Raw genomic sequence first — 57,540 nt, 5'->3', positions numbered from 1 at the left:
AATCCGGACGAGCAGCCCTTCCTCCATCAGTCCGACCAGCGCGTTTTTGCTTGTAATTTGACTGACGCGGTACCGCTCGGACAGCTCCTTCTCCGAAGGGACCCGGTCACCTTCCCGCAGCTTGCCGATGGCGATCAGCCGCTTGATGTCTTCCTGAATTTTTTTGTACAGCGGCAAGGATTTCAATGCACATCACAACCTTTATAATTTAAATAGTATAATTAGTATATTAATATAACATAACTTTGTTTTTGTAAATGAAAAAAAGCACCCCCAAGAGTGGGTGCTTGATTATTTATATTTAATGGTCAGCCCTCCCCCTCCTAACTGCTCAGCTTCCAAGGATGGGGTCTGCGATGATCTAATGTGCCAAGGATGCTCACGAAACGGCATCGATTTGTTGTTCCTCTTGATCGGGCCGTTCATAACGATATAAATACCGGGACAGCACGCCATGCTTCGGCGACAGCAGGAAGCTTACAAGAAAGACGATCCCGGTCGCGAAAGCCATCGATCCCGAAATGGACGTGTCCAGCCATACGGCGACGTAATAGCCCGCGAAGGCAGAAATCACACCGAAGGCGCCGCTGAGCACCAGCATAATGGACAGCTTATCTGTCCATAGATATGCCGCTGCAGCAGGAGTAATGAGCATGGCGACGACCATAATCGCCCCGACGGCATCAAACGAGGCAACGGTTGTGATCGACACCATCGACATAAACACATAATGCAAGAGCACAACCGGTATGCCGATGCTGGCGGCTAAGGCCGGGTCGAAGGAGGTGATTTTCCATTCCTTGTAGAAGGCCAGGATGACCACCAGCACGACCAGCAGCACGGCAGCCAGCATGAAGGTTGCCTTAGGCACTTCGCCAAGAAGCGGTACATTCATGACCTCCCAGGGCACGAACGCAATCTCGCCCATCAGCGCGTGCTTGGTGTCCAAGTGGGCATTGCCGACCTGGGTAGCAATCAGAATGACGCCGATGGCAAACAATGTCGTAAACACCACTCCGATCGAGGCATCCTGCTGAACCCCCCGGGAATGAAACCACTGTACGAGGAGGGCCGTTAGAAGGCCGGTAATGATCGCCCCGATCAGCATATGAGGTCCGTTTAATTCCCGCGTAATCAGAAAGGCGGTTACAATACCGAGCAGCACGGTATGACTAATGGCATCGGCCATCATGGCCATTCTTCGCAATATGAGAAACACCCCGACAATGCCGCAGGACAAACCGACCAACGAAGCAGTAAGCAATATCCAGCCCGTATATGTCATCGTTTACTCCCCCTCCCTGATGGCCGGAACCTTGGTCCAGCTTGAGCTTGGATCCTCCACCTGCTTCTTCTTCTCGGATCGCAGCTGGAGTGCCTGAATCAGCAGCCCTTTCTCCGAGCCGAACACGAGCGACACGGTGAATAATACCGAGGAGGCTATCACGATAAACGGGCCCGTCGGCCAGCCTTTGCCGAGCGTGCTGATCAAGGTTCCGATCAGACCGGAGCCACCGCCGAAAATCGCGGACAGGATCACCATCGTTCTGAACGATTGCGTCCAGTACCTTGCGCTAACAGCCGGTATGATCAGCATTGCCGCCATCAGGATGACACCTACGGCCTGAATGCCGATTACGATCACGAGGACGAGGACCGCCATGTAGATCGCGTTCATCCATCGGCTGCTTAGTCCGAGCCCGCGGGCAAAGTCCGGATCGAACAAAAACAGCTTCCATTCCTTGAAAGCGACCGTCACGATCACGATGACCAACAGGGCTAGGGCAAGCATGGTAAAGACGTCTTTACGGACCATGGACGCGGCCTGACCGAAAATAAAATTATCCAGTCCGCTCTGGTTGCCTCCAGCCGTACGATTGACGATCGTGAGCAGCATGATTCCGAGTCCGAAAAATACGGACAGGATCATGCCCATCGCCGTATCCTCCTTGATCCGGCTGGAGGAGCGGATCCATCCGATTAACCAAGCGCCGATCAACGCGCTGACCGCGGCTCCGATGATCATGAACAGCAGATTTTTGGTACCGGTCAGCGCGAAAGCCACAACCACGCCCGGAAGGGCAGCATGCGAAAGCGCGTCACTCATGAGGCTTTGTTTCTTCCAATACGCAAGACAGCCGATCATGCCGGCCGCCATGCCCAAAATCAAGGTACTGAGCAGCACCCATTGTGTATTTGGAGACAGCAATGAATTCAACACATGTTACGCCTCCTTCATGAAGCGAAGGGAACCGCCATAGGCCCGGTATACGTTGTCCTTGGTGAACGCGTCCTCCGTCTTCCCGTGGGCAACGACGGTACGGTTAAGGAGCAGAACGTGATCGAAGTAATCCTCGACCGTCTGCAAATCGTGGTGGACAACCATCACGGTTTTTCCCGACATTTTCAAATTTTTCAGCGTGGTCATAATCGCACGTTCCGTCGCAGCGTCCACTCCGGCCAGCGGCTCATCCATGAAATACAGATCGGCGTCCTGCACAAGAGCCCTTGCCAAAAACACGCGCTGCTGCTGTCCCCCGGACAGCTGGCTGATCTGCCGATCCGCAAAATCGGCCATGCCCATCTGCGCAAGGGACGCCATCGCCTTCTCTTTATGGCTCTTGTTCGGCCATTTCAACCACCCGACGCGCCCGTAGAGTCCCATCATGACAACGTCGAGCGCATTGGTTGGAAAATCCCAATCCACCGATCCGCGTTGAGGCACGTAGCCGACTCTCGTCTTGGTCTGACTCAGCGTTGATCCGAAGAACGATACGTCTCCCGAGAGCTTCGGATGAAGCTCCAGCATCACTTTAAGGAGCGTGGATTTGCCGGCCCCGTTGGGACCGACAATGCTGGTTAACGAACCTTGCTCCACCTCGAACGAAACATCATGAAGCACCTTATTTTTACGATAGGATGCATGCAAGCCTTGAACTTTCAGCACACTCATCTTATTCACCGCTTCCTGTTAATGCATGATAAATGGTTTCAACGTTATGGCGATACATTCCGATGTAGGTCCCCTCCGTCGTCCCTGCTTCCCCCATTGCGTCAGAGAAAAGCTCTCCGCCTAGCTTCACGTTGAGCCCTTTCTTGGCTGCTCCTTCAATGACCGCGTTGATGGAAGCCGGGTTGATGCTGCTTTCAATAAAGACGGCGGGGATGTTGTGTTCAAGCAGCGTATCGATCGTCCCGTTGATGTCCGAAAGACCGATCTCATCCTCAGTACTAAGTCCCTGCAGCCCGACGACCTCCATGCCGTGCATGCGGCCAAAATATCCGAACGCATCATGCGCAGTAACGATAACCCGCTGAGCTTCAGGAATTTGACGGATCTTGTCTTTAGCTTCTGCCTTCAGTTCATCCAGCTTGGCGAAATAATCCCGCTTGTTTTGTTCAAAATATTCGGCATCATCAGGCGAGAAGGCTTTCAGCTCTTCTACAGCCGAATCCAGCGCCAGCTTCCATAGGTCGATGTCAAACCAGACATGGGGATCAATCGCCTTACCTTCATCCTCAAGCAGCTGATCCCTCGGGATCGCATCCGCAATGGCCAGCACCGGTTTATTTTTACCAATCTGCTCAAAGATCTCCGTCATATTTCCTTCGAGATGCAGGCCGCTGTAAAATACGACATCGCTGCCTTGCAGCTTCTGAATGTCTCCTTGCGTAGCATTGTATAAATGCGGATCAACCCCGGGCCCCATCAGGCTTTGGACCTCTACCCGGTCACCGCCGATGACGGTAATCGGCTCTGCAATCTGACCAATCGTCGTCACAATTTGGATTTTCTCTGCAGGATCCCCTGATGCTTGGTTCGTCTGCGGCTCACCGGAAGCACATCCGGATAGCACGAGTACCAGACTCAGCATGACCGCTCCCAGCATTTTCGTCGTTTTACTGAACAATTTGGTTTTCATCTTCCATTTCTCCTCCTCCAACGTATTGCCTTGTTCGAACATGACAATGTGCTTCTCCCGTCAATTCCATCCTGCATCAAACCAAATGTAATTCCTTGTACCAATTATTTTGCCTTAGGTAAACTTTAATAGCTATGTACAAAAAATAATCCATCATTAGGCATTTGTCAATACGATTTTGCCGTTCTTACGCAAACCACAACAAAATCAACGTCAAAATTCCTTGTGGTTATCCTTGTTTTTCGATTTTTTAAACGGATGCAAATTATTTAGAAGCGGTTAACTTATTTTCCTTTGATGATGAAAATACTGTATAAAACAAAAAAACGAAGCCCCTGGTCAGGTTCTTCGCTAGTTTCTGGTTTTATACTTGTATCTTTCGCTTAAGTTATCCTAAAAACCGAACATGGGAAAGCTTCGTTTTCATGCGGTCCAGCTGTTTTCTCGTACGGCTTCGACGATCGGGTAGCAGCTGAATGCCGGCATGTTCGGCAATCACCGAAACCACCTCATCGATGGATAGCCGATCCGTATCGATATGCTGCCGGAATACTTCCTGCGATAATCCGCTGATGCATCGGTCAATCTGCTGGGCTGCCCATGAATTCGCTCCTTCATAACGGCTACGAAGGCGCTTAAGGAGGACCTCCCTTGAAGCACACAAGGTAAAATGCCGAACATCCACACCGTCCCGGCGGAGCCTTCCTACGATTTCATCGAAATATTCCGGATTGGTTACCGTCATTGGCGCAATGATGATGCGGTTAGACTCCTGGTCCATGTGCTTGAACATGGCGTAATTAAACTCACGCCACATCGGGTAATGCTGGAAATCATCCCGCTTGGCATCCGGCGGCAGGTTTGACCGAATGAAATAGCCGGCATTTTCCGGATCGTACACATACGAATTCGGCAATCTGCGATGAAGCTCGTGTGCAGCTTGCGTCTTCCCGGAGCCGAAAGCTCCGTTAATCCATAGAATCATGGTTTACCTCCTGAATAAGGCCCTTATTTTCTCAAAAAATCCGGAGTTCTTGTCAGCGTCTTGCCATGATCCCGCACGAAGCCGAACTGCTCGTACAGACCGTGCGCATCCCTTGTTGCCAAAATGCCGAATAAATTTCGGTAATCCGGATGTCCGGTAATCGTTGCGATTAGCTTTTTGCCTACGCCTTGAGCCCGGTAAGCCGGATCCACGTAGACGTCGCATAACCAATACACGGTCGCCCCGTCGGTGACCACACGGGCAAAGCCGATTTGCCGCTCGTTATAATAAAACCGAGCCCTTCAATGAATCCAGGATTTTAGATCGGGACCGCTTATTGGCCCAATAGCTGTCATGCAGAAATCTTAAGATGGCTGCTGTATCCAGCAAGGAAGGGTCGCTGCTGATCGTCACGTCTTTGAGATCCAGGGGTTCATTCATGATGCAAGATCCGATCATTAACATGGAGCCTCTTCTGCTCCAGGATCTTTTCTCTCAGCCGATCGCATTCCTCGTTGATCCGAGCAACTTTGCGTCGCGTCAGAAAACGGAGAAAAACAAGCACCGCATACTGTGCAAAGGTCCAGCCGGATGACACCTCGTCGTCATGGTGATAGAAGCCTGCGTTCATGGATCCCCCTCCTAACCCTATGGGTTCATTTAGAAAACCTTCCCAGTTACCATCTTATGATAACCGAACGAATAAAACAACGCCCCTGGCGGCAATTCGCCATCCTGCTGTTATTGGCCGTCTCGTTGATAATTGTTTCAAAATAAGCGTTTCCCATCTCGCGGAGAAGATGATCGAGAACGCTTGCATAACATATCGGGTGGCATTCGGCAGCTATGGAAACAACTCGGTTCAACCATTTAAAAAAGGCTCCGAGCAGCTAAGCCCCGGGCCTTTTCTTCGATATCGTCATGCAATTGGGGTGCCGTCGGGCAGCTTGTATTCCGGCCGCAACAGGACAACATCTCCCTTCTCCGGAACTCCGCCCAAGACCAGCACCTCGGATTCAAAGCCTGCAATGCGTCTCGGCGGAAAATTCACAATCGCCGTTACCTGGGTGCCGATCAGCTCCCCGGCGTCGTATCGGCGCGTAATTTGCGCGCTAGTCCGCTTGATTCCAAGAGGACCGAAATCAATTTTCATTTTAATCGCCGGAACGCGGGCTTCCGGGAAAGGCTCGGCGTCCACGACGGTTCCAACACGGATATCCAGCTTCAAAAAATCTTCGATCGTTGCCATGTTGATTCGCTCCCTTGCAATGGTTACCGAAGTTTTGCCATGAACTTCGTATGGTGGGAATCATCATAACATCAGCAGCGGAAAGGCCGCAAGTTCGAGAACGATTATAATCATTTCATCTGGGGGCGAGCCCAGCGATGTAGAAGGCTCATATGCTTCCTGTACGATATTTCTGCTCCTCCATCTCCCTTAGCCAACGTTCATGGAGTCTGGTAATTTTGTCCCATATCCCTTCACGCTCCAGCTCCGAATAATGGACGAGCTCCTCATGGAATAGATCGGCCAGCACTTCTCTCCACTGAGCCTTGCTTACGATTTCTAAGGAATGCATGCCCGCTTCATCCCATGACTTCAATATCCGGCCTTTGAGCTCATGGATTATGTTCGCATTCCGCTGCCTTACAATGAACAGGTCGCGCCAAGGCGACTCGGGGGATCGGCTGTAGAATTCATGGTTAGCTGTGAAAACATCCAAAGTGTCAACCACATCAGGAGCATAATCAACCCCAACGTAGGAATTGGCAGGGTCATGCGTCAGACGCCAGCCTCCTTGTGCCACACCGGACTCCATGAGACTGTAAGAGAACGGTCCTTGACGATATGTCCCATATCTTAACGGTATCGGTTCATAAGGCATATCACCTAATCCGACATCAACGATCCACGGCTCTTCTTGTCCGTCGTCATTGGCTAAGCTCACGGTAATCCCTAGATGAAATCCGTTAATTCGCGGCTCTTGCCCGATCGGCTGTACTCCCGCCAGATGCCACCGTACCTTATAACCCAAAGCCTGAAGCAGCGTGCCGAACGCGCCGTTCAGATGAAAGCAATACCCGCTACGCCGGCTCAGCATCAGCTGAATGGAACTCCGCACGTCCATAGCGGTCGGTTTACCCGCAAAAATATCGACGGTTTGCCAAGAAATCCGCTCTACATGTGCTTGATGAAGCTCGAACAAAAACGCTTGTGTTGGGGCGTTTCTATCGTAAATTCCCAATCGGGTTAAATATGATTTGACTTCCGCATCCGTAATCAATATCTCCACTCCTCTGTGATCAGCCATCTATCATATATGCTATATCGCTTCTGACCTGAAGGAAATGGTCAGAAAAGTCAGATTTAAAGAGACAGTTGCCATCGCGCCTCAAAGCCTGATTTTACGTCATTTTCTTGATCACGGAGGTTAGGTCACGGAGGTTACGCGGAGGTTCATTAATCAAGCGACCAGGCTTTACGCAGCAGCTGAATTCCGTACTCCATCTCTTCCTCCCTCAACCCTGCAAATCCCATATATAGTCTCGGGTACTGTCCGGCATCCTGCGCTTGCCCGATCCACATCTTTCCCAGATCATAAACCCTTACTCCCTGTTCCGCCGCAAGGCGAATCAACTCCTCTGACGTGACATGCTTCTTAACCGTCAGCTGGATATGCAATCCCGAATACTGGCCGGAGATCTCCACATGGTTGCCAAGGTAAGTACGAAGGATGTCAATGAGGTGTCGATGCCGCTTCCGATACAAGCTTCTCGTTCTGCGGATATGACGGTACCAATGCCCCTCCTTGAAAAAAGACTCCATCGCCCACTGCTCAACCCGGGACGGAGCAAAAAACAACGCATGCGGCATCTTCTTCAACCGATTCATCAAATCCGGCGGAAGAACCAGATAGTTCATCCGAAGTGTCGGCGTCAGCACCTTGGAGAAAGTTCCTGCGTAAATCACTCTCCCGCTCCGGTCCAGACCTTGGAGGGAAGGAATCGGCTTTCCATGGTAACGAAATTCGCCATCATAATCATCCTCGATGATATATGCATGGTTGTCCTCTGCCCATCGCAGCAGGCGTTCCCGCTCGGGGTATGGCATAATGCTCCCTGTAGGAAATTGATGGGAGGGCGTGACATACACCAGCTGTACCTGCCTCCGCTTTAACGCAGCGATCGATATGCCGGAGTCCCCGACCGGGATCGGTATGACCTGAAAGCCGTTCAAATGGAATTGATCACGGACAAGGCTGTAGCCGGGCTCTTCGAATGCCACCGCTTGGATGCCCTTAAGCAATTTGGAGAGAATCCCCATGCTGTATGCCGTGCCCGCTCCGATGACGACTTGCTCCGGCGTAGATTGCACGCCCCTTGAATTCCGCAAATAATCGGAAACCACCATACGAAGACCGTATTCGCCTTGCGGATCACCGTAATGACCGATTTCATGCAGATGTTGGTCCAGCGATTCCTTGAGCATTTTATTCCAGATCCGTACTGGAAAAGCACCCGGGTCTAGTGCTGTCGGATTAAAATCAACTTGAACCGGAGGCAAGCTGTATTCCGTTCCTTGCGCCGGTGCAGCCGGAGCAGGTTTAGCAGCCTCCCCGCTTATAGGTCGCGCCACTTCGCGTTGGTACGGGTTAACGGCATACAGGCCGGAACGGGGCTTGCTGATGACATAGCCCTCCGCCGTCAGCATCTGGTAGGCCGTTTCAATCGGGGTTTTGCTAATATTCAACTGATTTTGAAGCGACCTTACCGAAGGCAGCCGCTGTCCGTTTGCTATATCCCCGCTTCGAATGCTGTCGCGTATGAGGAAATACAGTTGCTGGTATAGAGGCTGCTCGCTTTGCTCCGGTAGAAGAATATCGAACATAAGAACGCTGCCCCCAATCTGGTGTTTGAAATGTCGCGTGATATGTAATTTATAATATCTCCGGCCTCTTTAATGTCATGAACAGGTGACCTGCACGATTTATTAAAAACTGACCATTTTATAGTAGTCAGATTTATTTTATTATAGAACTTGCTTGCCGGCTAGATCCGAGTCCGCCTTCATCGGTCTCTCCCTTGCATGATCGGGTCGTGACCGTGAGCATCGGTAGGACCAGCCGCAACAACAACGTTCGCGTCGGGAGGAAGAAGAACATGAGCTCATTCATCCATCTAAAAGACAAAATCGGCCAAGGCATAACATTTCGGCAATTCATGGATACGACAATGGACGGATCCTTGGTCGAAGGGCGCCCGTCCCGCTTATATTCAAGCGGTCATGGACCAGTTCAAGCGTGAGAACCCGGACAAAGAAGCGCATGAATACCAGACTCGCCTTGACGAGACATACCGACGGATCGGCCAGCTGTACAACGAAGGGACGTTCTATCAAGCCGTAATCGTTCAAGAAGTAAAGGATCTCCTGCAGACGTTCCCAGCACCTGGCCTTGAAATATAAAAATCGCAGGCCTTGGCCTGCGATTGCACTTATGTTATCCTTGATCGCTTACCTTATTCTTCATTACCTACATTATCCCTGTTTATCTCCTATTACAGTACGCTGTTCTCAATCATTCCACTGCGTTTAATCTTCCAGCTCCCAAGCCGGATTCCAGCATATTTCCCACAGATGCCCGTCCGGGTCAAGGAAATGACCCGAGTACCCTCCCCAGAACGTATCTTGAGCGGGGACAGTTACGGTTGCCCCTGCCTTTACGGCTTGCTCCATGACCTCATCGACTTCTTTCTTGCTCCCGACATTATGGCCGATCGTCATTTCCGTCGAGCTTGCTGCATGATGCGGGACATTCGCTTCCACGGCCAAGTCCTTGCGACTCCAAATCGCCAGCTTCACGCCAGCCTGCAGATCGAAAAAGGCAACCGCTCCATGCTCAAACTCGGTTCCGACAATCCCCTCAGTCGGCAAGCCGAGTCCGTCGCGGTAAAATTTCAGCGATCGCTCCAGGTCATCAACGCCAAGCGTTAGTACAGATATACGCGGTTTCATGATACATTCCTCCTAAACATGTGGCTTTCGCCTTCAGGTTTAACTTCCTGTCACTATTTATTTTCGCTTCCGATAACCCGTAAAGGATTGTAAAAAACGGACATCTTGTACACTAACCCTGGCTGCACGGGGCATGGAACACCTGCTGAGGCGAAGCGCCGTAGAATCGTTTGAAGCTGTGGATAAAGTGCGACTGGTCATAATAGCCGTATTTAGCGGCGATATCCGGAAACCGGAAGGATCGGGCATGAAGCAGCTCCCGCAGCAAATATTGAAACCGGATGATGTCCGTCATTTCTTTGGGACTGATGCCCAGCTCTTTTTGAAAAGCCCGACGTACCGTTCGTTCGCTGTAATGGAGCTTCTCCGAGAGGGATTTGACGCTCAGCATCCCCTTCTCTTCGTATACATATCGGAGCCCATGCAGCAAAATCGGCTCGTCAAGGGAGAAGTCTGCCCGATCTAACCTGTTCCATAAATAAGATTCCATTCGTTCGATCCGCTGGCTCGTCTCGGCAGCTGTCATGATGCTCTCGCTGAACTCGACGGCGTCCCTACCCCAAATCTCATGCAAGAACACTTGCGTATTCCGGAATTCCGAGACGGGAAAGCGAGTGAATAAACGAACCGTCTCCGAATAGAAGCGGACGCCGAACAGGCAGTGATCCTCCGTTATGGAGAACGCGTCCGGTACAGTCATAACCCCTGCCACGAAGGCGCATTCGGAGGCGGAGTGGGAATGGAGGTCAAATATAATGTCGACGCATCCGTCGGGCAAAATGCGATGCTGCGGCGGGCGAGCCGATGGCCGCACATCCAGTGTCCAATACGCGGCCACATAAGGACTCAGTCCAGGACTTGGCAGAAATTCGCGATAGCTGTAGGAAGCGTCCGGATGAGAAGTCTCGATCATCGGAGCTTGCAGCGGGTTGAACGATCGCATGGTCTCCCTCCCATTCGTTCTGACGTCGCTTTCATTATACGATATTTGGCCTCTCCCTTGGGCTAGTTCGCGAAAATGGATACCGCACTGTATATGAGCAGCAACCCCATCGCAATATTGAATGCTCGCTCATGGCGGTAAAGGATACTTTGGAGGAGCCTGCCGCCTAATGCCCAAGTTAAGTTAGCGCTAATCCCAACGGCCGTCAGCAGTAATGAAAACATGATCAATTGAATGCGTGAATCCGCCACAGGGATTACGAAGGACGAAATGGCCGTAAAACCGTATAGAATCACCTTGGGATTGATGAATTGAAAGAAGAATCCGAACCAGAAGGAATTCATGCCTCTGGCAAGGTCTTCGTTTTGCTGCGGCTTGCTTCTCATGATTTTGACGGCTAAATACAGCAAATACAAGCTCCCCAACAAATCCAAAGCGATCTTGACCCTCGGAATCCATTGATTTAACGCAAAATTGAAGTAACCGGACAACAGCATGATGACGAAGCATCCCGCTGCAACCCCGCCGATAAACTTTAGAACGGCCCGGTACCCGTATTTTTGGGCCTGGGTCATCGAGATAATATTGTTCGGTCCCGGCGTAAAGGATGAAACGAGAGCAAACATAAGCAAAGGTATGAGCATGGCCGCCTCCTCCCCTCTTGTTGTATGATATAATTTACGATGTGTGCACTATAACGTATGTACGTTTAATTATACATTACGTGCGTTATAACGCACAATCTAAAATTTGTTCAGCAGGAGGCACTCGAACATGAAGCATATCAACAGCATTCTCGCTCAAAACTTGAAGCGGCTCAGGGAAGAACGCAAGCTTAGCCTGGACAAAGTGGCTGATTTGACCGGAATCAGCAAGACGATGCTCGGCCAAATTGAACGCGGCGAATCCAGCCCCTCGATTGCTACCGTTTGGAAAATCGCCAATGGGCTGAAAATCTCATTCACCTCCCTGATCCATGAACCGGCAACGGATACCGTTGTCGTACCTGCCGATGAGGTCCAAGCATTGGTTGAGGATAATGGAAAGGTCCGTATCTATCCGTTGTTTCCGTTTGAGGACGGACGCAGATTTGAAATCTACTCGCTTCAGATGGAGCAAGGGGGATATTTAAGCGCGGAGGCTCACATCGACGGAACGGAGGAATTTATTACGGTGTTCGAAGGAGAACTGACGATTCGGATCAGTACCGAGGAATACACGGTGCGTCGCGGGGATTCGATTCGCTTTAAAGCCGATAAACCTCATGTTTATCACAACTCCGGCGAAACGACTAACCAGTTCAGTATGGTGATTCATTATAGAGAATAATGCTGAGAATCAGACAAATTAAACGCATCCTGTTAATAGGATGCGTTTAACGGGGATGTGTTTAATCTTAACGTCGAAGCGCCTGGGTGCTGACCACCCCGTATCGGGATAACAGCTTCCTGCCGAGCAGCGCCACAGCGCGATCCGTCAGAAAGCCCATTAAGCCGAGGCAGATGAGACCTACGAATATCCAGTCCGTACGGAAGAACAGCCTGGAATTCCAGATCAAATACCCGACGCCTTCGTTGGATGCAATCATTTCAGCTCCGATAATCGCCATGAACGAGGTCCCCATGGCAAGCCTTACCCCCGTGAACATATACGGAACCGTTGCGGGAATGATGACATGGAGCACCGTTTGCCATTCGGATGCGCCCATGCTCCGGGCGGAACGGATTTTGTCCTCTTCCACGGACAACACGCCAGTCAGCGTGTTCAGCACCACGATAAAAAAAGTGGCGTACAAGATAAGTGCGACCTTTGACGTCTCCCCGATCCCGAACCAGACCAGAAATAACGTAATGAAGGCAATCGGCGGAATAAAGCGGATGAAATTCAGGAAAGGCTCTGCAATGGCTCGCACGGCATTCACCTTGCCGATAATGAGCCCTGCGGGAATCGCGATCAGGCTGCCTAGCGTCCAACCGAGCAGAACCCTGTAGGAGCTGATGCCGATGTAGCTTAACAGCGTTCCGTCTTGAAGCAGCTCATACCCGCCTTTTGCCGTATCGATTGGCCCCGGCAGAATCTCCGGTCCGTAGACCCATGCCAGGAGCTGCCACGCTGCCAGTATGACAAACCAGAAGATGAGTTGGCGAATGCCTTTGATCATGTTATTGCTCATCGTTCTCCAAACTCCTTTCTTCGCATCGCTAGTCATCAAAATGCTCTTGGATTCGATTATGAAGCCGGTGGAACTCCGGCTCGGACAAATCGCGCGGATAAGGCAAAGGGACGTCGTAAATATCCGTGATCCTGGATGATGGTCCTGCGGACATAATGCCGATCCGTTCTCCTAGGAGCAGCGCCTCCTGGATATCATGGGTAACAAAAATAACGGTTTTATTCGTTTTTCTCCAGATATTGACTAATTCCCTTTGCATCGTGCGTCTCGTCATGGCATCAAGCGCCCCGAACGGTTCGTCCATAAGCAGAATTGCAGGATCGTTCGAGAGCACTCTGGCCAGTTGAACGCGCTGCTTCATGCCGCCGGACAGCTCCCTCGGGAATTTTTGCTCGTGCCCGGCCAGCCCAACCAAAGAGATATACCGATCCGAGATTTCCCTTCGCATCGTGGCAGGCATCCGTTTCATCCGCAGGCCGAATTCGACGTTCTCCCGGACGTTCAGCCACGGAAACAAGGAAGAATCAGCCTGCTGAAATACGACAGCGCGGTCCTGACCGGGGCTCTCAACTTCTCGTTCCCCGACCATCACCTGGCCTGACGTCTTGGATACGAAGCCCGCGATGAGCCCGAGCAGCGTTGATTTGCCGCAGCCGCTCGGCCCGAGCAGTATGAAGAACTCTCCGCCTTTCACCGTCAAATTAACATCCTGAATGATGTAATGCAGTTCCCCTGCTCCCGGCTGCGAGAAGCTTTTGTTCAGCTGCTCAATATATATCCCGTTCGTTTGCGGCGCAGCGCTCATTGATCGCCATCCCCTTTCTTGATATCGATAACGCGTTCGGGAAATGCCTCCCTCACGATATCCAAATCCAATTTCTCCTTCAGGTCAAAGTCTCTCTCGATAATGCCGCTGGACACCATATACTCCTTCTGTCCTTCCAGCCCCTCGTAAGCCTTATCCGAGAATCCGATGCTCCATGGATTGACCGGAAGATCCTTTAGAGTCGCGTCCTTCGGCTGCTTTACTTCCGCGTACATGATTTCCGCCGTTTCCTCCGGATGTTTCTGCGCGTATTCCGAAGCTTCATCAAGCGCCTTGAGGAACTGTACAAACCCTTCACGGTTCTTCTTCAGAAGCTCGGTCGGCGCGATCAGCCCCGTGCCGATCCGCACCGGCGTCTGCGACATATCGGTCAGCTCGCGCGCCTCTGAAAGGGCGCTGAATTTTTCATTCAGAACAGCACCGTATACCCATGCTGCGTCAATCTCCCCTTTTTTCAACGCGACGTAAGCCTCATCGAAGCCTCCCTGGCCGACGAGCTCCACATCGGAAATAGCAATACCGTTCTCGGCCAAGTACACATCCCATAAATAAGGAATAAAGGTCCCTCTTGAGAAGCTCAGCTTCTTGCCTTTCAGATCGGCTGCGCTTTCGATTTCCTTGCGAACGTACAGCTTCCATTCGCTTGCGCTGAGATCCGTTGCCGTACCGGATGAAGCAAAGATGGTGTAATCGCCCTTACCGGCAGCGTTCAGAAGCGGAAAGTCGGCGCCGAATGCAACATCCACCTGTTTGATGAACAGGGAGTTCACGCCTTCGGCAGGCGTTGCGAAATTTACCAGCTCCACTTCGATTCCGTACTTTTCGAAGATCCCCTTGGATTTCGCAACGCGGAATGTCGTATTTGTGGAAATATCCGCAATTTTAAGTTTTAGCCGGCTTTCCTGCTGCTCCTCACCTGATACGCCGCTGCAGCCGCCAAGCAGACCCGAGATGCTCAATAAGCACAGAAGGAGCAAGACACTTCGTTTTCCACCATTTCGGCTAGTTCTGTTCATGGCGATCCCGGTCCTTTCTGGCCGTTTCATCCGTTCTGGCCACGCAGAGGGCTCCCTCTCCGTAAGAGATCGTCCCTTCAACTTCAACGGTCGTAATGGCCCCCCGCGGTGCTGCTCCCGGAAGGCGGTAATCGGCGACATCGATCTTGGGGATCTCCGTTTCGATGGGCTTCTCAAGCTGCGGAACCCAATCGTACGGCACACGATACGCCCGGTAGACCATGTTGGAGTTCCGGTTGTTTTTATACGGCGATATGTACTCCCATACCAGCTCATGCTCCCGTGTCACTTCGAAGATCCGCCCGTCCGCGCCTTCCGTAATCAGCGTGTTGCCGTTAGGGAGGCGCTGCGCCGAGCTGATGTACGGACTGTAGAAACGGTAGGAGTCCAGCGGTGCCTGAAAGCCGGCTTCCGTCGGTGTGTACTGCCATTCGATCTCCAAGGTAACGGGATTGATCTCCAGAACGCGGGAGTGATCCCGGCGAGCAACCTTCAGACCGTCAGGCGACTCCGGATTAGGACTTCCATATCCGCCCCAGCCCCCGTTGTCGAAAATGAGAATGTTTCCTTCGCCCGGAAGCCCCTTGGGGATCAGATGAGCATGGTGCTGACCAATGATCCAGCCAATATGCTTCACTTCCTCCTGATCATAATTCGGGCCCAGCTTCCAGACGATTTCGCCTGTACGTTTGGAGATGATGGCAATGATATTGCTTTCTCTGGCATCCCAGATGATGTTATCCGGATGGAAACGCTGGTCTCCCGCATCATAATGCTTGTTGGGCCCTAATACCGACACCGAATTGATATGCATCCAGTCACCTGCATGGACGCCGAAGCCGCGGGTGTTCGGGTCCCGATACAGAGACTGCTTCGCATCTTCGTCAAACCCAAGCTCGGAGAAATGATCGCTCACGGACCACTCCCATAAGATTCGCCCTTCCCAATCGACTTCAATAATCGTGTCATCAAGCAGCTCGATGCTCGCGATCTCGGAACGGGTGACATTTTTGTGCGCAAGGATGATCGTTGTGCCCGAGTCGGTCTTGGGTTCCTGCCCCGGCGCATAGTAGCCTACCGGGTTGCCTTCCCGCTGATAATCATGATGCTGGCGAGCCATCCACTGCGGAGAATGACCCGGATCTTCGATAAATTCATAGCGGTCAAATTTCCATACGATATTGCCTTCCCAATCGACCTGAACGAGATTGCTCTCATCCTGGAAGCCATATTTCGGATCCCGCTCGGAAGTGCTGCCTAGTACAAATCCTCCTGGAAACAGCTTGTTGGGAAAACCACGCAGCCCTTTCCATAGGTGTACCTCTCTGCCATTCATGTCAATCAGGAGCGCGCCGACATCAGCTGCCTGAAATATCGTATAGCCGCTCCAGGCCTTTTCAGGCAAATATACCGTCGCACCCGTAGGATAAATCGTCGGATGTCCCATAGTTCAACCCACTCCTTAATAACGTGATCATTAATATGAGATAAAATCCCGGTTACGCCGGGAAGCTGGAGATCCGCCTTTTCCCGCTGGTCCTTCGGAGATATGGCCGACCAGCTCGTCAATCCGTTCCGAGAAGCCCACCAGCGATTCGTTGAGTCGTTTAAAATAATGGATTTGCTGAATTAACTCCTCTTGCGAAAAAGTGCCGAACAATAAATCGATGATGCAGGTGCCAACCTCCTGATTTCGAAGCAGCATCTTCCGCCCACGCTCCGTAATATTAAGCGCGATTGAGCGCCTGTCGGTCCGGCTTCTCTGCCTGACGGCAAACCCGGCGGCCTCCAGCTTGTCGCACAGGGCGGTAACTGCCCCGGACGTGAAATCCAGAACCTCCGCAAGATCGCCTAATCGCTGTTCGCCGTTTCGCTCAATCGTCTTCAAGATCAGCAAGCCGGGAAGGGATACGCCCTCTACCGAAATCTTGTCGCGTTCTTTCACAAATCTACGAACAAGCTTGCGAAAATGCCAGTCCGCCTCTTCCATCAATATCCAATCCTTGTTTTTCTCCATACCGCTCCTTTCCCGGTTAGCATACCCTCCGTCTGCCGGTCGGTGAATCAGCCTTGCGCTCCTTAAAAGGCGCGGCCTTTCTGCCTTCGTTAAAGCAGAAAGGCTCCTGCCATTCTTACCTCTTACACGAGGTGAGAATGATCAGGAGCCTTTGGTGGACCAATCGGCTGATTATATCTTTCAATACTAAGATAATGAGCGTTCATTTAATGATAAATAAACCACTTGCTTGTGCTTAGATTAAACCCATTAATTCAACCTGTCAAGTGGGAATTAACTAATACTTCTGCTCAGTTAAATATTCCGGCTTTCTTCGAGGTTTGCTTTATCCCATTCGCTCCATTGGCACCCGTAATGGCGATGGCAGGAATCGCAGTATGGAGGTCGTTTTTATACCAGGTGTGGGCATGGTTCACCCCCCTCATCACAAAAGCCTTTCCGGTTGAGTCATACAACGTGGTTCCGCTTACATAAAAACCGGCAGCAGTCTCTGTTCTCGAAAACCCGCTTCCGACCACAGTGAGCATAAGAGCGACTAACAAATGAGTCCTCCATTCGATCCATAATGACAACACGCTTTTTCCTCCTTTAGGAACGAACGGATATCAACGCGAATTCTTCATCAGCTCGATTTAGGTTATCGTTTAATTTATAAATGGAGTTTATAATGCGGATTTGTAATAGTCAATCTGATTTTAACGATCCCTGGTATTTGCGTTGTGTCGAACTTCCGCGTTGACATATATGGTCCTCAACCATTAGATTTATATTTAGTTAATCGATTACTTTATATGGAGGCTCTTATGAATACACATGATCCGATCTTTAATGAGATTCGCAAGGAATGGCTTGAGCATATCCTCCCCTTCTGGACCCGTTTAAAGGATGAATCAAATGGCGGATATTACGGCGAAGTCGATTTCTCACTTACCGTTAAGCCTCGTGCTCCGAAAGGCTGTATTGCGAATTCAAGAATCTTATGGAGCTTTGCCGCAGCCTATCGCGTCACGGGAATTGCGGATTATCTTAAATGCGCGCGACATGCGTTCTCCTTCCTTACCAAGCGGCTGCTGGATTCCGAATTGGGCGGGTTGATCTGGATGGCAGACTATCAAGGAAATCCGCTGGACACCCGTAAGCACATCTATAATCAAGCCTTCGGCGTATACGCTTTAAGCAAATATTTCCGTGCAACCGGTGAACCTGACGCGCTGAAGCTCGCACAGGAGCTGTTTAAAACGATTGAAACGGTCGGTTATGATGAGCAAATCGGGGCCTATCGGGAAGAGTTTGACCGGGAATGGAACGAGCAGCCTAATGTAATGCTGAGCGGCAACGGAGTTGTGGCAGACATTACGATGAACACGCATATCCACGTGCTTGAAGCCTATACCACGCTTTACCGCATTTGGCCGGATCCGCAGGTGAGGCAATCGCTGGATCGGCTGCTGTCGATTTTGCATGATCGTATGTTTGATCCGGAGCTTGGAAGGCTTAATGTTTTCTTCGACAAGAACTGGGCATCGCTGACGGATGTGACTTCCTTCGGCCACGACATTGAAGCAAGCTGGCTGATTCAAGACGCGATTGAAGCTGCAGAGCTTTCGAATCCGAAGTATAAGCAAATGGTCCTTGCCCTCGCGCATTCCGTATCCGCGCGTGCCATACTATCGGATGGCTCCGTGATGAACGAGGAGGAAGGCGGCCGGCTGGATACGACCCGCATATGGTGGGTACAGGCCGAAGCGATGGTCGGCTTTCTGAATGCGTATGAGCTCACGGGCGAAGCACGCTTCCTCGAGCTAGTGCGAAAGATATGGAGCTATACCAGCGAGATGATCATCGATCCGCGTCCGGGCGGTGAATGGTACTGGTCCGTTGACGGGCAAGGAAATCCCGCTGGACGTGAAATTGCCGGTCCCTGGAAATGTCCCTACCATAACAGCCGCTTCTGCATTGAGATGCTGCTTCGGATGGAGCGGCTGCACTCAAAGGCTTAATGATAATATTAGCCGCTGGTCTCGTCTTTATTTGTCATTCCCAAGCAGGTATACTTGATTTTGAACCAGGCGAGCATTCTCTCGAATCTAATACTTCAGAGAGAAAAAAAGGCTTGCAGCCATTGCTGATAAGGAGAGAGACATTGCGGTGAGCAAACATATTACGATGAAGGATATCGCCGAAAAGCTAGGCGTCAGCACGGTAACGGTATCCAAAGCTTTGAATGATAAGGAGGGCGTTGGCGGCGAGCTGAAGCAGAAGATCAAGGCTGTCGCGGTGGAACTGGGCTACCGTTTGAACACGGCCGCCAAGTCGATGCGCGAAGGATTAACCTACAATATCGGCGTAGTCATTCCCGAGCGGTTTACCGGACCGGATCAGTCGTTTTATTTAAGGGTTTATCAAGAAATAGCGAAAGCGCTTGAATCCTATGGCTATTACGGCATCCTTCATATTCTAAGCAGCTCGGATGAGCAGGAGCTCCAACTGCCGCGCGTGTACTATGACCGGAAGGTTGACGGCATTATTCTGCTCGGTCAGATCAGCAAACCATATATCGAGCTTATGGATTCGACCCGGACGCCGATCGTGTTTCTTGATTTTTATGACGATCATCGCGATATTGACGCCGTGGTCACCGATAATTTTTACGGTGCCTATGAGCTGACGAACTACTTGATCCGTCAGGGACATCGGAACATCGCTTTTGTTGGAAGCATCCATTCCACGAGCAGCATTCAGGACCGCTTCCTCGGATATTACAAGTCGCTTCTTGGACATCGGATTCCGCTTCGCCAAGAGTGGGTTCTTCATGACCGCGATGAGCACGGGAGCTTCGTCGACATCGCCCTTCCTGATGAAATGCCAACGGCCTTTGTATGCAATTGCGATCAGGTAGCCTATCTGGTAGTCCAACAATTGAAGAATGACGGCTGCCGCATACCGGAGGATTGCTCCGTCGTCGGCTTTGACAATGATATCTACGCCACATTGACCGACCCGCATCTAACGACGGTGGAGGTCGATATTGAACAGCTGGCGCAATCCTCCATCCAGGCCATGCTGGGCAAAATCGCTTCGCCCGACCTGCGGCACGGCCGCATCGTCGTTCCGGGCAAAATCATTTACCGCGAATCCGTGCGAAAGCTGCTATAGCCTTCTCATGCATAAAAGACGCAAAAAAAGGCAACTGCCCTGTGAACTGCACCCCTATTGTTATTGTTAGACATAACTTAACAGTGGAGCTGCAGTTCACCTGTAGCAGCTGCCTTTTATTCAATTTTGCTTCGGGTTAACCTCATTTGCTCAATCTTGCTGAAAGAGCGGGCCTAGTCAGGGAATAAATCGCACACACAAGGGAGATAATGACCACCCCGCCTCCAACCCATGCCGTACTGCTGACAGAGCCCCCCTGCTCCAAGACGATACCTCCGATAGCTGAACCAAGGGAAATGCCAAGCTGCAGCGCTGAGTTGTTGAAGCTTTGCTGGATATCGGACGTGTCCGGGTCCACCTGAATCAGGTAGTTTTGCAGCGGCGGAGCCAGGCTCCAGCTTAACGCACCCCAAATGATCATGACTGCCATGAACAAGACCATGGAGAACGTCGTGAACGGCAAGGCAAACAGTACCAGCATAAATGAAGTAATGATCATAATAATGCTCTTAGGGGATCCGAGAGCATCGGCAAGTGCTCCGCCAAAAGCACCTCCACCTACGGCCGATAAACCGAATATAAAGTAGAAGACACTAATCCAGTACGGGTTCAGCCCCAGCTCCGACTCCAGAAACGGCGTAAAATACGCGTATACGGTATAATGTCCCGCCAGCATAAACAAGCATGCCAGATGAGCCCCGGCAATTTTCGGATTGGCCAGCGCCTTGATCTGCTCACGGAGCGGAGTCACTTGATCCGGCTGGATCCGGTCCAGGAAGAAGTAAATAAGCGCCATCGATCCGATCGACAGGACGCCGATCCCGAGGAACAGAACGCGCCATCCGTAGGCTTCGCTAATCATGATCCCCAGCGGCACCCCCAGCACCAGGGACGAGCTGATGCCCATATAAATGAAGCCAAGAGCCTTAGCCCGGTGCGCAGGCTCCACCACCTTCGCCGCAATGGTCAGCGACAGCACAATAATAAGCGCCGTGCTCATGGCCGTCAGTATTCTTGCAGCCATCAGCATCGTGAAATTCGGACTTACGTATGCTATCACGTTTGCGACAAAGAATACGAACAGGGACAGCATATATAGCCGCTTACGTTCCATTTTTGCCGTCAAAACAAGAAGAACCGGCCCCGAAAAAGCATAGATCAGGGCGAATACCGTGATCAATTGCCCTGCGGTACCGATTGAAATATTTAAATCTTGAGCAATTTGGGGCAAAATACCGCCGACAATCAATTCCACCAATCCAACGCATATGGTTGAGATTGCAAGGATAAGCACCTTCAAATTCATTTGCTATCGATCTCCTTCCATCATCGCATGTATAACTTCTGCGTCCAAAAAAATAATCCTGACGACGGAAAATGAAAAAGCCATTTTCAGTAGTCAGGATTTTTACGGTTCCTGGTAGAGACCCTCAGACCATATTAATGAGGTTATACTAGCTGTGAATATTCGTTTCTAGCACTGTTGAATAATTTATCACATCGTTTGTTAATGATCAACCCTATGAAACATTTTTTCAGAGATTTTCAAATTATCTTAGCAAAGAATGATCCAACATCTGCCGCATCCGAAAGCTTACGCAAATTCACTTAGGAATGAGCCGATCCGTCTTGCGGCTTCACGCAGCACATGCTCTTCCTGCACTAGCGCAATGCGTACGAATCCTTCCCCTTCGGAGCCGAAAGCATCGCCGGGGATGACGGCGACACCGGTTTTGAGCAACAGCTCCCGAGCGAAAGCTCGCGAGCTCCAAGGCTGATTGCGCTGCAAGAATGCCGGCGGTAGCTTGGCCCACAGGAACATGGTCGCACACGGCTTACGTACCTCCCACCCTGCTTCAGCCAGTGCTTCCACCAATACGTCTCGGCGGGACTCGTACAGCGATGCAGCCGCATTTCCGGCTTCGGGGTCCGCCATAGCATCCTTCAATGCAGCAATTGCAGCGGACTGAATCGGTTTAAATACGCCAAAATCGATGTTGTTCTTAAATTCGCAAAGCGAACCGACAGCCTCCGGATTTCCGGTCAGGAATCCAACTCGGCATCCGGCCATATTGAAGCTTTTCGAGAATGAATGGAGTTCCACCGCAACTTCTTTGGCGCCTTTCGCCTGCAAAATGCTGACTGGCCGGTAACCGTCAAATCCCATTTCCGAATAAGCCATATCATGCACAATCAGCACATGATGCCGCTTCGCCTTCTCGACCAAGGATTCGAAGAAGGCTAGATCGGCTTGCGCCGCGATCGGATTGCCGGGAAAATTCAGCAGGATGAAAACCGCCTGCTCCCATACCTCTTCCGGAATTCGATCCAGATCGGGAAGAAAGCCCCGCTCCTCTCTCAAGGGAACATGCCAAGGGGTTACGCCTGCAATGGCCAATGCGCCGGTGTAGATCGGATACCCCGGATCGGGAACGATGGCGATATCTCCAGGAATGCAGATGGCTTGGGCCAGATGGGATAGTCCATCCTGCGAGCCCATTAAGGCCAGCATTTCGGAATCAGGGTTTACCTTGACCCCATAACGGTATGCCATCCAAGCCGCGCATTGGCTGCGGAATTCCGGCGTGCCGCTTGTGCCTGGGTAAGAATACTGCTCTTCTTTCATCACTTCCGAGCTTAGCGTTTCGCGTATAGTTGATGAGGGGCCGCGGTCCGGGCTGCCGATGCCCAAATCGATCACTTGTTTACCTGCTTGCAGCGCCTCCTGTTTCCACTCCGCGACCTCCGCAAAAATGGAAGAGCCGAGATGTGAGAGCTTATCGGCGCGCCATGAACGGCGCATTCTAGAATTCGTCAATGATTACACCCGCTTTTTTTGCATTTATTATAGCATGAATATGCTTTACACTGGTCAGTCCCCAAGGCATTCCCCTCCCTGCATATGAATAACTCCCCGCCTAAACCGCCTCTCTTGATCTGTCTATAACCTGTGAGCTCATCGCCTATCCTTCATTCAAAAATAGTTGTTCGTCTAAGTTCCGCATGGGTACTTGCGCACTCAACGCATGCACAGGAGACGTATGATATACCAGTTCATGGGGAGGTGTTCGCGGATGGGATGTCCGACCAGGAAAAAGAAACGATGCAAAAAAAAACTAAAACTGGTATTCAAACCAAAGAAGAGAAAACGCAAGTGTATCATTATTAGGAGAAAAACGGTTCGAGTGTCAGTTCCGTCCCCTACCGTAGTAGAAGGATCTGCCGGAGAGCAAGGACCTCAAGGTGCTCCCGGACCACCGGGACCCCAAGGAATGCCGGGACCCCCAGGACCCCCGGGACCCCTGGGACCACCAGGACTTCAGGGAATTGCCGGACCACCGGGGCCGCAAGGCATACCCGGCCCGGCGGGGCCGCCAGGGGTAAGCCCGGAGGATGTTTGCCTGCAGGAGATGCGATCCACGCTGCAGCGGTTAGACAGCCAGTATATATCCGTCTCGACCACAGGAGTTGCCGATACCATCGAAGGACGAATCAGGCGTACAGACGAAGGAAGCGTTATTTTGACCGGCGTCTTCGGAACTCGGATCATTCCCATATGCTCCATTAACTCCGTTGATTACGGCCCGTTTGCTTATGTCCTTTTTCCCTTCAATGATGTTATAACCGTGATCAATACGGCGACCAACACGATAATGGGCTTCATACCGGTCGGCGACAGTCCGAACGCTATCGTATTCACCCCGGACGGCTCAAGAGCCTATGTCACCAATTTCAACGATGACAACGTGCTGATCATTAATACCGCGACCAATACGCTGACAGGTATGCCTATTCAAGTTGGAGACGGCGCCGACCGGCTTGCCATCACGCCTGACGGTTCAAGGGTGTATGTCACGAACTTCCTCGGCGATACCGTTTCCGTCATCGATACGACATCCAACACGGTAATCGTTCCGGCCATTCCGGTTGGAGACGGACCATCCGGCATTGCCATTACCCCTAATGGACTCCGTGCTTATGTCGTAAATTCACTCGATGAAACCGTCTCGGTGATTGACACGACAACCAATCTCGTGGTCGGACTACCGATTCCCGTCGGCCTATCGCCTAGCGAGATCGCCATTACTCCTGACGGCACCAGAGCTTACGTAGTCAATTTCTTAGGCGGCTCCGTGTCAGTCATAGATACTGCCTTAAATCTGGTTATTGCCACCATCCCGGTCGGTCCGAATCCCACGGATATCGCCATTACCCCGGACGGTTCCAGGGCCTACGTCACGATTGGCGGCAACGATACCGTCGTTATTATCCACATCGCCATGAATACGGTGATTGCGCCGACGATACCGGTCGGGGACGGTCCTAGCGGGATCGCTATTACGCCGGACGGCACGAGGGCATATGTCACTAACACGCTATCCCCATTTATATCCATTATTAACACTTCATCGAACACTGTAACCTCATTGGCATTAACCAACACGGGATATTCAGGCATAGGTATTACACCAATTACGATCTAGGATGGAACCGATAAATCGATTAATTCATTAAAGGAGAAGTGGTATGCGTAAACAAGATCTATGGGAGAAGATTAAAAAGGAGTTGGAACAGCATCCGAACATAACGAGTATCGAGCTTGCAGCCAAATGCCGGATTCCACTTCATATCGTAGAGATTTTCCGGGCTAAAATAACAAAGACCGATCCAGCATCTTAACGCGTGACGAAACAACCGACGGATACCAAGCTTCGTGTTGAAACCGTAACTTGAAGGTAACTCTACTCTTCTGTGTTTCGCAAGAAAGCTGGGCACTTTCGTCAGATTCCGGATTCAAGCTGCTTTCAAGAAGTTGTTGCTCGAAGCAGGGTCGGGCACAATCAGAAAGCCTAACGAAGTGCCCAGAAGGATACGCGTAAAATTCAACAGGTACGTGTTGCGCCAGAAGAAGGGATAATTCTCTTTGTTTTTCCTCACTCCTACAAAAAGACCCCACTCTCAGAGCCGAAGCCGTAAGTGTGGAGTCTTCATGAATCTATAGGGGATACCCATTCATTATTGCTTTAATTCCGGCATCTGAGTAAATAACAGATTCACCGGCAAATTGCTGCCTGGGGCCGCGGTCAGAATAATGTCTACCTGCTGTTCAAAATCGCCGGTCCGGTACAGAACCGATTGTTCACCAGGGGATACCTGCCCTAATGAGTAGATCGGCGTAATCGTTCCGTTAACCATTGCATAGCCGGAATACTTTCCGCCGCGCGGGTTAAACGAAATCAGCGTATTTGGCGCAACGCGGTCCAGCGTAATTTTGTACAGGACGCCAAAGTTCCCCGTATTCGAGGTAGTATCTCCGACCATCGGATCCGTTCCCTGAAGGTTCGGATCATCCATGTTATCCCCTAGAACCAACCGCTGGGGATCCGCGCCGACAAGCTCGGAATAACGGATGACACGGGTGGAATCCGGATAGGTGCCGCGGTTATGCACACCGTCTCGGTTCAAGATCGGCAGCTCCGGCAGCACCTTCAGCGGGTCGGATTTCTCGTCGATCATAATGACATCGAATTGGATCGGCAAATCGCTGTACATATCCGAGTATAAAGAGATGACATGCCCTTGCTTCATGCGGACTTCGCTAAGCTCGGTCATCACCAGCTTCTGCTCGCCCGGTGCAAGTGTTACCGACATTTGCTTCGAACCATCCTGCATCGATTGGAAATAATTCAGCACCGATTTCTTCCCTGCCGCTGTGGCGATCGGAGAAGGTCCGGCAAAACCAAGAAAGTCCTGGCGAAGCGTTACCGGCGTGCTGTTTTTGTTTGTTGCCACCACGTACATTTTAACGTTCTTATTCAAGTTGTTCACGTGGTGGATCATAAACCGCATATCCCCGGATGCCGTTTCCCGATAAACAATGCCTTCGCTGTTGACGGTCTCCGGGCTGTTGCTGCGGATCAGCGTGCTCGGCTCGTCATAGAACTCGTAATTGATTTTATCTCTGGATGTCACCGAGCCCGTGAAAGTGAATTTCTCGCCTTCCGGAATAAAGAGCTTGTTGAAGTCTTCTTCTACATACAGGGTTTCGTCTGTGATATGAATCGTATGCTCGTAAGTGGAGCTGAGCCCCTTTCTGTCCGTCACGGTCAGCCGGATCGTATGAACTCCCGGCGTAAAGTATGCATACTGCTTGTTTTCCCATTTGTAGGTCAATTGCTCGTTCTTGTCTATGTCGTCATAGCTCTGATCGATGATCGTGACCAGCTCACCCATCTTGTATTCGCCCTTATCGGTATCAAACATGGCGACAGGCGGCTGGTTAGGTTGAACGACGGTAATTTTTACGCTGTAAGGATCACTCCAGGTTCCGGTGGAATCCTGAACGGCATAGGTAATGGTGTACTCTCCCGGCGTATCGAATATGTCCTGTCTTCCTTCCCAGCGCTCATTGATGATCTCGCCCTGGGCGTTCTCAACCTCTGTGGTGTATGTAACGGTCGTTTGTCCGGCCAAAATCTCTTTCGGACCCACGGTGAATTTGGCTACCGGCTTGGTCTGCAAATTCATGATTACACGCTTGCCCGCGTTATCAACGGAATAAGGAATCTCTAACGCCTGCGTGATGGCAGTCAGTGGAACCATAAAGGTGCCGTTTGTCTGATAGGAAGTGCCCTTCATGTTCTTGGATACACCGTTCACGGTGTATTTGCTGCTGTTTGTTTTGAATCGGAGCTCGTTGCTGCCTTTTGTGATTACCGTCTCCTTCGTTTTCTTGTCGTAAGAGACCTTGAAGCCGACCCGGTCTACGAGAGCGCGAATGGGAACGTAGGATATGCCCTTCTTCACTTGCATCGGCTGAGGCGCATTGTAGGTCACGCCGTCTTGAATCATCTTGGTGCTGTTGAAATAAAGAATAAGTTCTTTGCCGCCAGCGCTTGTCTGGTTATTTGGATTATTTTGGTTATTTGGATCATTCTGATTATCTTGGGCTTCTCCAGGAACGGTTGGCTCTTGTTCGCCGCCCGCGCCTCCTGCTGCCGGATCGGTCGTACCATCTTGCTCTTCAGTAACTTCCCCTGTTACTGTCTCTGTCGAAGCAGCGTCCGTTTGAGAAGTTTGAGAAGTTTGCGAGATCCCCTTCGTTTCGGCGCTCTTGGTCATTGCTGTCTGTTCGTACACTTCTTGGGTCACTGTTCCCGACTTGTCGTCCGGGACACTTGCATCCGCACTCGCCGGATATGCCGCAGCAAGTTGAGCTACAGCGAGCACAGCAAGCAGTGATCGTTTCTTCAGTTTCATTCCTAAGCTCCTTCTAATCCTATTTTGTTTATAATGAAAGATGTCCATACTATTAGACGCAAATATTGGTAAAAAAGTTTCTCTCATTCCTCAATTATTCTGATAGAAATTAAAAGCAAGTCTTATAAGGTGCCTGTCCTCATGGTTCCAAGGTATTGTTGCTCCCCAGTTTTAAGCGCAAAAAAGGCTGCCGGCGAGAACGCCCTGGCAGCCTGCATACATGACTGATTTATCAAAACTAAGAGAACTTCATCGATAGGAAATCCTGCCAATTTTCACTAAAAGCACGGCGTTGATCGAACCGGCCGCCATTAGCATCAGGTGGATCAGAATCGCCCATAGCGCCTCCCCGTTCGCAACAACAGTCCAAACCCCAAACCACAGGAACAACGGAGGCAGCTGGATAATGCTTAAGCATAGCGTTAGGAAGAGGGCTATATTTTCGGGAGCGTCTCCCCCGCGAATACGGACCATGTTAAGTGCTGTGCCTGCCAGCCCGATGCCAATAACAATGGAAACCCCTGCCCAGAAGGACGTTACCTCCATTTCAGAACCGACTTCGGGTCCAAGAAACGAAAAGCTGATCCAGCTTGAGCTTAGATACATAATTCCGGCCGCTATGGATAAAAAAGCAGACAAAAAAACCATTCCAATCACGCTTCGATTGATCCATATTTGCTTCATCGCGGCATCATCTCCTGAAATATCCGTTCCCTATTGATTGGTGAGTTCCTGCTTGTTGCCAACAGCGATCCAACGCCCATCGATATCCTCAAAGTGCGAGAAACCTTTATTCATTCGTACCCCTCTCTCAAATGATTCCCAGTTCCTTCACGAGATACAACACCAAGTCGTCGTCGGCGCGAACCATCTCTCCGGGGACCACCGGGACATTGTGGTACATGATGCCGTGTCCATCCGGTATGTAGCCTCTACGGCAGTATATCCGCTGCGCGGCTCCGTAATCCTTGTACAGCCCTACACCGATACCGATGCGATGCGTCGTTTCACGGGCAATATGCTCAAACTCTTCGATGATCCGATTGGCGATGCCTTGCCTCTGGTATTCCGGAAATACGTTCAAATCGTTAATCTCCGGAATCCCGTTTTCGCGAAAGAACGGATAATCCGAATCATATTTCAAATGGGAAACGCCGGCCAGCTCTCCGTCCGCATACGCCAGCAGCGTAACGCGCTTTCCGGTCCGGTTCTCCAGATCGCAACGATCGTAATACGCTTCCGGACGATGAATTTGATGCTGCGCGAACGCTTGCTGCCAGGCAATTTTGAGCTCCATGCCTTCCAATCTCTTCACAGTGATCTCCATTAAGGACATGCCCCCACTTTCTCACTTTCTCACGCTAGGTGTAATCACTATAATAACCGCTTTCCTTACGCTGGTAAATGACCTTACAGCCAGCTAATCCTGCTTATCGCGTTGCCGATATCAACAGAAACATCGGCCGATGACTCTCCTCCTCCCATTCCGGATGAACGGCTAGCTGTTCATCCGCTGGCCCCCAATCCTCCACGTGGGTAATCGTAAACCCAACCCGGATCAAAAGATTCAGGTACGTTCCGATCGTCCGATGCTGCTTGATTACGCCTTCGGCCAACCAATTCGTGGTTCGAGGTCCCTCGAATTGATAATGATCGACCGGCCATGTCCTGAAGCCATTCGGATGGGGGATCCATCCAGCCCCCTGCGATGCCGTGTAAATCGGATGTTCGATCGAGCATACCAAACGTCCGCCGACCTTAAGCGAATCATACACCTGCTTTAACAGCCGCTCTATATTCTCGATATAATGAAAGGCAAGCGAGCTGTAGACCAGATCATATCTCTCCCGTTCCAGCTCGATCGTCTCCAGGTCTGCCCGTAGGTATGAAATTTGCGGGTCCTTCGTATCATCCTTGGCCCTTGCAAGCATCTTGGCAGACACGTCGATGCCTACGACGCTTATGGCACCATGCTCCTTAGCCCAGCGGCAGAACCAGCCGAAGCCGCAGCCTAAATCAAGCACATCGATCCCCTTCATGTCGGGCAGCAGCGATTGAAGCGCCGTCCATTCCGGGGCACCGTCTAGTCCGTGGATGGAACGATTCAATTGACTGTAGCCTTGAAAGAAATCCTCGTGATCATAAATATTTTGAGTCATAAAGGTCACTCACTCCCCGTTTCCTTCCGTGTTCTTCTAAACTTATCGCGATTTGCGATGCAACTCAAGTTCAAGAATAGTTATGACGCAAAGGGGATCACCGCATAAAAAAAAGCGATATTTGAAGGATCCCCATGGACCGCATCAAATATCGCCTCTCATCATGGTTTCGGCTTTTGTTGCCGGATGATCCGCCGGATGGATTGCTCCGTAAGATAATGCCGCTGCGACAGCTGACGAATGGATTCACCTCGGCAGTACCTCTCGTAGATCTCGCGGTTCCTACGGGTTATTTCCGCTTTGGCCCCCGTCCGCTCTCCCCAGCTTGTGCGGCGGCCGGCCTTTCTGGGGATATAGATATAACCGCCGTCTATATATTGTTGAATAACCTTAATTACGTCGTCAGGTAAAAGATGCTGTGCATTTTCATATTTCATATTTGCCGCTCCTATCTACAAGAAAAATGAACAGGATTTTGCCAAATCCTCATGTAAATAGCGAGCAAAGCATGCACAAGACATTTACGCCTTAACTGGAAGCAGGCTCCGAACAAACCCCTTTGTCCGTATTCTCCATGCTGTGCTGCTTTGCCCGGAGCCTGATTTAACCGTTTGTACGGTGGTGCTTCTTTGAAAAGCCATGTGTTATTCACCTCGCATTTATGAAAATACGTAAGCCAGTTTTGCACTGCTATTATTTTACCAGCATGAACGCCGTCGATAAATCATAACCGGAAAATCAATCCCCTTGCACGCTCCTATTCAGTTTCAGCGATTTCAGCGTGCTTTATTTTCTCATCAAGCAGCCGGAAAGCTTCCTTCAGCTCTTCTTTCGGCACCCGGCTATAGCGGTCCCCGATATGCACCTCGGTGGAACAGCTCTGATCGCCTGTTTCACGCAAATAACTGATGAGCCCAACCCCGGTTTCGGTAAGCACATCGACCAAAAGCGGCTCCAGCTGCTCCATACTCATCTTAAAATGGACATGAAACATGTTCGATACCGGAATTTCGGGCCGAGTCTGAATCCCTTGGCACTGGTTGAACAGCATGGCCAGTTCCTTAGCCTCCTCATAATATTGCTTCATGCGGCCGATTCTCAGCTTATAATAAAAATCCGAGCTAATGATATACGGATACAAGCTGACCAGGTCACCACCATGCCGCCGTTTCCATATTTTCGATTTGGCCGTGAACTCCGCATTTCCCGCAAGAATCGCCCCGGCAATCCCGCCGATGCCTTTGTAGAACGAAACATACACACTGTCAAAAAGAGCGCAGATTTCAGCAGCGGATTTTCCGTAGTACGGCGTAATTTCAAATAGTCTTGCTCCATCCAAATGCAGCTTGATTCCGTTCGAACGGCAATATGCCGAAATCGCCTCCAGCTCCCCGTAATCAGGCAGCTGTCCGCCGATCTCCCGCTGCGGCAATTCCAACAGCAGACATGATATCCGCTCATCCAGATGCTGAACATCTTCAAGCGTAATCAAGCGGTCTTTATCCGCCAGAAGGATCGGCTCAATATGATGGAGCTCCTTAAGACCGTCCTCTTCATGAATCTCCAGATGACACAGAGGATGGTAAGCCACCCGCTTTAATCCGGCTTCATCACACCAAATCCGGAGGGCAATCTGCTGCGCCATCGTCCCGCTCGGGAAGAACACGGCCGACTCCTTGCCAAGCTCGTCAGCCATCCGACTCTGGAAGTCTTCAATAACCGATCCGCTGCCGTACATATCTGCCGTTTGTCCACCATCGACATCCTTGAATGCCTCCAGCAGAACTTCGGCTGTCCGGGCGCTGTGTCCGATTAACGGATACACCGTTTTGCTATATGTTTCATTTAGCGATTTCTTAAGATGCTCCATATGTAGGGGTCTCCCTTCGGGGTTCGATGCAACGTTTCGCACATCGTCCGTTTATTCCTTGCCTGTTCTTTAGCATACTAGATAATTGGTCTGCGGAATATGCCTTTCCCTAAAAATGATACGTAAGAAAGGAAAGCCTTGACAACGATGTCGCCATGATGCTGGCGTCAGAAACAGTCGCGTGTGCGAAAAGGGGAAATCCGCTTGACCAGGTTTACACTTTTTACGGATAACGGTGGCCTCCATAATGTACGTAACAAGACATTCCACGTTCATTCATTCAGACGTAATCCAGAATGTCTGACAGGAGGCAAAGTGATGTACGACGGCTACACGCTAGAGAAGCTGCAGGAGTATCGGCAATCGGAATGGGAACGGCTTGAACGCAGAGGCTTATATGTACAGCCTGATCCTTTGGAAAAACATATGCAGGCGGGCAAACGAAGCCTTCTTCATAATCTTTTCGGCTTCTTTCGACAGCGGCAGTCTCGCTCAAGCCAAAAGCTCCTCTAACACGAAACAGAGCAGGCGCGGTTATTGTCGCATCTGCTCTGTTATTTTTTCTCGTCATACCCGCCAGATTTGCTTGAAATCAAGCCAGCCTAGCCGGTTAATGACGATCCCCTTATAGGAAGCATTCAAATGGGCATAGAACTTCGTATGTGCAAGGAACAAAATTTGCGCTTCGCCGCGCAGCCGATCTTCGATTTTCTTTAATTGGCCGAATCTATCCTTAGAATCCGGGCTCGCTAACGCGCCATCGATGCACTCCCTGACCCATTCCCTAAGCCCCGGATCCATGAGCTCTTTCACAAAGCTGCTGTCCTGCTCGTAGTTCTCGACCAGACAGACTTCTTCGCCGGGCAGCACCAGCGCATGCACAATGCAATCCATCTCTTTCATCACATCCGGGCGGAGAATCGTATCCATCCTCTCTTCGCGGATGATGACCGATATTCCGATATCGGCGCAGCGTTCCTTGATCCATGCTGCGTCCTTGGCATGATTGGCGATGGTGCCCATGATGATTGGTGTTCCATCATAGCCTGACTGTTCCAGCAAGGATTGCGCAAGCCCCGGGTCGTACTGCTCCTGGTATTCAAGGGTCCTCTTATCCCGGATAAAGCTTCTGGCCGGAAACAGACGGTGTTCTCCGAGCTCCCTGACCATACCTTGGCGATCAAGGACCAGATCCACGGCACGCCGGAACAATACGCATTGATGGGGACCTGATTTCGTCATATTCCATGTCATCATGCTCGTGCACCCTTCGGAGGACTCAATGGTCACCACCTCGTCGTTTCCGTTATCGGCTTGCCTTACTTCCGGATCCTGAAGCAGATTCTCCCAGCTGACCTCATAATGGATGGCATGCTCAGGCATGATGACGATGTGCACGGTGTCCAAATGCGGACGACCTTGATAGTAATGCGGATTGGCGTGAAAGACCAATCGCTCTTCGCTCCATGTCTCGAGGATGAATGGCCCTGTGCCCATCGGGCGGGCCCAATACGAAGCTTCGTCCGGCTCGGCCAGGTGCTTAGGAATAATGGACATACAGATCGCGCTCAGGAACCGGATAAAGATCCGATTCGGTTTGTTCAACATAAATCTTACAATGCGGGGAGTGACGACATCGACCCGATTCAGCTCGCGAACGATCCAGCCGTTGCGTTTTCCGCGGCGAAGCCGTTCGACCGTATATTTGACATCATCTGCGGTCAATTCGGTGCCGTCATGAAACACAATCCCTTTTCGCAGATGGAAGGTCCATTCCGTTCCGTCATCATTGCTCTCCCAGTAGTGGGCGATGGCCGGCAGATAGCGGCCGGTTTCGTTATCGTAGTTCACCAGTCTGTCGAAGATTTGCTCAATCATATGGGACTGAACACTGTATACGCAATCGGCCGGATCCAGCGACTCAATGGTCCGGTAGATTGGAAGACGTAAGGAATCCTTTGACTGTTCGCCTTCCTGCTCTTTGCAAAATCCGAAATGACCGTTCATCCATTCCACAAACGACTCATTTGTGCGAATATCGTTTCCATACGTCCGGAGCAGCTCAAACGCCCGCTTATACTCCCCCTTCTCCGCCCATTGCCGCGCCGATTCCTGCAGAAGCTGTTCCCGATTGGCCAGAAACGTCAGTACGGAACGGTTCCCCCGTCCTCGACCTGCCCTCCAGGTTATCCACGCTTTCTCTTGCATTTTGCGCAGGACAAGCTTCGCATTGCGTTCCGTGCAAAACAAGGTGGCTGCGATCACTTCAAGCGTCACTTTCGTCGAAGTGCCCTCCGCCCCTTCAGCCAGCTTCCGATGCAGCATCAAATATTGTTCGCTGAGCAAGGCACCTCACTCCCCCGTAATCCGATATATACCTTGTATTCTACAGGGTGTTCCGGGTTCGCGCGATACCTAATCATCGCTTAAGTTCTAAACGATTCTTGACCAATGCCGGTGAGCTGCAATGGCTTCAATGAAACTGTGCCCGAATGATTTCAGGTCGTCGCCCTCGCGGGCTGTAACGATGCCTTCGCCGCTGGCCGAAGGCAGTAAATTGACGCCCTCGTCGATCGCTGCAATCGGCTTGTAATGCTGATAGGCCTCTCTCACGAAGTCAAGAACCTTCGGCTCGCTCAGAAGCTCGGATACGCTGAGTGTCCCGCCCGCAACGAGCACCGCATCGAATAAGACCGAATCGGCTCCGAGCAGGGAGTGCTTCACTTCAAGCTCGCCGCTGGTTTTGCCGCGAATCATGCCGAGCTTGGCGCTCACGATTTCCGTTATGACGCCTGCCTGCTGCAGCTGGGTGAGCACGAACGGCAGCTCGTCCGAATATCCGTTGCCGGCAAGTACTGCAACTTTACGGGTAAGCGGCAGCTTCACGGTATTCATCATGCTCAAAGCGGGCGAGGCCAAGCTGGAAGCGGAACCGCTCTTCTGCGGCGGAATCGTGCCGATGCCTTCCGATATGCGAGTGGCTAGCTCGCTGTCCACGTTCGCGAACACGTCTACAACCTGCTGACGAATTTCTTTCCGCTGCACCTTGCCGAGCTCGAACTGGAACGCGGAGACGATATGCTGCTTCTCGACTTCGGACATGCTGTTCCAGAACATGGACGCCTGGCTGAAATGATCCTTGAAGCTGTCGCTTCGCTCTCTTACCTTCCGTCCCTCTACCTTCTCGGTATAATGTTCATAACCGCCATGCTCTCCGGGCACCGGTGCCGGCGTATTGCCGGCGATTCCGTTCTTATGATAGCTGACAGGCCCTTTATTTATCGTCATGCGATGCATGCCGTCACGCTGGTTATTGTGGACCGGCGCAACCGGGCGATTGATCGGTATCTCGTGAAAGTTCGGTCCGCCGAGACGGGACAGCTGCGTATCCGTATAGGAGAACAGCCGGCCTTGCAGCAGCGGGTCGTTGGTGAAATCAATCCCCGGCACGACATGTCCGGGATGGAAGGCGATTTGCTCGGTCTCGGCGAAGAAGTTATCGGTATTGCGGTTCAGCGTCATTTTTCCGATAAGCCGCACCGGGACGAGCTCCTCCGGCCATATTTTCGTAGTATCCAGAATGTCGAAGTCAAAACGGAATTCATCTTCCTCCGGAATCATCTGCACGCCAAGCTCATACTCCGGAAAGTTCCCCGATTCGATCGCTTCCCACAGATCGCGGCGGTTGAAATCCGGATCCTTTCCCGCAATCTTCTGCGTTTCATCCCAAACTAAGGAATGGGTGCCAAGCACCGGCTTCCAGTGGAATTTCACAAAATGGGCTCTGCCTTCCTCATTCACAAACCGGAATGTATGTACACCGAAGCCCTCCATCATCCGAAAGCTTCTCGGCAGCGCCCGGTCGGACATTGCCCACATCACCATATGCACGCTCTCGGTATTATTGGCCACGAAATCCCAAAAAGTATCGTGCGCGGACTGGGCCTGCGGAATTTCGTTGTGCGGCTCCGGCTTCACGGCATGAACGAAATCGGGAAACTTCATTGCATACTGAATGAAGAACACCGGCATGTTGTTGCCGACAAGATCGTAATTGCCTTCCTCCGTGTAAAACTTGGTCGCAAAACCCCTTACATCCCTGACCGTGTCCGCTGAGCCTCTGGACCCCGCAACCGTGGAGAAACGGACGAACACCGGCGTAACCGTTGATGGGTCCTGCAGAAACTTCGCCCGGGTAAACGCCCTCATGGATTCGTACACCTGGAAAAAGCCGTGAGCTCCGAAGCCCCTGGCGTGAACGATACGTTCAGGAATCCTTTCATGGTCAAAATGGGTCATCTTCTCCCGGAAGTGGAAATCCTCCATAAGGGTCGGCCCGCGAACCCCCGCTTTCAGCGAATGCTCGTCCTCGGATACCCGAAGCCCTTGGTTGGTGGTCAAGCCTTTGCCATCATTATCCACCGTAAATTGAGCCAGCTGCTGGTCCTTGATCGTCTTCTTGCTGCTGTTGTTCGAATTGGAATCCTTCATGCGTCTCGAACCTCCTGGTTTATAGTTGGTACGAATATCTGCCACTATTAAACATGGGTGCGTCAACTAGGTAGCAGAATAACTAGGCATCCGAGAACTATTACCCTGCAATATGGAAAGCGAATCCAGATTCACCCTTCCTTCATGAAACGCTCATCCGATAGCTTTAAGGAAACATCCAGCACGAACCCAATAAAAATGGGTCCTTATCAAGTAAAAAGAACGGATTCATTTATATAGAACCATTTGGTATAGGGAGCACCAAATAAAAAAACAGCCTCTCTCATCAGAGACAGGCTGCTTATGTTAACCCTATTGTAGCAGCGGGTTGATTATAACTTCGGTGGAATCAGTCCTTGAAGCTTATCCGGATTTCGCACAATATAGATTTCTTGAATCAATCCATCCTTCACATTCACAAAAACAACTCCGGTTATGACCCCTTGATGATAGAACACGACGCCGGTTTGACCATTCAGCTCCTTGATCTCGATTAACAGCGAATCGCCATCTTCCAGCTGTGCATTGTGAAGAATCCCCAGCAGGAAGCGGGCGACCTTCTCTCTCGATTCGACCGGGCGGGCAGCGGCGATGACCTTGCCTCCGCCATCCGAGATGAGAACAGCATCTTCCGCAAGCAAGCTTAGTACATGCTCGGCATTCCCGGCCGATAATGCCGCAAAGAAGCCATTCACCCACTCCTCCGCCACAGTTCCCACGCCGATCAGATCATCCTCCGTGATCCCCATCTTGCCACGGGCTCTGCTCATCAGCTTGCGGCAATTCGTTTCACTCTTCTCCACAAGCTCCGCAATTTCAGGATAGTCGAAGCCCAGCGCCTCCCGAAGAACGAAAACAGCTCGTTCAGCGGGTGAGAGCCGTTCCAGCAGAACGAGCATCGCATAGGACAGCAGATCTTGATTCTCAACCGCCTCGTAGCTGTCGCCGAATGCACTCGGAATCGGCTCGGGAAGCCACGGACCGAAGTATTCCTCCCGTCGCTGCCTTGCCGATTTGAGATGATCGAGACACCGGTTCGTTACCATTTTGCACAAATAGGCCTTCGGTTCCTTAATCTGATCCATCGGCAGGCTCTGGACCTTGACGAACACATCTTGAACAGCGTCCTCCGCGTCGGAGACGGTGCCTGTCATTTGGTATGCGAGGTGAAACAACAGATTTCTATATTGCTTATACAGCTCTCCCACGGGTATCCTCATTCCTTTAGATTGTTATAGTCGCTGTCGGTTAACGAACCATGCTGGCATGATTCCACATGAACGTCTTCACTTTGTAAGCGAGCTTGCCGGTGATCATGATATCGATTCCCCAGGTCCGGCTCCATACCAATCCGTGACCGGGGCCGAGCCCGACCGTGTAGCCTTGCGAAACGCCGCGATGCCTCTCGGCGTTTGCGCCCTGCCCGGATAAATCAGCCTTGATGATTCTGCCTAACCGGGTTGCCTGTGGAATGGCCTCCTTGCATGTCATCCGATCTGCTTCGCCGGTAACGGGATCTACGATATGGGCACAATCGCCAATACTGTACACGCCGGGTGCCCCCTGAACACGGTAGCTTTCATCCACGATGATTCGGCCGTCCCCGGTCAGGGGAAGCCCCAGGCTGCGAGCGATTGGATTCGGAGCAAGCCCAAGCGTCCACACGGTAAATCCGACCGGCAGCGAATCCCCGTCAGATAACCGCAAGCGGCCCTGTTCCTCACTCACCGCTCTTGTCCGGTGATGAAGCATAATCCCTAGGTTTTGCAAATAGCGCTCTAGCCGATGACCCACCTTTGCTGGTCCCTCCATAAACAGTCGTTCCTGGGTATTCAGCAAATGGACGCGGATGTTGTGAGGATCGAGCCGAAGTGCCGCAGCTTCCTTTCTCATGGCGAACGCCAGCTCCGCCGAGGTTTCAATTCCGGTGATTCCGGCTCCCGCTACCGCTGCACTCATCAGGCGAAGCTTCTCTGCTCCATCCGCCATCGTGGCGGCAAGCTTCAGATTGGCCATCCAATGCTCCCGGATGCGCGCTGCTGCATTCGGTCCGGTCAGCGCATATCCTCCTTGCTCCGGATTCGGCATCCGGACGATGCTGCCAACGGATACGACGAGGACATCATAATCGAGTGTATGGCTGATCCCCGCCCGATCCTGATAACGAAGCGATTTATGGTCTTTATCGATGCCCGTCACGGCTCCTTGCAATACCTCCGTTCCTTCAGGGACGATCCGCTCCCACGGCACGTGTATCGGCTCCCCGGTAGCTGCCGGACGGAACAGCAGCACCTTGCGGACATGCGCAGGCGCTTTATCCAGCAAAATGAGTCGGAGCTTCCCTCCGTTTGATAGTTCCGCATGGGCTTTGTGAATCGCTTTGAGTGCGTGAATGCCGGCAAAGCCGCCGCCTACAACGATACAAGTCAGATTTTTCATATACCCCATCTCCCTTATCAGCGCGTATTTGCACATGTAACGAGGAGGGAGCGATTTTTGTGACACCGCTTCGGAACAATCGATGGGACATTTCGGCTACCAAGGTTTTAAAATCTATTGTATTTCAAAGACCATATACTGGTAGTAATTGTGTATAGAAAAATCCTCGTTCAATGTGATACCCTTACATCTGTTGATTTTAAGAGAGGAATCTTGATCGAAAAAATTCCGCACTGATTAAACAATGAAGAGTATCATCAAGAAGTAATGACTCTTTGACTATAAATAAAGAGTTCAAAAGAAGGAGACCATTTGTAATTGAAGGAGCGCATGTTAGCTTATCGAAGAAAAAAACATTCTAAAATCATCATAATTGTTGCCGTATTCATTATCTTTTTATCTATCGTCCTTCTGATTATCAAAAGTAATGCTAAAAAAAGAATCGAAGTGACGTCGAGTTATTATGCCAGTTTCGTTTCGAGTGTACAAACGTTAGATAAGATGCTTGCTCAAACTTCTGGCGCTAAAGCAGATGAGATTGCTATTAAGATGTTAGACGTGTATACAACCGTTATTTTTGTGAACGATCGACTTGATTTGTTAGAGGATAACGCTCATGGTTTTTTGGGATTAGAAGTTCTTAAGAACGATTTTTCCGCATTTAAATATACTTTTGCATCCATTGTAAGAAGCTGCATTGAAGATAGAGACGGATTGGAATCAGAAATACATTTGAAAGTGGCGAAACATATCCATTTATTCTCTATTAATTTACCGAGAAATTACGAGAATTCTAATGATTTTTACAACCAGTTTCGTAGAGCAGCAGAGCATATTAAGCCGTTACCTAACATTCCATTCGAAAAATAATCCTACCATCTGCCAAGCGAACTTCACTGTATTTTACTACAAACTTAGAAGATAATCTGTCCTTGAAAAGCGGTGGGTCTGCTTTCTTTATCATCATCTTACTTGCGCCCGGGCTTGTCTCAGGAACTTGATCGTTATCTCGGAATCCCATACTTGATTGTTGTTCATACCGCCCAATATAGTGCTTTTTTCTGCAGGTACGTCCGGAACATTTACTTCTTTCCCGTTGATATGGGCCACAAGAAACCTGACGTTACCGTCTTTAATTAATGCCGGACTCGTGGTTTCGTGATTTACAGAAAGAGAACCCTTCATGATGTCCAGTGATTTATCCAGTCTCGAAGCATCTCCCCCAGCCATTACCACCCTGAAGCCGGCATTATGCCTCTCGATGCTTAGAAATGATTTTCCAGCATCACCAGAGTATACAATAAATTCATATTGGCCTGTCGGCTTTGAGAGATCCATTAAACTGTCAGTAACACGGTCGAACTTGTTGGCATCAAAAAAATGAACTTCAAATCCAGGCCCAAGCGTTACGGAATTGACCTCTTCTTCATTTTTATAACCATAGCCGGCCGGATCCTCCAGGATCAATTTCTTAAATTCCTCAAGTCCGGCACCTTCTGCATAGTGCTGGATGTCTTCTGGAATACCGGCAACGTCATTATCTGTTGACCACAATCCGAAGCAAATGACTGCACTTAGAAGGGCAAGTACAACGTATTTTAAATGCCTCATCACATAACCTCCCGATGAGCAGCGGCGATTAAACGTCCCACTCCTTCCTCCATCCGGTTCTCGGGGATAAACGAATAGCTAAGCCGAATCCACGAGTCCATAGCATCAAGCGGGTCGCAGATGCGGCCGGGCACAAAGGCCACGGACGCTTGCAGGCACCGCTGCAGCAGTGCATCCGCCGATAACGTCTCGGGCAGTTGCACCCACAGATTCAAGCCCCCGCCCGGACTATTCCATTTCCAGCCGGTCGGAGCAAGCAGCGCCTCCATTTTCTCCTTGCGCAGCTCCAGCGCCGTGCGCAGCTTCGCCACATGATTCTGAAGACGGCTGGAGAAGAAGTACTGCTGAAATATTTTTTGTGTCAATAACGGCGTGCCGTTATCGGACAGCGCTTTGACGGGAACGATCGCCTGCATCATTTCGGGACGTGCGGCAAGCACGGAGATCCGGAGCCCCGGTGCAACATATTTGCTAAAACTGCGAATGTGGATGACGTAGCCTTCGGTATCATAGTAGAACATCGGCGCCGGCGGCATCGCTCCGAAATACATATCATGGTACACCTCGTCCTCCACCAGAATGCACGCGTAGCGCTCGGCCATCTCGACCAACTGCTTCCGCTGAGGCACGGGGACCGTGTAACCCGTAGGGTTCTGGAAGGTAGGGTTCATATAGAACAACGATGGCTTCTCATCCCGCATGAGCTGCTCGAGCCGGTCAAGGTCATAGCCCATTGGCGTAATCTCAACTGGAACGATCTTCACGTTTTGCTGGACGAACACATCAATCGCCGGACTGTACGTCGGCCGTTCGATCAATATGGTGTCCCCGCTTTTCACGAATGCACGGGATATCAAGTCTATTGCTTGCTGCGAGCCCGTCGTGATCATCAGCTCCTCGGGATGCAGCGATATGCCTTGCTTTTGCATGAAATAATGCGTTAATTCTTCGCGCAGCTCCGGATCTCCCTTCACCGAGGAATAAGTGCTCAAAACTCTCGGGTACTTATCAAACACTTGCTTCACATGGTTTGACAAAAAGGCGTTCGGCAGCAGATTGGGATTGATCAGCGCCTCCGACATTTGATATTCCACCGGGATGCGATGGATGTCCGACAACCGGCTGCGATGGATATACTGCGATTTGGCACGATATGTCCATGCTTGTTCCTTACGATTGATTCCTGCCGGTCCTTGGCTTGCAGGCGCCACGAAATAACCGGATTTGTACTTGGATACAACAACGCCCTCATCCTGCAGCCGTTGATACGCCTTCAGGACCGTCAATCGGTGCACTTGCATTTCCTCGGCCAACTGCCGGACAGACGGGAGCCGCTCATGCTCCCCCCACTTTCCGGATTGAATCCCCTCAATGATGACGTCATAAACCGACTGATGAAGCGTCCGCTTTCCTGATCCTGCTTCCCAGGACGATTGCACCCGCACCCTCTCCTTCTCCGATCGCAATGTAGTTTGGCAATCTGTTCTATTCCTTGCCGATCTGTTCTATTAGCTTCCTATTATAGTATACAAAAAGGAGGAGGAACCATGATTATTTTCAACTATTTGCTGATGTGCGCCATATTCAGCACAACATTTCTCGTCATCAAGATCGGCGTCGAGGCCGGACTTCCGCCGTTCTTCTCGGCGGGATTACGATTTTTACTCGCAGGTGCGCTCCTCTTCCTCTGGATGCATTGGAAGCGTAAAGCCAGTCTGCGCCTGCTCCTGCGCAAGGAATTCATCCTGATCGGGATGACCAGCACGTTTACGACCTTCGCCACGCTGTACTGGGCGGAGCAGCATGTCGATTCAGGGCTCGCCGCTATTTTGTCCGCCACGGGACCGATGATGATCCTGATCATCCAAGCCGTATTCTTGGGAAAACGAAGCAGCCGCAGCGACTACATAGGCTGTATCATCGGCTTCATGGGTGTCTGTCTGCTTATCATGCCGAAGCTGGTGCTGGAGCATGAAGGCGTATGGATCTTCAGCTGCATCCTGATTCTTATCGGCGAAGCCGCATACGCTGTCGGAAGCCTGGCAACGCGCAAGCTGACCTTTGATCTGTCTGATGTGTCGCCGATCACCCTAAATGCAGTGCAGATGCTCTACGGAGGGGCCGCATTGCTCCTGTTATCGTTGTTCACGGAGCAAGTGACGATGGAGCAGCTGCAATCCTGGCCGGCTGCCGGTTCGATCTTGTACTTGATGGCCGTCGGCTCCATGCTCGCGCACAGCCTGTATGCCTGGCTGCTAAAAGCAACGAATGCTTACTTTCCATCGACGTGGCTCTTCATATCCCCGATGGTCGCATTGGGGCTCGGGGCACTGCTGTACGGAGAACACGTAACGAGCTCCTCCATTCTGGGCAGTATTCTGGTTCTGTTCGGGATTATCCTGATGCAGTGGCGGGGCATCCGCTCCCGCCTGCAGACACGTAAACACGGAACGTCATCGGTATAGGATGAGGGTGTGAAGGCGGCAACTCCACATTTGCGTGACAAAAAAAACAGCTGCGTCGCTCGTAAGTCTTGTTACGAACGCGCAGCTGTTTTTTTGAATGTCCTGTCCACCATCTATATGGACCCTTAGCTTGCATCACTTCATTTAATCGACCTTCGCACGATACGCATCAGCGCTCAGCAGCTTCCCAAGCGCTTCCTCCACATCGCCGTCCACCTCAACCTCGACGAGCCAACCGCCTTCATATGGTTCGCCGTTCACCAGCTCCGGCTGATCCTCAAGCGTTTCGTTGATCTTCGTAATTTTGCCGGAAACCGGACAATACAGCTCCGATACGGTTTTAACCGACTCAATTGTGCCGATGCTGTCCCCTGCGCTCACGATCGTACCCGGCTCAGGCAGCTCTACGAATACGATATCGCCAAGCTGGCACTGCGCATGATCGGAAATGCCGACGCGCACTACATTGCCGTCCACCTTCAAAGCCCATTCATGATCGTCGCTGTACACCAAGTTCTCTCTGATTTCGCTCATTACGGATACACCCTTTACTTTTGGATTCATAATGAAGTGAATATATAAAAAAAAGGACGAAAAAAAAGGCCTTCGCCTTCTCTCTGTCCTCGGTACCTGAGAGTTTATGACGGACTGTCAGATTGATTGTCCCGTCTTTCCCCTTGGGTGGCTTGCGCACTCTCCAGAGCTGCGTCAGATGGCGGTACTTTTACCTGAGAGATTATTCGTTAGCCCGGCGGGGTTAACGGGTTGCTCCTTCGGTGCCGCTTAAGGCTGCTTACGCCTGATCTTGCGGTCTCTCCCATCCATCGTCATCCGCTTATTCGGTTGGATGATTCTCCCACAGAATAAATCAGGGCTTATCGTTGTGTCAAGATATCTGACAGAATTTTATTATACTCACGATGATGCAAATTTGAATTCAGCTGCCACCGGAACCATATAGACGAACTAACCTGTTCCCCTCTATATGTTGCAAATTTATAGTTTCCCTTGGGATTATTGCAAAATCCTTCAAACTTCGCATTCAAAACTTAATTTAATGGTTGACACGTTATGGAGAATGCCGTTTATAATAATCAGAAGAACGACACAGGTTAGATAACAACTTCATAACAAGATACGGCGAATGATGGTAGCGGGAGAGATTACCGGTCAGACCCGCTTGACTGGTAACGCCGAAGGAGTAAGCCGCTTGCTTGCGGTGAATCTCTCAGGCAAAAGGACCTTTACCGGACGCACCTCTGGAGAGCATTCTACAATGTAGAATCACCCACGGGGAAACTCACACGAGCTCTACATAACGACAAACTTCATGAGATGTGGGGTAACTCTCAGGTACAAAGGACAGAGCAGAAGATCGAAGAAACGAACGTGCTGGTTTTAGCGCGTTTTGTTAGCTTCCCTTCTGCCTGTCCTTTTTTGATGTTCCACGCGTTTCTACCAATCTGAAGAGGTGAAGAGATGAGTTCATTACTGCGCACACCGCTTTACCCGCTTTACTCCGATTTCCCTTCTGTCCGCTGCATCGATTTCGGCGGCTGGGAGCTGCCCGTGCAATTTACCGGCATCGTTCAAGAGCATGAAGCCGTTCGCAAGCATGCCGGACTGTTCGATGTGTCACATATGGGCGAATTTTTCGTTGCCGGTCCGGATGCCGAGGCTTTTCTCCAGACGCTGACGACAAACGACGTGACCCGGCTATCGGTCGGCCAGGCCCAATATACTTTGCTGTGCAACGACAACGGCGGGGTTGTGGATGATCTTCTCGTCTATAAGCTGGCTGACGAACGCTACATGCTCGTTGTCAATGCATCGAATATCGACAAAGATTTTGCTTGGCTTCATGATCAACGTTTCGGTGACATCGAGCTCCGTAACGCATCCGCGGAGACGGCACTGATCGCGCTGCAGGGTCCTGCAGCCGAAGCGATCATATCGGCAGCCGTACCGGAAGCTGAAACACTCCAATCCCTTCCTTCCTTTCACTTCATTCAGCATGTTAACGTATTTGGTTCCAAGGCCCTCGTCTCCCGGACCGGTTACACCGGAGAGGATGGTTATGAAATATACTGCACCGCAAACGAAGCTCCGGCCATTTGGAGAGGCCTCCTTGACGCAGGTCAAGCGCATGGCTTAGTCCCCGCAGGTCTCGGCGCTCGAGACACGCTCCGTTTCGAAGCCAAGCTGCCGCTTTACGGGCAGGAGCTTTCGGCAGATATATCGCCGCTGGAAGCCGGCCTCGGATTTTTCGTCAAGCTGGATAAAGGCGATTTTATTGGACGTGAAGCACTGCTTCGGCAAAAAACAGAGGGTATTCCCCGCAAGCTTGTCGGCATCGAAATGATCGACCGCGGCATCCCTCGTTCTCACTATACCGTTCATGACGGAAACGGTGATCCGATCGGTGAAGTTACGAGCGGAACGCAATCCCCTACGCTGAAACGCAGCCTGGGACTTGCGCTTATCGACAGCGCCCATGCAGCGCTTGAATCCGAGGTGTGGGTTGAAATCCGCGGGAAGAAGCTAAAGGCCAAAGTCGTCAAAACCCCATTCTACAAAAGAGGAGCTGCCTTAACATGAAGCATCGTTATTTGCCTATGACCGATCAGGATCAAGCCGAGATGCTTGCCGTGATCGGCGCGAAGTCGATCGAGGATCTGTTTGCCGACATCCCTGCGGCCATCCGTTATGACGGCGTCCTGCCCATGTCGGAAAGAATGAGCGAACCTGAGCTGCTGAAGCATATGCGCGCCCTTTCGGACCGCAATGCCGACTTTGACCGATACGCCAGCTTTCTGGGCGCCGGCTTGTACGATCACCATATTCCGGTCGTGCTGAACCACGTCATTTCCCGCTCGGAATTCTATACGGCCTACACGCCGTATCAGCCGGAGATCAGCCAAGGCGAGCTGCAGGCCATATTCGAATTTCAATCCTATATCTGCGAGCTGACCGGCATGAAAGTGGCGAATGCCAGCATGTATGACGGCTCCACCGCGCTTGCCGAAGCTGCGGCTCTTGCCAGCGGCGCCACGAAACGAAAAAAAATCATCGTTTCCCGCGCCGTGCATCCGGAGGCACGCGAGATTCTGCTCACGTCTGCCCATGGCTTGAATCTGGAGGTGATCGAGATCGGGTGCGAGAACGGCGTGACCGACCAAGAGGCGCTTGCTGCCGCAATCACGGACGAAACGGCCGCCGTCCTCCTCCAGTCGCCGAATTTCTTCGGATGCATCGAAGATGTGAAGGCCATCGAGCCTAAGGTTCACCAGCATAAAGCGCTGCTCGTCATGAGCGTGAATCCGCTCTCGCTAGGCTTGCTGGAATCGCCGGGCGTCATCGGGGCCGATATCGTTGTCGGCGATGCCCAGCCGCTCGGCATCCCGGCCTCTCTCGGCGGGCCGACGTGCGGATTCTTCGCGGTCTCCGAGCCGCTCATGCGCCGCATTCCCGGACGGATTGTCGGCCAGACCGTCGACAAGGACGGCAAGCGCGGATTCGTATTGACGCTGCAAGCACGCGAGCAGCATATCCGCCGGGAGAAAGCGACGTCCAATATTTGCTCCAACCAGGCGCTTCTCGCTCTCTGCGCTTCGGTATACATGTCCACGATGGGGAAAGCGGGGATGCAGGAAGCCGCACTCTTGAATGTGCGCAAATCCCACTATGCAGCGGATCGTGCTGCCAAAGGTTCACTCTCCCTTCCGTTCAGCGCGCCGTTCTTCAACGAATTCGTGGTGAAGCTGCCGGAAGGTACGAACATTGACGCCGTTAACCGGAAGCTGCTTGCGGCCGGGTTTATCGGCGGATACGATCTCGGAACCGCCTACCCCGAGCTGCAAGGGTGCATGCTGATCGCCGTTACCGAACGGCGGACGAAGGAAGAAATCGACCGATTTATCGATGAATTGGAGGCGATCGTATGAAACCGGAAAAAGCATTGATATTTGAACTCAGCAAGCCGGGCCGTGTCGCCTATTCGCTCCCCGAATGCGACGTACCGGAGACGGATGCAGCCTCATTGATTCCGGAGCATCTGCTTCGCAGCCAGCCTGCCGAGCTGCCGGAGGTCTATGAGGTCGATGTCATCCGTCATTATACCGAGCTGTCGCGACGAAACTTCGGCATCGATAACGGCTTCTATCCGCTCGGCTCTTGTACGATGAAATACAATCCGAAAATTAATGAGGACGTGGCCCGTTTCGGCGGTTTTGCCAAGATCCACCCCTACCAGCCGGAAGAAAGCATCCAAGGCGCGCTGGAGCTTCTTTACACGCTGCAGCATGATTTGGCCGCGCTGACCGGCATGGATCAGGTTACGCTTCAGCCCGCTGCCGGCGCCCACGGGGAGTGGACGGGTCTGATGCTGATCCGTGCATACCACGAAAGCCGCGGCGAGAAGCGCACAAAAGTCATCGTTCCCGATTCCTCCCACGGCACGAATCCTGCCAGCGCTACCGTTGCCGGCTATGAGACCATTACGATAAAATCCAACGAGCGCGGCATGGTCGATCTTGAGGCGCTGCGCGCAGTCGTAGGCGAAGATACCGCAGCGCTGATGCTGACCAATCCAAGCACCCTCGGCCTGTTCGAGGAGCAGATCGTGGAAATCGCCGAAATCGTGCACGAAGCAGGCGGCCTGCTCTACTATGACGGAGCCAACTCCAACGCGATCATGGGCATTACGCGTCCGGGTGATATGGGTTTTGACGTCGTTCACCTCAATCTGCATAAAACGATGAGCACCCCGCACGGCGGCGGCGGTCCCGGCGCAGGTCCTGTCGGCGTCAAGAGCAAGCTGATTCCGTTCCTGCCGAAGCCGGTCGTCTCCAAACGGGATGACGGCACGTATTATTGGGACTACGACCGTCCGGAATCCATCGGGCGGGTTAAAGCGTTCTACGGCAACTTCGGCATACTTGTTCGCGCTTATACGTATATCCGAACCTATGGTCCGGAAGGATTGCGACGTGTATCCGAGCTGGCCGTCCTCAATGCGAATTATATGATGCATCGTCTGGCGCCTTATTACGAGGTTGCTTACCCGGGCCTCTGCAAGCATGAATTCGTGCTGTCCGGCAGGAAGCTGAAGGAGTATGGCGTTCGGACGCTGGACGTCGCCAAGCGTTTGCTGGATTTCGGCTACCATCCGCCGACCATCTACTTCCCGCTGAACGTTGAGGAGTGCATCATGATCGAGCCGACGGAGACGGAAAGCAAGGAAACGCTTGACGGCTTCATCGATACGATGATCCAAATCGCCAAGGAGGCACAGACCGATCCGGAGCTGGTTAAGAACGCGCCGCACACCACCGTCGTAAAGCGCCTTGACGAAACGACGGCTGCACGCAAACCGGTACTGAATTGTTCGTGCGGTTAATTGGGGCTGCATCAGAAAGGAAACGAGCATGAAACTCTTCGGCATCCCGCCGCAGCTTCCATCCTGATTGCGGGAAGGTAGCGACAGGCCAGCCGCAGCTCACAGCCAACCTGTATATGCATGATTAAAGGGATCCCATACGCCGACATTGCGGCGCATGGGATCCCTTATTGGGTAACGTTAGTTTTTTCTTCCATCATATTATGAAGTTCTGTGGCTCAAAGCTCCGGCTCAATGTGCAGACATTAAGATTTCATATCCAGCCTCCAGATCAGCTCTCCTGATACCGCATCGACATACTGCAGTGTGGCCGCCTTTTCTGTTCCGTCCAAGGAGTTGCTCCGCTTCACAGCAGGCTCATAGATCAGCCGATAGCGTCCCGAATTGTCATCTCCGTCTAAGTACCAACGCATCGACACCTCCAGCTGCTCCTCCACTTTCCGCGCTGCCTCTTCTTCACTGATCTTCGCGATAAAGTTGTTCTGTTCAAGCTCCCGAATCTTCTCCATGGACACGCCGCGATACATTAAAACTTCACCGGTGATGCTGCATATGCTGATCGTCACGCTCTCTAGGCGCACACGGTAGGGTCCGATAAACATCGGCAAATGGAAAAACTCCCGTTCCGGGTCCTTCTCTTCTTGCTGATCGAGCTCCAATTGCAAATAATTGATATACTCGGGAAAGCACTGATGAAGGAATTGCTGTGCTTTCTCCCAGCACTCCGCGCGGGTAAACGATGGTTTCTTCCTCTTCATGCGATCCGGTTTCACTCTAGTGTAATAACTAACGAGCTGGCCCGTGGATTTCTCGATTTGGAGCGTATGCGATGCTTTTAACCTGTTAAGAGCCTGCCCCCATCTTCTTGACATATATCCGTCCACGGAGAGCGGCTCCTCTTGGGCGCCGCTAGTCCGCTCTTCCGCTGACTCCCGCTCAGTATAGAAGAGATACAATTGTTCACCGTCATCCTTGCGCTCCCCTAAAGCATATAACGAAGAATCAATTCCCAAGACGGTCTCCCAATAACGCTGGGCTGCGTTCCAATCATTGAAATCCATGTTGTTTATCGAAACATTCCCACGATATCCCGCTGACTTGTCCGGTTTCATCGGATCATCCTGAACGTTAGGTCCGCTCCTGTTGAACTCGCTGATGGGGCGGGTCGGCGGATACAGCGCATGCAGAAGATCTTGCAAAGGCTCGCCGGACACCGCATCATACTTACGATGAATCGTAACCGGCTCATAAACGAGACGATGCTCCATCGTGTCCGCTGTCGTTTCATTATCGCCCGGATACAATGCAGCAATGACGGGAACCAAGCACAGCTCCTGTATCATTGTTCGTCTTGCCGTATCGGGGCTTATCCTCTCGGCAGGCCATTCCGGCAACCTCATCGCCGAGGACGCTTCCTTCCGGTAACGAACCACCCGCAAGTCCCGGTTTATACGCAGCGTACATCCGGTATCCGGCAATTCCAGTCCGCCCACTTCCATTCTGTATTCGACGGTGTACTCGTTATGGATATCGTCGATGCGGACCCGGGTGAACTGTTCACAGCCCGGCAGATGTTGCTTCACAAAAGCATTAGCCGCAGCTCTTACAGCCTTCGTAGAGACTTCGCTGACATCCGCCTCCTCCTTCTCGGTTCGGATATAGAGACTCATCAAATCTCCGGTTTCAAGAGATAGCGAGACTTCGATATTATTGTCTTCGCTGTGCGGATCCTCCCATATGTACGTACGCTCCCTCGGTGCTTCGCCCTTTGGTGTATTATCTGCCATGGCGAGCCGATAATGCTCGGGGATATTGACAACCGCCTTGGCTGAAGCCAGCAGTGTCGAGTCGTCAAGAGCCATGGTTAAGCCTCCCTTCGATTCCTTTTTTCCATGGGTCTTCATTTCCATCCTTCAAGAATAGTATATAATGAGAAATATCTTGGATCGATCAAGCTCAAAAATTAATAGAGATGCGGTGATACCTTGAACACAACAACGGAAACCCTCAGCGTTACAAAATATTTGGAACGAATCGGCTATTCCGGTCCGATCGTCGAGAGCGCCTACATGCTAGCCAGGCTGCAGGAGCAGCATGTGCATTCGGTTCCCTATGAGAACCTGGATATCCTGGCAAATATTCCGCTTTCCCTCGAGATCCCGGCGCTCTACGATAAAATCGTGAATCGGCGTCGCGGAGGATTTTGCTTCGAACTCAACGCACTATTCGGGTGGCTGCTGCAAGAGCTTGGGTTTGAAGTAACCCATTATTTCGGACGATTTTGGCAAGGCGAATCGCATACGCCTCCGAAAAGGCGGCATCAGGTTCTGCAGGTAACCATCGGGGAGCAGCGTTTTATCGCTGATGTAGGCGTAGGTGGAGCAGGTCCCCGTCAGCCGCTGGAGCTGGTTGACGGTCTCGAACAGGTGCAGGGCGACGAGACCTATCGCCTTCGGGCAAATACCGATTACGGCTGGATGCTGGAGCAGCAGAAGCATGGTGGCTGGGAGTCCGTCTTCTCCTTCACCGAAGAACCCAATCTGCCGCAAGACTTCATCACTACATCCTATTGGTGCGAGCATGCCCCCGATTCGCCGTTCAACAAATTCGCAAGAATCTCCATGCGGACAGCAGAAGGCCGAAACACCGTAGAAGGCGAGGAGTTCCGGATTTTTACGAGCGGCGGGGTCCACACCTTCAAGCCGAGGTCTGAACAGGAGTTTGAGGATGCGCTGTATACCTATTTTGGAATCAAGGTCCCTGAGCAATTAAAGCAATAAGCCTGCGTATGCGGTAAACTCCATGGTTCAAACTTAGAGTTTATAAACTGCGGCAAGCCACGATAAACCGGGTTCCCTTAGGGAGCCCGGTTATTATTGTTATTTAAGGCTGTTTAAAATCGCACATCAAACGATGAAAAAATAGGCTCGCATGGGAGCAGACGCTGCAATCGCAACGTTAATATTCGATTTTTCGCTCGGCAGAAGACCATGCTTGAAAAGGCAGCAAGTAATCAGCCGGTTGAAGCAATCTCATCGGGATGGAACGCTGATCCATAGGCTTTTCGATTTCTTCGTAGATGAAATGATCGTCAAAGCCGATATTGGCAGCGTCCTTCTTCGTGCTTGCATAATAAACCGCATCCGGTCTGGACCAATAAATAGCTCCAAGACACATCGGGCAAGGCTCGCAGCTGGTGTAGATCACGCATCCGGTCAGCTGGAAGCTCTGAAGATGATTACAGGCTTCGCGAATCGCCTGAACTTCAGCATGCGCCGTCGGATCGTTTAATGTTGTGACGAGATTTCGCCCTTTGCCAATCACCTTGCCATCCTTGACCACAATCGCTCCGAACGGGCCTCCTTCGGCTTGCTGCACGTTACGAAAGGCTTCGTCAATCGCCATCTTCATCCAATACTCATGGCCGCATAACGTCATCTTAAAACCGCTCCCTTCTCGCTTCATGATTTCAACAAGTCTGTACCATTTTATTTTTCCAAGCATTTTTTCCACTGGACATATGCCACTCAAAATATCATAACACATCCTATTTGAATCACCATAATATTTCCAGATCATGAGACAATCCATGCGGTTAGGGTCAGGGGTACGGCGAAATTTTCGGTTGACGATATGTATACATACGTATACAATCAAATTTAATAGTATACAAATGTATACATACGGCGATTTGAATGTTATACATTTGGATAGGATCATTCAGGAGGTGAGCGGAATGAGACACGAAGACCCCATCGACAAGATCCCGCATCGAGAAGATTTCGAAGCTAACCAACGACGCGGGGGACGGCATAATCGGCACCGTGATGACCGGAGCCACTCGGGCAGGGAGCACGGCAGGGCCCAGACCTTCCGTCGAGGACGCGCGCTGGCATTTCTGGACCAGTTATACGTGAAGCGGGACACGCTAAAGCGGCAGGTAAACGATCCCGATTTTGTAGCGATTCGTCAAGTCGTGAGCGGGGAATTAAAAGCGGTGGATCAGATCATTCAGGAGTATATCCAGGCTTTCGATCTTCATGAGTCGCAAGGAGCGGAGGAATGAAGTTCAGCGGCGTGATGCATGCCTTTTCTGTTCGTTAAGAATACCTGCATATTACATATGACTTGGGAGTGTGATTGGATTTGATACGAAGGTTTTTCTCTTATTATCGTCCCTATAAGGGCCTATTCATCCTTGATTTTACGTGCGCGGTTATCGCCGGATTGCTGGAGCTGGCTTTTCCGCTCGCCGTCAGCAAGTTTATTGACGACCTGCTGCCCGGGCAGAACTGGCCCCTGATTCTGATCGCTTGTCTGGTGCTGCTGTCCATTTATGCGCTGAATACGGCGCTTCAATATATCGTGACCTATTGGGGGCATATGCTCGGCGTGAACATCGAAACCGATATGCGCGCTAAAATGTTCTCCCATATCCAGAAGCTGTCCTTCCGTTTCTTCGACAACAACAAGACCGGCCATCTAATGGGACGTGTGACGAATGACCTGAATGACATTGGCGAAGTTGCCCATCACGGACCGGAGGATGTATTCATCGCCGTCATGACGCTGCTCGGCTCGTTCTCTCTGATGGCATACATCAATTTGGAGCTGGCGCTGATCACGTTCATCATCGTCCCGCTGATGGCTTGGCTCATCATTAAATTCGGGGGACGAATGACGACAACCTACCGTCAATTGTTCCGGGATGTAGGGAATTTCAATGCCCGTATCGAAGACAACGTTGGCGGCATCCGCGTCGTTCAGTCCTTTGCCAATGAGGAGCATGAGAAACAGCTGTTCGAGGTGGAGAACAAGCAGTTCCGTGCCACCAAGCTGCTTGCCTACAAAACGATGGCAAAGAGCACGTCCGTCAGTTACATGTTAATGCGGCTGATTACCGTGTTTGTCATGATTTGCGGTGCATGGTTCTTTATCCAAGGAAAAATCGAGATGGGCGAATTTATGGCGTTCCTCCTGCTCTCCAATATTTTTTTCCGGCCGATTGAGAAGATCAACGCCGTGATCGAGAGTTATCCGAAAGGGATTGCTGGCTTCAAACGGTATTTGGAGATTATGGATACCGAGCCGGAAATCGCGGATGCGCCTGATGCCATCTCCCTCAAGTCCGTGCGCGGAGATATCCGATTCGAGGGCGTCACCTTCGGGTATGAGCCGAACCGGCCGATCCTGAACAACGTCAGCCTCTCCATCCGTGCGGGAGAAACGGTCGCTTTCGTCGGTCCATCCGGCGCAGGCAAGACGACCATATGCAGCCTATTGCCGCGCTTCTACGAAGTGGACCATGGCCGAATTACCGTCGACGGCATCGATATCCGGAACATTAAGCTGCACAGTCTTCGCAAACACATCGGCATCGTCCAGCAGGACGTGTTCCTGTTCTCAGGCTCGATCCGCGAAAATATCGCTTATGGCGATCTGTCCGCGACAGACGAGCAGATCTGGGAAGCCGCACGCCGGGCTTCGCTGGACGATCTGATCCGCAGCCTGCCGGAAGGCATGGACACGATTATCGGCGAACGGGGCGTGAAGCTGTCCGGCGGACAGAAGCAGCGCTTGTCGATTGCCAGAATGTTTTTGAAAAATCCTCCGATCCTCATCCTGGACGAAGCCACCTCCGCCCTGGACACGGAAACGGAAGCCCAAATCCAAAAGTCGCTTTCCGAATTGTCCGTCGGAAGAACGACGCTCGTTATCGCGCACCGGCTGACAACGATCCAAAACGCTGACCGCATCATTGTCGTTAATAAAGATGGAATTGCCGAACAAGGCACACATCAGGAATTGATTCGATCGGGCGGCGCGTACAGCAGGCTGCATCAATTAAACTAGTCCGGTACCCTGATTGCCGGCAAGATGAGGACGGATCTCGCTTGGAGCGTGGGATCCGTCCTCTTTTTGCGTTATTTTTCCGAAATCTACCCTATCTACCTATTTACTAAGGTCTGCACATCGATTATAAATGATAAAATGATATCAAACGCGTTTATCCGATAAGGGGGCTGCAGTTGCGATGAGACCGAAAATTGCAGTGATTATTGTGCACGGATTGGGTAAGCAGAAGAAAAACTATGCCGATAAGTTCAAGAAGCAAATAAGAGAGGCTTTTGCTAGAGCCTCCGGCCAATCCCCTGATCAGCTGGAGATCGAAGCCGTTCACTGGGCGGATGTATTTGCCGGCAGAGAAGCGGAATTGGAACAGAATATCATCACCCCCTACCGGCTGCGATACCGCCGCCTTCGACGGTATGTGCTTCATAACCTGGCCGATGCCGTTGCCTACCAGCCGGTCGACTCCGAATCCCAAAACTATGACGCCGTTCATATGACCATCAGCCAAGCGCTGCACAGATTAACCGCTTCAGCCGGACCGACCGCCCCGTTATGCGTAATTGCCCACAGCTTGGGCGCCGTTATCGCGAGCAATTTCTTCTATGACCTTCAGCACTCGTCCCGCGGGCATAAGCTTGTAATTGATCCCGCTTCTCCACTGGAAAGAGGGGACACCCTCTCCCTCTTCTATTCTCTTGGCACGACATTACCGCTTTGGAGCCTGCGATACGGTGATTTTGACCGTCCGATCCGCGTCCCCTCCGATCGGCTTAGGGACTATCACGGCAGCCTTGACGGCGAATGGGTCAACTTCTATGACAAGGATGATATCCTTGGGTATCCGCTTAAAGGCGTAGATCCCGCTTACCGGGATGCCGTACGCGAAGATGTCGCCGTTAATGTCGGCGTCTGGTGGAAGAGCTGGAACCCCCTGTGCCACAGCGGATACTTTGCAAGCCGCACCATTCATGAATACATCGCGGATAAGCTGACCTCGGTCATGCGCAACATGGCACCTTATCCATCAGACTAATTCAACATTGGTTTGTGCTGGACCATCCATAATAAAATCCCCTTTCAAGCTAGAAACCGGATCATGATGTTTGACGCCGGCATCGCTAAAGGGGATTTTTCTTTTTGGGTAATTCCAGGGCCAAAGGGTGCTTGGAAACACTATCGGCCATGATCGGCCATCAAGTGCCGGTTTCTTCGCCATACCACAGCTGCCGGAAGCTTTCGCTCGAGCGCAGCAGCTCTTCGGCTGTTCCTTCCGCCTCGATCACTCCCCCGTTCAGGACGATAATATGATCTGCATGATTCAAGGCCGCCCTTCGATGGGATACAACAAGGCAGGTAGCTCCTCTGCGTTCGCGGAACAGTCGTTCCCACAGCTTGCGCTCCGTCTCGACATCCAGCGCACTGGATAGATCATCGAAGACATAGAGTTCTGCATCGCGGACAAGCATCCGCGCAGCAGCGGTACGCTGTGCCTGCCCGCCGGAAAGCTTTACGCCCCGAGGACCGACCATCGTCTCAAGTCCGTCCTGCAGGTGCTTAATATCCTCCTCCATCACCGCAGCATGCAGCGCACGATCCAGACTTCCGGGCTGCTCCTCGATTCCAAGCAGGATATTGTTCCTCAGCTTATCGCTGTACAGCCTAGGAATTTGCGCCGTATAGGCACTTTGCGGCGGAATGAAAAAATCCGCAGGATTATCGATCCGCTCTCCATTCCAGCGGATATCGCCGGCTTCGGCCGGAAGCAGGCCGAGCAGCGTCCGGACGAGCGTGGTTTTGCCGCTACCGATCATACCGGTTACAACCGTAAATGACCCCCGGGTCAGATTAAGGCTGACGTTCTCGATGCCGCGGCCGGTCTCAGGATAACGGTAGGTCAGCCCTCTCGCTTCAAGCTGTTGAAGCGGCGGTGCATAGATCATCAGAGGCTTCGGGTTCAAGCTTGATTCGGTCTCTTCAACTTGTGGGGCGCCGCCTATGGCTCTTTCTTCGGTAAGAGACTGCTCTCCGTCAGGGTCCCCTGCTCGTCTGCGCTCGGGCTGATGCTTGGTCTTGGTCCGACCAATGCCGATATAATTGGCTGCTGTCAGCAAGGTCGCGGGTGCGCCTTGAAGCATCGATACCATTCGCTTGAAGCTGACCCCCATCTGCTTGTAGTAGGTCATAAAGTTGCCGACATTAGAGATGAGTTGAGTGACAAACGTTAAATAATAGACGAATAAGGACAAGTCCCCTACGGTAAATTCGCCGTTGCGCATTTTATAGCTGGCCAGCACAAGAATCAGGCCGGTGCCCAAATTAACGGAATTGGTGAAGACGGAAGACAGTGCCTCTGTCAGCAGCTTATCCTTGACCATCGATTGGCGGCGATTCTCGCTGAGTCTTACAAAACGGTCAACGACGCGCTTCTCCGCCCCTGCCACCTGGATCGCTTGAACGTTCGCGAACATTTCGCTGATGGCGCCGGTAACTTTGGCTGTCGACTCGCGGCTGGCCGCCCTGTATTTCTGGATCCTTGCCGTTGCAATCTGGGCAGCCGTTACGACCAGAATTAAGGGAACGAACACCAATACGGTGAGCTGAAGATCGATCGAGATCAATATCCAGCTGGCGACAATGACAAAGCCGATCAGCCCTAATGTATCAACGGACCAGCTCGTTGCCTCTTCCGCCTGATCAACATCGTCACGGAAATTGCTTATCGCTTCGCCCGGCGAGCAAGGAATCGCCCGTGCGCCCGGCTCCTTCAGCACATGAGCGAGCATATTGCGCCGGATCAAGGTGGCGATCCGGAACCGAAAATGAACGTCAGTCATGAAGCCGCCGAAGATTAGCGCGATCCTCGCCAGCGCCGCTCCTATCAGGAGCACCGCGATGGCCCAGACGCCATACGGAAATTCGTACGTGCCTTCCAAATGATCGAAGAAGGCTTTCGTTAGCAGCCCCGGGAGGAGCGGAGCCATATGGATCAGCGACCATGCAAGTAAATTCAGCAGGTATAAACCCGGACGGTAAAGCAACAGCCGCCAGAAAAAATGCCTCGTTTTCATACCAGTACCTCCTCCGCGCCCACCGCAAGCATTCGGCTGAATCGCGATGTCGGATTCGCGGCAAGCTCTGCCCTTGCCCCGCACTCGATCGTCCGCCCGTTCTCAAGGATGAGAATTCGGTCCGCCCGCTGCACGGTGGCCAGGCGGTGAGCAATGATAATGCAAGTCTTCTCCCGTAGAAGCTTCGTGATTGCCGCCTCGATCCGATGCTCCGTCAACGGGTCAAGCCGAGAAGAAGCTTCGTCAAGAATAACGAGGCCCGGATCGGTCAGGAACACGCGGGCGAACGCCAGCAGCTGGGCTTCGCCCGCGGACAAGCTGCCTCCCCCGGACGCCAGGCTCGTATTAAGCCCTTCCGGTAAGGATGCAAGCCACGCCCCCAGTCCGAGCTCTTCCAATACTGAATAAATGCGCTGATCGGGAATCCGATCATCGAACAGCGTTAAATTATCGCGGACCGTTCCTTCAAGGATCTCGATATTTTGCGTCACCATCGCGACCTTCCGCCTCAGCTCTTGCAGCTTGCAGGCGCGAATATCTGCTCCCGCCAGCTCGATGCTTCCCTGCTGCGGATCGTAGAACCGCAGCAGAAGCCGGGCGATCGTGGTTTTACCGCTGCCGGTCCGTCCCAATAAACCAAGCGTTTGCCCCGGCTCCAGTCGCAGGTTCAGCCTATCGAGCGTAGGCAGGCCATCCGCTTCGTATGAAAACGTCAAATCACGGAATTCAACCGACAACGGACCGGCAGGCAGCGGCGCTCCCGGACCGTCCTTGATAAGCGGCTCCGTAGCCAGCAACTCCCGTACCCGCATGAGGCTCGCGTCTGCCTTTTGCAGGTCCTCGAGCTGGGTCCGGATTTTCTCGATCGGCTTC

55 protein-coding genes, 1 pseudogene and 4 riboswitches (2 of these 60 only partly in view) are annotated in these 57,540 nt (G+C 51.7%); of the genes and pseudogenes, 17 read left to right on the top strand and 39 right to left on the bottom strand.

What is annotated here, in order from left to right; translation table 11 throughout:
• The 11 genes from NST44_RS19495 to pdxR form a co-directional block, all read right to left on the bottom strand.
• On the bottom strand, positions 1–186 hold the 5' portion of the coding sequence (locus NST44_RS19495) for a GntR family transcriptional regulator (protein WP_007128268.1). 891 nt of this gene lie to the left of the window's left edge; 186 of the gene's 1,077 nt are visible here — the first part of the coding sequence; it begins with the start codon at positions 184–186; its stop codon lies beyond the left edge, outside the window.
• Between the two features lie 193 nt (positions 187–379).
• Complete coding sequence (locus NST44_RS19490) at positions 380–1,285, bottom strand: metal ABC transporter permease (protein ID WP_007128269.1); 906 nt, start codon at positions 1,283–1,285, stop codon at positions 380–382.
• A gap of 3 nt (positions 1,286–1,288) precedes the next feature.
• Positions 1,289–2,221, bottom strand: a complete 933-nt coding sequence (locus NST44_RS19485; RefSeq protein ID WP_007128270.1) for a metal ABC transporter permease — start codon at positions 2,219–2,221, stop codon at positions 1,289–1,291.
• A gap of 3 nt (positions 2,222–2,224) precedes the next feature.
• Positions 2,225–2,953, bottom strand: coding sequence for a metal ABC transporter ATP-binding protein (locus NST44_RS19480; RefSeq protein WP_007128271.1), 729 nt, complete (start codon positions 2,951–2,953; stop codon positions 2,225–2,227).
• Position 2,954: 1 nt separating this feature from the next.
• Positions 2,955–3,923, bottom strand: a complete 969-nt coding sequence (locus NST44_RS19475; protein ID WP_040738227.1) for a metal ABC transporter solute-binding protein, Zn/Mn family — start codon at positions 3,921–3,923, stop codon at positions 2,955–2,957.
• 388 nt (positions 3,924–4,311) lie between these two features.
• Entirely contained in the window at positions 4,312–4,908 is a 597-nt protein-coding gene (locus NST44_RS19470; RefSeq protein ID WP_007128273.1) for an AAA family ATPase, read from the bottom strand.
• Positions 4,909–4,931: 23 nt separating this feature from the next.
• Complete coding sequence (locus NST44_RS19465) at positions 4,932–5,144, bottom strand: GNAT family N-acetyltransferase (RefSeq protein WP_312889613.1); 213 nt, start codon at positions 5,142–5,144, stop codon at positions 4,932–4,934.
• Positions 5,145–5,341: 197 nt separating this feature from the next.
• On the bottom strand, positions 5,342–5,539 hold the full coding sequence (locus NST44_RS19460) for a hypothetical protein (protein ID WP_007128276.1): 198 nt from the start codon (positions 5,537–5,539) through the stop codon (positions 5,342–5,344).
• A gap of 288 nt (positions 5,540–5,827) precedes the next feature.
• Positions 5,828–6,157, bottom strand: a complete 330-nt coding sequence (csaA, locus tag NST44_RS19455) for a chaperone CsaA (RefSeq protein ID WP_007128277.1) — start codon at positions 6,155–6,157, stop codon at positions 5,828–5,830.
• Positions 6,158–6,305: 148 nt separating this feature from the next.
• Positions 6,306–7,193: an arylamine N-acetyltransferase family protein gene (locus NST44_RS19450; RefSeq protein ID WP_340900440.1), complete on the bottom strand. Its 888-nt coding sequence runs from the start codon at positions 7,191–7,193 to the stop codon at positions 6,306–6,308.
• 176 nt (positions 7,194–7,369) lie between these two features.
• Positions 7,370–8,797 carry a MocR-like pyridoxine biosynthesis transcription factor PdxR gene (gene pdxR, locus NST44_RS19445; protein WP_340900439.1) on the bottom strand — a complete coding sequence of 476 codons (1,428 nt, stop codon included), beginning with the start codon at positions 8,795–8,797 and terminating at the stop codon, positions 7,370–7,372.
• 272 nt (positions 8,798–9,069) lie between these two features.
• Between pdxR and NST44_RS19440 the strand changes: the two genes are divergently transcribed.
• Both NST44_RS19440 and NST44_RS19435 read left to right on the top strand, forming a co-directional pair.
• Entirely contained in the window at positions 9,070–9,213 is a 144-nt protein-coding gene (locus NST44_RS19440; protein ID WP_340900438.1) for a hypothetical protein, read from the top strand.
• Positions 9,194–9,373, top strand: a complete 180-nt coding sequence (locus tag NST44_RS19435; protein ID WP_340900436.1) for a hypothetical protein — start codon at positions 9,194–9,196, stop codon at positions 9,371–9,373. The genes NST44_RS19440 and NST44_RS19435 overlap by 20 nt, the downstream gene beginning before the upstream one ends.
• A gap of 126 nt (positions 9,374–9,499) precedes the next feature.
• On the opposite strand, the gene NST44_RS19430 is transcribed toward NST44_RS19435, so the two are convergent.
• The 3 genes from NST44_RS19430 to NST44_RS19420 form a co-directional block, all read right to left on the bottom strand.
• A complete protein-coding gene (locus NST44_RS19430) occupies positions 9,500–9,922 on the bottom strand; it encodes a VOC family protein (RefSeq protein ID WP_340900435.1) in 423 nt (140 codons plus the stop codon).
• A gap of 112 nt (positions 9,923–10,034) precedes the next feature.
• Positions 10,035–10,865, bottom strand: a complete 831-nt coding sequence (locus NST44_RS19425) for a helix-turn-helix transcriptional regulator (RefSeq protein ID WP_340900434.1) — start codon at positions 10,863–10,865, stop codon at positions 10,035–10,037.
• 62 nt (positions 10,866–10,927) lie between these two features.
• Complete coding sequence (locus NST44_RS19420; protein ID WP_340900433.1) at positions 10,928–11,509, bottom strand: LysE family transporter; 582 nt, start codon at positions 11,507–11,509, stop codon at positions 10,928–10,930.
• A 130-nt stretch (positions 11,510–11,639) separates the two neighbouring features.
• Between NST44_RS19420 and NST44_RS19415 the strand changes: the two genes are divergently transcribed.
• On the top strand, positions 11,640–12,194 hold the full coding sequence (locus NST44_RS19415; protein WP_007128283.1) for a helix-turn-helix domain-containing protein: 555 nt from the start codon (positions 11,640–11,642) through the stop codon (positions 12,192–12,194).
• Positions 12,195–12,261: 67 nt separating this feature from the next.
• Here the strand turns inward: NST44_RS19415 and NST44_RS19410 are convergent, their stop codons facing one another.
• The 6 genes and pseudogenes from NST44_RS19410 to NST44_RS19385 form a co-directional block, all read right to left on the bottom strand.
• Complete coding sequence (locus NST44_RS19410; protein WP_007128284.1) at positions 12,262–13,038, bottom strand: ABC transporter permease; 777 nt, start codon at positions 13,036–13,038, stop codon at positions 12,262–12,264.
• A 28-nt stretch (positions 13,039–13,066) separates the two neighbouring features.
• Positions 13,067–13,843 (bottom strand): ABC transporter ATP-binding protein, encoded by a 777-nt coding sequence (locus NST44_RS19405; RefSeq protein WP_007128285.1) that lies wholly within the window; start codon positions 13,841–13,843, stop codon positions 13,067–13,069.
• On the bottom strand, positions 13,840–14,880 hold the full coding sequence (locus NST44_RS19400) for an ABC transporter substrate-binding protein (protein ID WP_007128286.1): 1,041 nt from the start codon (positions 14,878–14,880) through the stop codon (positions 13,840–13,842). The genes NST44_RS19405 and NST44_RS19400 overlap by 4 nt, the downstream gene beginning before the upstream one ends.
• A complete protein-coding gene (locus NST44_RS19395; RefSeq protein ID WP_007128287.1) occupies positions 14,867–16,327 on the bottom strand; it encodes an aryl-sulfate sulfotransferase in 1,461 nt (486 codons plus the stop codon). The genes NST44_RS19400 and NST44_RS19395 overlap by 14 nt, the downstream gene beginning before the upstream one ends.
• Positions 16,328–16,357: 30 nt before the next feature.
• The gene (locus NST44_RS19390; RefSeq protein ID WP_007128288.1) at positions 16,358–16,897 is read right to left on the bottom strand and encodes a MarR family winged helix-turn-helix transcriptional regulator; all 540 of its coding nucleotides are present in this window, start codon (positions 16,895–16,897) and stop codon (positions 16,358–16,360) included.
• Between the two features lie 341 nt (positions 16,898–17,238).
• Positions 17,239–17,424, bottom strand: a pseudogene (locus NST44_RS19385) (glycoside hydrolase family 5 protein); the annotation flags it as partial.
• Positions 17,425–17,700: 276 nt separating this feature from the next.
• On the opposite strand from NST44_RS19385, the gene NST44_RS19380 reads away from it, so the two are divergent.
• Positions 17,701–18,897, top strand: a complete 1,197-nt coding sequence (locus NST44_RS19380) for an AGE family epimerase/isomerase (protein ID WP_007128290.1) — start codon at positions 17,701–17,703, stop codon at positions 18,895–18,897.
• A gap of 148 nt (positions 18,898–19,045) precedes the next feature.
• Complete coding sequence (locus NST44_RS19375; RefSeq protein ID WP_340900429.1) at positions 19,046–20,053, top strand: substrate-binding domain-containing protein; 1,008 nt, start codon at positions 19,046–19,048, stop codon at positions 20,051–20,053.
• Between the two features lie 142 nt (positions 20,054–20,195).
• On the opposite strand, the gene NST44_RS19370 is transcribed toward NST44_RS19375, so the two are convergent.
• Entirely contained in the window at positions 20,196–21,359 is a 1,164-nt protein-coding gene (locus tag NST44_RS19370) for an MFS transporter (protein ID WP_007128292.1), read from the bottom strand.
• A 70-nt stretch (positions 21,360–21,429) separates the two neighbouring features.
• Positions 21,430–21,530: riboswitch (purine riboswitch) on the bottom strand.
• A gap of 117 nt (positions 21,531–21,647) precedes the next feature.
• Complete coding sequence (locus tag NST44_RS19365) at positions 21,648–22,856, bottom strand: aminotransferase class I/II-fold pyridoxal phosphate-dependent enzyme (protein ID WP_340901455.1); 1,209 nt, start codon at positions 22,854–22,856, stop codon at positions 21,648–21,650.
• Positions 22,857–23,238: 382 nt separating this feature from the next.
• Between NST44_RS19365 and NST44_RS19360 the strand changes: the two genes are divergently transcribed.
• Positions 23,239–24,537, top strand: a complete 1,299-nt coding sequence (locus tag NST44_RS19360) for a YncE family protein (protein ID WP_340900428.1) — start codon at positions 23,239–23,241, stop codon at positions 24,535–24,537.
• Positions 24,538–24,580: 43 nt separating this feature from the next.
• Positions 24,581–24,733, top strand: a complete 153-nt coding sequence (locus NST44_RS19355) for a hypothetical protein (RefSeq protein ID WP_213615506.1) — start codon at positions 24,581–24,583, stop codon at positions 24,731–24,733.
• Positions 24,734–25,069: 336 nt separating this feature from the next.
• On the opposite strand, the gene NST44_RS19350 is transcribed toward NST44_RS19355, so the two are convergent.
• The 6 genes from NST44_RS19350 to NST44_RS19325 form a co-directional block, all read right to left on the bottom strand.
• Positions 25,070–27,313 (bottom strand): stalk domain-containing protein, encoded by a 2,244-nt coding sequence (locus tag NST44_RS19350; RefSeq protein WP_340900427.1) that lies wholly within the window; start codon positions 27,311–27,313, stop codon positions 25,070–25,072.
• A 249-nt stretch (positions 27,314–27,562) separates the two neighbouring features.
• The gene (locus tag NST44_RS19345; protein WP_340900426.1) at positions 27,563–27,997 is read right to left on the bottom strand and encodes a hypothetical protein; all 435 of its coding nucleotides are present in this window, start codon (positions 27,995–27,997) and stop codon (positions 27,563–27,565) included.
• 127 nt (positions 27,998–28,124) lie between these two features.
• Positions 28,125–28,640: a GNAT family N-acetyltransferase gene (locus NST44_RS19340; RefSeq protein ID WP_040738128.1), complete on the bottom strand. Its 516-nt coding sequence runs from the start codon at positions 28,638–28,640 to the stop codon at positions 28,125–28,127.
• A 103-nt stretch (positions 28,641–28,743) separates the two neighbouring features.
• On the bottom strand, positions 28,744–29,472 hold the full coding sequence (locus NST44_RS19335) for a class I SAM-dependent methyltransferase (protein ID WP_340900425.1): 729 nt from the start codon (positions 29,470–29,472) through the stop codon (positions 28,744–28,746).
• 161 nt (positions 29,473–29,633) lie between these two features.
• Complete coding sequence (locus NST44_RS19330; protein ID WP_007128299.1) at positions 29,634–29,909, bottom strand: CD3324 family protein; 276 nt, start codon at positions 29,907–29,909, stop codon at positions 29,634–29,636.
• A gap of 320 nt (positions 29,910–30,229) precedes the next feature.
• Positions 30,230–31,342: a threonine aldolase family protein gene (locus NST44_RS19325; RefSeq protein WP_340900424.1), complete on the bottom strand. Its 1,113-nt coding sequence runs from the start codon at positions 31,340–31,342 to the stop codon at positions 30,230–30,232.
• Positions 31,343–31,660: 318 nt separating this feature from the next.
• Between NST44_RS19325 and NST44_RS19320 the strand changes: the two genes are divergently transcribed.
• Positions 31,661–31,855, top strand: coding sequence for a hypothetical protein (locus NST44_RS19320; protein ID WP_144865832.1), 195 nt, complete (start codon positions 31,661–31,663; stop codon positions 31,853–31,855).
• Between the two features lie 54 nt (positions 31,856–31,909).
• Here NST44_RS19320 and NST44_RS19315 read toward each other — a convergent pair whose 3' ends face one another.
• The 4 genes from NST44_RS19315 to NST44_RS19300 form a co-directional block, all read right to left on the bottom strand.
• The gene (locus tag NST44_RS19315) at positions 31,910–33,688 is read right to left on the bottom strand and encodes an ABC transporter substrate-binding protein (RefSeq protein WP_340900423.1); all 1,779 of its coding nucleotides are present in this window, start codon (positions 33,686–33,688) and stop codon (positions 31,910–31,912) included.
• An 87-nt stretch (positions 33,689–33,775) separates the two neighbouring features.
• The gene (locus tag NST44_RS19310; RefSeq protein WP_340900422.1) at positions 33,776–35,833 is read right to left on the bottom strand and encodes a catalase; all 2,058 of its coding nucleotides are present in this window, start codon (positions 35,831–35,833) and stop codon (positions 33,776–33,778) included.
• Between the two features lie 332 nt (positions 35,834–36,165).
• Positions 36,166–37,041 carry an RNA polymerase sigma-70 factor gene (locus tag NST44_RS19305; protein WP_340900420.1) on the bottom strand — a complete coding sequence of 292 codons (876 nt, stop codon included), beginning with the start codon at positions 37,039–37,041 and terminating at the stop codon, positions 36,166–36,168.
• A gap of 40 nt (positions 37,042–37,081) precedes the next feature.
• Positions 37,082–38,272, bottom strand: a complete 1,191-nt coding sequence (locus tag NST44_RS19300; RefSeq protein WP_340900419.1) for an NAD(P)/FAD-dependent oxidoreductase — start codon at positions 38,270–38,272, stop codon at positions 37,082–37,084.
• A gap of 318 nt (positions 38,273–38,590) precedes the next feature.
• Between NST44_RS19300 and NST44_RS19295 the strand changes: the two genes are divergently transcribed.
• The gene (locus tag NST44_RS19295) at positions 38,591–39,142 is read left to right on the top strand and encodes a hypothetical protein (protein WP_340900418.1); all 552 of its coding nucleotides are present in this window, start codon (positions 38,591–38,593) and stop codon (positions 39,140–39,142) included.
• Positions 39,143–39,235: 93 nt separating this feature from the next.
• On the opposite strand, the gene NST44_RS19290 is transcribed toward NST44_RS19295, so the two are convergent.
• Both NST44_RS19290 and NST44_RS19285 read right to left on the bottom strand, forming a co-directional pair.
• Positions 39,236–39,883 (bottom strand): hypothetical protein, encoded by a 648-nt coding sequence (locus NST44_RS19290; RefSeq protein ID WP_340900417.1) that lies wholly within the window; start codon positions 39,881–39,883, stop codon positions 39,236–39,238.
• A complete protein-coding gene (locus tag NST44_RS19285; protein WP_340900416.1) occupies positions 39,883–41,322 on the bottom strand; it encodes an aminotransferase-like domain-containing protein in 1,440 nt (479 codons plus the stop codon). The genes NST44_RS19290 and NST44_RS19285 overlap by 1 nt, the downstream gene beginning before the upstream one ends.
• Positions 41,323–41,430: 108 nt before the next feature.
• Between NST44_RS19285 and NST44_RS19280 the strand changes: the two genes are divergently transcribed.
• Positions 41,431–42,348 carry a DMT family transporter gene (locus tag NST44_RS19280; RefSeq protein ID WP_340900415.1) on the top strand — a complete coding sequence of 306 codons (918 nt, stop codon included), beginning with the start codon at positions 41,431–41,433 and terminating at the stop codon, positions 42,346–42,348.
• A 144-nt stretch (positions 42,349–42,492) separates the two neighbouring features.
• On the opposite strand, the gene gcvH is transcribed toward NST44_RS19280, so the two are convergent.
• On the bottom strand, positions 42,493–42,882 hold the full coding sequence (gene gcvH / locus NST44_RS19275; protein WP_007130076.1) for a glycine cleavage system protein GcvH: 390 nt from the start codon (positions 42,880–42,882) through the stop codon (positions 42,493–42,495).
• Positions 42,883–43,054: 172 nt separating this feature from the next.
• Positions 43,055–43,179, bottom strand: a riboswitch (glycine riboswitch).
• Positions 43,180–43,492: 313 nt separating this feature from the next.
• A riboswitch (glycine riboswitch) is annotated at positions 43,493–43,602 on the top strand.
• Positions 43,603–43,605: 3 nt separating this feature from the next.
• Positions 43,606–43,716: riboswitch (glycine riboswitch) on the top strand.
• A 111-nt stretch (positions 43,717–43,827) separates the two neighbouring features.
• Between gcvH and gcvT the strand changes: the two genes are divergently transcribed.
• From gcvT to gcvPB, 3 genes are read left to right on the top strand one after another with little or no spacing between them, the layout of a single operon-like run.
• Positions 43,828–44,946 carry a glycine cleavage system aminomethyltransferase GcvT gene (gene gcvT / locus NST44_RS19270; protein WP_340900414.1) on the top strand — a complete coding sequence of 373 codons (1,119 nt, stop codon included), beginning with the start codon at positions 43,828–43,830 and terminating at the stop codon, positions 44,944–44,946.
• Positions 44,943–46,292: an aminomethyl-transferring glycine dehydrogenase subunit GcvPA gene (gcvPA, locus tag NST44_RS19265; RefSeq protein ID WP_007130078.1), complete on the top strand. Its 1,350-nt coding sequence runs from the start codon at positions 44,943–44,945 to the stop codon at positions 46,290–46,292. Before gcvT ends, gcvPA begins: the two co-directional genes overlap by 4 nt.
• On the top strand, positions 46,289–47,746 hold the full coding sequence (gcvPB, locus tag NST44_RS19260) for an aminomethyl-transferring glycine dehydrogenase subunit GcvPB (protein ID WP_340900413.1): 1,458 nt from the start codon (positions 46,289–46,291) through the stop codon (positions 47,744–47,746). The genes gcvPA and gcvPB overlap by 4 nt, the downstream gene beginning before the upstream one ends.
• A 245-nt stretch (positions 47,747–47,991) precedes the next feature.
• Here the strand turns inward: gcvPB and NST44_RS19255 are convergent, their stop codons facing one another.
• Positions 47,992–49,608, bottom strand: coding sequence for a YcdB/YcdC domain-containing protein (locus NST44_RS19255; RefSeq protein WP_340900412.1), 1,617 nt, complete (start codon positions 49,606–49,608; stop codon positions 47,992–47,994).
• A 123-nt stretch (positions 49,609–49,731) separates the two neighbouring features.
• Between NST44_RS19255 and NST44_RS19250 the strand changes: the two genes are divergently transcribed.
• The gene (locus NST44_RS19250) at positions 49,732–50,526 is read left to right on the top strand and encodes an arylamine N-acetyltransferase family protein (RefSeq protein WP_007130081.1); all 795 of its coding nucleotides are present in this window, start codon (positions 49,732–49,734) and stop codon (positions 50,524–50,526) included.
• 178 nt (positions 50,527–50,704) lie between these two features.
• On the opposite strand, the gene NST44_RS19245 is transcribed toward NST44_RS19250, so the two are convergent.
• Positions 50,705–51,184 carry a nucleoside deaminase gene (locus NST44_RS19245; protein WP_144878859.1) on the bottom strand — a complete coding sequence of 160 codons (480 nt, stop codon included), beginning with the start codon at positions 51,182–51,184 and terminating at the stop codon, positions 50,705–50,707.
• A 298-nt stretch (positions 51,185–51,482) separates the two neighbouring features.
• Here NST44_RS19245 and NST44_RS19240 point away from each other — a divergent pair, with 298 nt between their 5' ends.
• The 3 genes from NST44_RS19240 to NST44_RS19230 all read left to right on the top strand — a co-directional run bounded on the left by NST44_RS19240 (position 51,483) and on the right by NST44_RS19230 (position 54,632).
• Entirely contained in the window at positions 51,483–51,812 is a 330-nt protein-coding gene (locus NST44_RS19240) for a hypothetical protein (RefSeq protein WP_340900411.1), read from the top strand.
• 80 nt (positions 51,813–51,892) lie between these two features.
• Positions 51,893–53,599 (top strand): ABC transporter ATP-binding protein, encoded by a 1,707-nt coding sequence (locus tag NST44_RS19235; protein WP_340900410.1) that lies wholly within the window; start codon positions 51,893–51,895, stop codon positions 53,597–53,599.
• Positions 53,600–53,780: 181 nt separating this feature from the next.
• On the top strand, positions 53,781–54,632 hold the full coding sequence (locus tag NST44_RS19230; RefSeq protein WP_340900409.1) for a chemotaxis protein: 852 nt from the start codon (positions 53,781–53,783) through the stop codon (positions 54,630–54,632).
• A 160-nt stretch (positions 54,633–54,792) separates the two neighbouring features.
• Here the strand turns inward: NST44_RS19230 and NST44_RS19225 are convergent, their stop codons facing one another.
• Together NST44_RS19225 and NST44_RS19220 are read right to left on the bottom strand one after the other, a co-directional pair.
• Entirely contained in the window at positions 54,793–56,667 is a 1,875-nt protein-coding gene (locus NST44_RS19225; protein ID WP_340900408.1) for an ABC transporter ATP-binding protein, read from the bottom strand.
• Positions 56,664–57,540 carry the 3' end of an ABC transporter ATP-binding protein gene (locus NST44_RS19220; protein ID WP_340900407.1) on the bottom strand. It continues 911 nt past the right edge of the window, so only the last 877 of its 1,788 coding nucleotides appear in the window; its start codon lies off the right edge, out of view; the stop codon is at positions 56,664–56,666. The genes NST44_RS19225 and NST44_RS19220 overlap by 4 nt, the downstream gene beginning before the upstream one ends.

Source organism: Paenibacillus sp. FSL W8-0919 (assembly GCF_038003785.1).
Taxonomy (GTDB): domain Bacteria; phylum Bacillota; class Bacilli; order Paenibacillales; family Paenibacillaceae; genus Paenibacillus_AQ; species Paenibacillus_AQ lactis.
This window is presented reverse-complemented; position numbering and strand designations above follow the sequence as displayed.

What these genes read in the sequence shown, in the direction of transcription:
- NST44_RS19490 (WP_007128269.1), bottom strand. Translation starts at nt 1,285, where the DNA reads ATGACATATACGGGCTGGATATTGCTTACTGCTTCGTTGGTCGGTTTG.
- NST44_RS19480 (WP_007128271.1), bottom strand. Translation starts at nt 2,953, where the DNA reads ATGAGTGTGCTGAAAGTTCAAGGCTTGCATGCATCCTATCGTAAAAAT.
- NST44_RS19475 (WP_040738227.1), bottom strand. Translation starts at nt 3,923, where the DNA reads ATGAAAACCAAATTGTTCAGTAAAACGACGAAAATGCTGGGAGCGGTC.
- NST44_RS19470 (WP_007128273.1), bottom strand. Translation starts at nt 4,908, where the DNA reads ATGATTCTATGGATTAACGGAGCTTTCGGCTCCGGGAAGACGCAAGCT.
- NST44_RS19460 (WP_007128276.1), bottom strand. Translation starts at nt 5,539, where the DNA reads ATGAACGCAGGCTTCTATCACCATGACGACGAGGTGTCATCCGGCTGG.
- csaA (WP_007128277.1), bottom strand. Translation starts at nt 6,157, where the DNA reads ATGGCAACGATCGAAGATTTTTTGAAGCTGGATATCCGTGTTGGAACC.
- pdxR (WP_340900439.1), bottom strand. Translation starts at nt 8,797, where the DNA reads ATGTTCGATATTCTTCTACCGGAGCAAAGCGAGCAGCCTCTATACCAG.
- NST44_RS19440 (WP_340900438.1), top strand. Translation starts at nt 9,070, where the DNA reads ATGAGCTCATTCATCCATCTAAAAGACAAAATCGGCCAAGGCATAACA.
- NST44_RS19435 (WP_340900436.1), top strand. Translation starts at nt 9,194, where the DNA reads ATGGACCAGTTCAAGCGTGAGAACCCGGACAAAGAAGCGCATGAATAC.
- NST44_RS19430 (WP_340900435.1), bottom strand. Translation starts at nt 9,922, where the DNA reads ATGAAACCGCGTATATCTGTACTAACGCTTGGCGTTGATGACCTGGAG.
- NST44_RS19425 (WP_340900434.1), bottom strand. Translation starts at nt 10,865, where the DNA reads ATGCGATCGTTCAACCCGCTGCAAGCTCCGATGATCGAGACTTCTCAT.
- NST44_RS19420 (WP_340900433.1), bottom strand. Translation starts at nt 11,509, where the DNA reads ATGCTCATACCTTTGCTTATGTTTGCTCTCGTTTCATCCTTTACGCCG.
- NST44_RS19415 (WP_007128283.1), top strand. Translation starts at nt 11,640, where the DNA reads ATGAAGCATATCAACAGCATTCTCGCTCAAAACTTGAAGCGGCTCAGG.
- NST44_RS19410 (WP_007128284.1), bottom strand. Translation starts at nt 13,038, where the DNA reads ATGAGCAATAACATGATCAAAGGCATTCGCCAACTCATCTTCTGGTTT.
- NST44_RS19405 (WP_007128285.1), bottom strand. Translation starts at nt 13,843, where the DNA reads ATGAGCGCTGCGCCGCAAACGAACGGGATATATATTGAGCAGCTGAAC.
- NST44_RS19400 (WP_007128286.1), bottom strand. Translation starts at nt 14,880, where the DNA reads ATGAACAGAACTAGCCGAAATGGTGGAAAACGAAGTGTCTTGCTCCTT.
- NST44_RS19395 (WP_007128287.1), bottom strand. Translation starts at nt 16,327, where the DNA reads ATGGGACATCCGACGATTTATCCTACGGGTGCGACGGTATATTTGCCT.
- NST44_RS19390 (WP_007128288.1), bottom strand. Translation starts at nt 16,897, where the DNA reads ATGGAGAAAAACAAGGATTGGATATTGATGGAAGAGGCGGACTGGCAT.
- NST44_RS19380 (WP_007128290.1), top strand. Translation starts at nt 17,701, where the DNA reads ATGAATACACATGATCCGATCTTTAATGAGATTCGCAAGGAATGGCTT.
- NST44_RS19370 (WP_007128292.1), bottom strand. Translation starts at nt 21,359, where the DNA reads ATGAATTTGAAGGTGCTTATCCTTGCAATCTCAACCATATGCGTTGGA.
- NST44_RS19365 (WP_340901455.1), bottom strand. Translation starts at nt 22,856, where the DNA reads ATGCGCCGTTCATGGCGCGCCGATAAGCTCTCACATCTCGGCTCTTCC.
- NST44_RS19355 (WP_213615506.1), top strand. Translation starts at nt 24,581, where the DNA reads ATGCGTAAACAAGATCTATGGGAGAAGATTAAAAAGGAGTTGGAACAG.
- NST44_RS19350 (WP_340900427.1), bottom strand. Translation starts at nt 27,313, where the DNA reads ATGAAACTGAAGAAACGATCACTGCTTGCTGTGCTCGCTGTAGCTCAA.
- NST44_RS19345 (WP_340900426.1), bottom strand. Translation starts at nt 27,997, where the DNA reads ATGAAGCAAATATGGATCAATCGAAGCGTGATTGGAATGGTTTTTTTG.
- NST44_RS19340 (WP_040738128.1), bottom strand. Translation starts at nt 28,640, where the DNA reads ATGGAGATCACTGTGAAGAGATTGGAAGGCATGGAGCTCAAAATTGCC.
- NST44_RS19335 (WP_340900425.1), bottom strand. Translation starts at nt 29,472, where the DNA reads ATGACTCAAAATATTTATGATCACGAGGATTTCTTTCAAGGCTACAGT.
- NST44_RS19330 (WP_007128299.1), bottom strand. Translation starts at nt 29,909, where the DNA reads ATGAAATATGAAAATGCACAGCATCTTTTACCTGACGACGTAATTAAG.
- NST44_RS19325 (WP_340900424.1), bottom strand. Translation starts at nt 31,342, where the DNA reads ATGGAGCATCTTAAGAAATCGCTAAATGAAACATATAGCAAAACGGTG.
- NST44_RS19320 (WP_144865832.1), top strand. Translation starts at nt 31,661, where the DNA reads ATGTACGACGGCTACACGCTAGAGAAGCTGCAGGAGTATCGGCAATCG.
- NST44_RS19310 (WP_340900422.1), bottom strand. Translation starts at nt 35,833, where the DNA reads ATGAAGGATTCCAATTCGAACAACAGCAGCAAGAAGACGATCAAGGAC.
- NST44_RS19300 (WP_340900419.1), bottom strand. Translation starts at nt 38,272, where the DNA reads ATGAAAAATCTGACTTGTATCGTTGTAGGCGGCGGCTTTGCCGGCATT.
- NST44_RS19290 (WP_340900417.1), bottom strand. Translation starts at nt 39,883, where the DNA reads ATGAGGCATTTAAAATACGTTGTACTTGCCCTTCTAAGTGCAGTCATT.
- NST44_RS19280 (WP_340900415.1), top strand. Translation starts at nt 41,431, where the DNA reads ATGATTATTTTCAACTATTTGCTGATGTGCGCCATATTCAGCACAACA.
- gcvH (WP_007130076.1), bottom strand. Translation starts at nt 42,882, where the DNA reads ATGAGCGAAATCAGAGAGAACTTGGTGTACAGCGACGATCATGAATGG.
- gcvT (WP_340900414.1), top strand. Translation starts at nt 43,828, where the DNA reads ATGAGTTCATTACTGCGCACACCGCTTTACCCGCTTTACTCCGATTTC.
- gcvPA (WP_007130078.1), top strand. Translation starts at nt 44,943, where the DNA reads ATGAAGCATCGTTATTTGCCTATGACCGATCAGGATCAAGCCGAGATG.
- gcvPB (WP_340900413.1), top strand. Translation starts at nt 46,289, where the DNA reads ATGAAACCGGAAAAAGCATTGATATTTGAACTCAGCAAGCCGGGCCGT.
- NST44_RS19255 (WP_340900412.1), bottom strand. Translation starts at nt 49,608, where the DNA reads ATGGCTCTTGACGACTCGACACTGCTGGCTTCAGCCAAGGCGGTTGTC.
- NST44_RS19245 (WP_144878859.1), bottom strand. Translation starts at nt 51,184, where the DNA reads ATGACGTTATGCGGCCATGAGTATTGGATGAAGATGGCGATTGACGAA.
- NST44_RS19240 (WP_340900411.1), top strand. Translation starts at nt 51,483, where the DNA reads ATGAGACACGAAGACCCCATCGACAAGATCCCGCATCGAGAAGATTTC.
- NST44_RS19230 (WP_340900409.1), top strand. Translation starts at nt 53,781, where the DNA reads ATGAGACCGAAAATTGCAGTGATTATTGTGCACGGATTGGGTAAGCAG.
- NST44_RS19225 (WP_340900408.1), bottom strand. Translation starts at nt 56,667, where the DNA reads ATGAAAACGAGGCATTTTTTCTGGCGGCTGTTGCTTTACCGTCCGGGT.